General features: G+C 44.5%; 54 protein-coding genes (2 of these 54 cut by a window edge). 32 read left to right on the forward strand and 22 right to left on the reverse strand.

Annotation, left to right across the window (positions count from 1 at the left end):
• The 17 genes from nrfD to AC07NA_RS13705 all read left to right on the forward strand — a co-directional run.
• Window positions 1–1,276: the 3' portion of an NrfD/PsrC family molybdoenzyme membrane anchor subunit gene (nrfD, locus tag AC07NA_RS13625; protein WP_345211625.1), read on the forward strand. 200 nt of this gene lie to the left of the window's left edge; the window shows 1,276 of its 1,476 coding nt (coding positions 201–1,476); its start codon lies beyond the left edge, outside the window; it ends in the stop codon at window positions 1,274–1,276.
• A complete protein-coding gene (locus AC07NA_RS13630; protein WP_345211626.1) occupies window positions 1,277–1,831 on the forward strand; it encodes a DUF3341 domain-containing protein in 555 nt (184 codons plus the stop codon).
• Complete coding sequence (locus AC07NA_RS13635) at window positions 1,824–2,399, forward strand: c-type cytochrome (RefSeq protein ID WP_345211627.1); 576 nt, start codon at window positions 1,824–1,826, stop codon at window positions 2,397–2,399. The genes AC07NA_RS13630 and AC07NA_RS13635 overlap by 8 nt, the downstream gene beginning before the upstream one ends.
• Window positions 2,400–2,409: 10 nt before the next feature.
• Entirely contained in the window at window positions 2,410–3,675 is a 1,266-nt protein-coding gene (locus AC07NA_RS13640) for a quinol:cytochrome C oxidoreductase (protein WP_494898100.1), read from the forward strand.
• 50 nt (window positions 3,676–3,725) lie between these two features.
• Window positions 3,726–4,907 carry a cytochrome c oxidase subunit II gene (locus AC07NA_RS13645; RefSeq protein ID WP_494898101.1) on the forward strand — a complete coding sequence of 394 codons (1,182 nt, stop codon included), beginning with the start codon at window positions 3,726–3,728 and terminating at the stop codon, window positions 4,905–4,907.
• A 21-nt stretch (window positions 4,908–4,928) separates the two neighbouring features.
• Entirely contained in the window at window positions 4,929–6,812 is a 1,884-nt protein-coding gene (locus AC07NA_RS13650) for a cytochrome c oxidase subunit I (protein WP_345211630.1), read from the forward strand.
• A gap of 85 nt (window positions 6,813–6,897) precedes the next feature.
• Window positions 6,898–7,959 carry a COX15/CtaA family protein gene (locus AC07NA_RS13655; RefSeq protein ID WP_345211631.1) on the forward strand — a complete coding sequence of 354 codons (1,062 nt, stop codon included), beginning with the start codon at window positions 6,898–6,900 and terminating at the stop codon, window positions 7,957–7,959.
• Complete coding sequence (cyoE, locus tag AC07NA_RS13660) at window positions 7,956–8,816, forward strand: heme o synthase (protein ID WP_494898102.1); 861 nt, start codon at window positions 7,956–7,958, stop codon at window positions 8,814–8,816. The genes AC07NA_RS13655 and cyoE overlap by 4 nt, the downstream gene beginning before the upstream one ends.
• Window positions 8,816–9,400, forward strand: coding sequence for a cytochrome c oxidase subunit 3 (locus tag AC07NA_RS13665; protein WP_494898103.1), 585 nt, complete (start codon window positions 8,816–8,818; stop codon window positions 9,398–9,400). The genes cyoE and AC07NA_RS13665 overlap by 1 nt, the downstream gene beginning before the upstream one ends.
• Before the next feature lie 21 nt (window positions 9,401–9,421).
• The gene (locus AC07NA_RS13670) at window positions 9,422–10,141 is read left to right on the forward strand and encodes a cytochrome c oxidase subunit 3 (protein ID WP_494898104.1); all 720 of its coding nucleotides are present in this window, start codon (window positions 9,422–9,424) and stop codon (window positions 10,139–10,141) included.
• 21 nt (window positions 10,142–10,162) lie between these two features.
• Window positions 10,163–10,510 (forward strand): cytochrome C oxidase subunit IV family protein, encoded by a 348-nt coding sequence (locus tag AC07NA_RS13675; protein WP_494898105.1) that lies wholly within the window; start codon window positions 10,163–10,165, stop codon window positions 10,508–10,510.
• Between the two features lie 38 nt (window positions 10,511–10,548).
• Window positions 10,549–11,208: an SCO family protein gene (locus AC07NA_RS13680; RefSeq protein ID WP_494898106.1), complete on the forward strand. Its 660-nt coding sequence runs from the start codon at window positions 10,549–10,551 to the stop codon at window positions 11,206–11,208.
• Between the two features lie 9 nt (window positions 11,209–11,217).
• Window positions 11,218–11,790, forward strand: a complete 573-nt coding sequence (locus AC07NA_RS13685) for a DUF420 domain-containing protein (RefSeq protein ID WP_494898107.1) — start codon at window positions 11,218–11,220, stop codon at window positions 11,788–11,790.
• A gap of 26 nt (window positions 11,791–11,816) precedes the next feature.
• The gene (locus AC07NA_RS13690) at window positions 11,817–12,095 is read left to right on the forward strand and encodes a hypothetical protein (protein WP_494898108.1); all 279 of its coding nucleotides are present in this window, start codon (window positions 11,817–11,819) and stop codon (window positions 12,093–12,095) included.
• 18 nt (window positions 12,096–12,113) lie between these two features.
• On the forward strand, window positions 12,114–12,521 hold the full coding sequence (locus AC07NA_RS13695; protein ID WP_345211639.1) for a DUF983 domain-containing protein: 408 nt from the start codon (window positions 12,114–12,116) through the stop codon (window positions 12,519–12,521).
• On the forward strand, window positions 12,499–13,161 hold the full coding sequence (locus tag AC07NA_RS13700; RefSeq protein WP_494898109.1) for a DUF2461 domain-containing protein: 663 nt from the start codon (window positions 12,499–12,501) through the stop codon (window positions 13,159–13,161). The genes AC07NA_RS13695 and AC07NA_RS13700 overlap by 23 nt, the downstream gene beginning before the upstream one ends.
• A gap of 4 nt (window positions 13,162–13,165) precedes the next feature.
• On the forward strand, window positions 13,166–13,972 hold the full coding sequence (locus AC07NA_RS13705; RefSeq protein WP_494898111.1) for an OmpA/MotB family protein: 807 nt from the start codon (window positions 13,166–13,168) through the stop codon (window positions 13,970–13,972).
• A 432-nt stretch (window positions 13,973–14,404) separates the two neighbouring features.
• Here AC07NA_RS13705 and AC07NA_RS13710 read toward each other — a convergent pair whose 3' ends face one another.
• From AC07NA_RS13710 to AC07NA_RS13745, 8 genes are all read right to left on the reverse strand, one after another.
• On the reverse strand, window positions 14,405–15,043 hold the full coding sequence (locus tag AC07NA_RS13710) for a class I SAM-dependent methyltransferase (protein WP_494898112.1): 639 nt from the start codon (window positions 15,041–15,043) through the stop codon (window positions 14,405–14,407).
• Window positions 15,033–15,923: a UbiA prenyltransferase family protein gene (locus tag AC07NA_RS13715; RefSeq protein ID WP_345211643.1), complete on the reverse strand. Its 891-nt coding sequence runs from the start codon at window positions 15,921–15,923 to the stop codon at window positions 15,033–15,035. Before AC07NA_RS13715 ends, AC07NA_RS13710 begins: the two co-directional genes overlap by 11 nt.
• 23 nt (window positions 15,924–15,946) lie before the next feature.
• Entirely contained in the window at window positions 15,947–17,230 is a 1,284-nt protein-coding gene (locus tag AC07NA_RS13720) for a metallophosphoesterase (protein ID WP_494898113.1), read from the reverse strand.
• A gap of 9 nt (window positions 17,231–17,239) precedes the next feature.
• Window positions 17,240–18,748 carry a sigma 54-interacting transcriptional regulator gene (locus tag AC07NA_RS13725; protein ID WP_494898114.1) on the reverse strand — a complete coding sequence of 503 codons (1,509 nt, stop codon included), beginning with the start codon at window positions 18,746–18,748 and terminating at the stop codon, window positions 17,240–17,242.
• An 87-nt stretch (window positions 18,749–18,835) separates the two neighbouring features.
• Window positions 18,836–19,933, reverse strand: a complete 1,098-nt coding sequence (locus AC07NA_RS13730; protein WP_345211764.1) for a vWA domain-containing protein — start codon at window positions 19,931–19,933, stop codon at window positions 18,836–18,838.
• Window positions 19,934–20,085: 152 nt separating this feature from the next.
• On the reverse strand, window positions 20,086–20,370 hold the full coding sequence (locus tag AC07NA_RS13735; RefSeq protein WP_345211646.1) for a hypothetical protein: 285 nt from the start codon (window positions 20,368–20,370) through the stop codon (window positions 20,086–20,088).
• Window positions 20,371–20,594: 224 nt separating this feature from the next.
• Window positions 20,595–20,894, reverse strand: a complete 300-nt coding sequence (locus tag AC07NA_RS13740; protein WP_494898115.1) for a DUF4286 family protein — start codon at window positions 20,892–20,894, stop codon at window positions 20,595–20,597.
• A 23-nt stretch (window positions 20,895–20,917) separates the two neighbouring features.
• Window positions 20,918–22,726, reverse strand: coding sequence for a tetratricopeptide repeat protein (locus AC07NA_RS13745; RefSeq protein ID WP_494898116.1), 1,809 nt, complete (start codon window positions 22,724–22,726; stop codon window positions 20,918–20,920).
• 179 nt (window positions 22,727–22,905) lie between these two features.
• On the opposite strand from AC07NA_RS13745, the gene AC07NA_RS13750 reads away from it, so the two are divergent.
• The 4 genes from AC07NA_RS13750 (at window position 22,906) to AC07NA_RS13765 (ending at window position 28,214) form a co-directional block, all read left to right on the forward strand.
• The gene (locus tag AC07NA_RS13750; RefSeq protein ID WP_345211649.1) at window positions 22,906–24,762 is read left to right on the forward strand and encodes an alpha/beta hydrolase family protein; all 1,857 of its coding nucleotides are present in this window, start codon (window positions 22,906–22,908) and stop codon (window positions 24,760–24,762) included.
• Between the two features lie 18 nt (window positions 24,763–24,780).
• The gene (locus tag AC07NA_RS13755; RefSeq protein WP_494898118.1) at window positions 24,781–26,406 is read left to right on the forward strand and encodes a sensor histidine kinase; all 1,626 of its coding nucleotides are present in this window, start codon (window positions 24,781–24,783) and stop codon (window positions 26,404–26,406) included.
• A 2-nt stretch (window positions 26,407–26,408) separates the two neighbouring features.
• Complete coding sequence (locus tag AC07NA_RS13760; RefSeq protein WP_345211651.1) at window positions 26,409–27,098, forward strand: response regulator transcription factor; 690 nt, start codon at window positions 26,409–26,411, stop codon at window positions 27,096–27,098.
• Window positions 27,099–27,503: 405 nt separating this feature from the next.
• Window positions 27,504–28,214: a carboxypeptidase-like regulatory domain-containing protein gene (locus tag AC07NA_RS13765; RefSeq protein ID WP_494898119.1), complete on the forward strand. Its 711-nt coding sequence runs from the start codon at window positions 27,504–27,506 to the stop codon at window positions 28,212–28,214.
• Window positions 28,215–28,216: 2 nt separating this feature from the next.
• Here AC07NA_RS13765 and AC07NA_RS13770 read toward each other — a convergent pair whose 3' ends face one another.
• The 7 genes from AC07NA_RS13770 to AC07NA_RS13800 all read right to left on the reverse strand — a co-directional run bounded on the left by AC07NA_RS13770 (window position 28,217) and on the right by AC07NA_RS13800 (window position 33,915).
• A complete protein-coding gene (locus tag AC07NA_RS13770; protein ID WP_494898121.1) occupies window positions 28,217–29,230 on the reverse strand; it encodes a 2Fe-2S iron-sulfur cluster-binding protein in 1,014 nt (337 codons plus the stop codon).
• Window positions 29,231–29,234: 4 nt separating this feature from the next.
• The gene (locus tag AC07NA_RS13775; RefSeq protein ID WP_494898122.1) at window positions 29,235–30,239 is read right to left on the reverse strand and encodes a quinone oxidoreductase family protein; all 1,005 of its coding nucleotides are present in this window, start codon (window positions 30,237–30,239) and stop codon (window positions 29,235–29,237) included.
• A 215-nt stretch (window positions 30,240–30,454) separates the two neighbouring features.
• Window positions 30,455–31,066 (reverse strand): superoxide dismutase, encoded by a 612-nt coding sequence (locus tag AC07NA_RS13780; RefSeq protein ID WP_345211655.1) that lies wholly within the window; start codon window positions 31,064–31,066, stop codon window positions 30,455–30,457.
• Window positions 31,067–31,434: 368 nt separating this feature from the next.
• Window positions 31,435–31,902, reverse strand: coding sequence for a nucleoside deaminase (locus tag AC07NA_RS13785; protein WP_494898124.1), 468 nt, complete (start codon window positions 31,900–31,902; stop codon window positions 31,435–31,437).
• Complete coding sequence (locus AC07NA_RS13790) at window positions 31,902–32,276, reverse strand: SdpI family protein (RefSeq protein ID WP_494898126.1); 375 nt, start codon at window positions 32,274–32,276, stop codon at window positions 31,902–31,904. The genes AC07NA_RS13785 and AC07NA_RS13790 overlap by 1 nt, the downstream gene beginning before the upstream one ends.
• Before the next feature lie 2 nt (window positions 32,277–32,278).
• Window positions 32,279–32,614, reverse strand: a complete 336-nt coding sequence (locus tag AC07NA_RS13795) for a tRNA-binding protein (RefSeq protein ID WP_494898127.1) — start codon at window positions 32,612–32,614, stop codon at window positions 32,279–32,281.
• A 176-nt stretch (window positions 32,615–32,790) separates the two neighbouring features.
• Window positions 32,791–33,915 (reverse strand): mechanosensitive ion channel family protein, encoded by a 1,125-nt coding sequence (locus AC07NA_RS13800; protein WP_494898128.1) that lies wholly within the window; start codon window positions 33,913–33,915, stop codon window positions 32,791–32,793.
• 57 nt (window positions 33,916–33,972) lie between these two features.
• On the opposite strand from AC07NA_RS13800, the gene AC07NA_RS13805 reads away from it, so the two are divergent.
• Window positions 33,973–36,225, forward strand: a complete 2,253-nt coding sequence (locus AC07NA_RS13805; protein WP_494898130.1) for a bifunctional alpha,alpha-trehalose-phosphate synthase (UDP-forming)/trehalose-phosphatase — start codon at window positions 33,973–33,975, stop codon at window positions 36,223–36,225.
• 431 nt (window positions 36,226–36,656) lie between these two features.
• Here the strand turns inward: AC07NA_RS13805 and AC07NA_RS13810 are convergent, their stop codons facing one another.
• On the reverse strand, window positions 36,657–38,291 hold the full coding sequence (locus AC07NA_RS13810) for an aminopeptidase P family protein (RefSeq protein ID WP_494898131.1): 1,635 nt from the start codon (window positions 38,289–38,291) through the stop codon (window positions 36,657–36,659).
• A 159-nt stretch (window positions 38,292–38,450) separates the two neighbouring features.
• Here AC07NA_RS13810 and pafA point away from each other — a divergent pair, with 159 nt between their 5' ends.
• Window positions 38,451–40,112 carry an alkaline phosphatase PafA gene (gene pafA / locus AC07NA_RS13815; protein WP_494898133.1) on the forward strand — a complete coding sequence of 554 codons (1,662 nt, stop codon included), beginning with the start codon at window positions 38,451–38,453 and terminating at the stop codon, window positions 40,110–40,112.
• Window positions 40,113–40,185: 73 nt separating this feature from the next.
• Window positions 40,186–40,806, forward strand: coding sequence for a thiamine phosphate synthase (locus AC07NA_RS13820; RefSeq protein ID WP_494898134.1), 621 nt, complete (start codon window positions 40,186–40,188; stop codon window positions 40,804–40,806).
• Window positions 40,807–41,273: 467 nt separating this feature from the next.
• Here the strand turns inward: AC07NA_RS13820 and radA are convergent, their stop codons facing one another.
• The 4 genes from radA to AC07NA_RS13840 form a co-directional block, all read right to left on the reverse strand.
• Entirely contained in the window at window positions 41,274–42,743 is a 1,470-nt protein-coding gene (gene radA, locus AC07NA_RS13825; RefSeq protein WP_494898135.1) for a DNA repair protein RadA, read from the reverse strand.
• A 152-nt stretch (window positions 42,744–42,895) separates the two neighbouring features.
• Entirely contained in the window at window positions 42,896–44,446 is a 1,551-nt protein-coding gene (locus tag AC07NA_RS13830) for an Rne/Rng family ribonuclease (RefSeq protein ID WP_345211695.1), read from the reverse strand.
• Window positions 44,447–44,684: 238 nt separating this feature from the next.
• A complete protein-coding gene (locus tag AC07NA_RS13835) occupies window positions 44,685–45,545 on the reverse strand; it encodes a tetratricopeptide repeat protein (protein ID WP_345211694.1) in 861 nt (286 codons plus the stop codon).
• 17 nt (window positions 45,546–45,562) lie between these two features.
• Window positions 45,563–45,865 (reverse strand): HU family DNA-binding protein, encoded by a 303-nt coding sequence (locus tag AC07NA_RS13840; protein WP_345211693.1) that lies wholly within the window; start codon window positions 45,863–45,865, stop codon window positions 45,563–45,565.
• 176 nt (window positions 45,866–46,041) lie between these two features.
• On the opposite strand from AC07NA_RS13840, the gene mutY reads away from it, so the two are divergent.
• Both mutY and AC07NA_RS13850 read left to right on the forward strand, forming a co-directional pair.
• A complete protein-coding gene (mutY, locus tag AC07NA_RS13845) occupies window positions 46,042–47,088 on the forward strand; it encodes an A/G-specific adenine glycosylase (RefSeq protein WP_494898137.1) in 1,047 nt (348 codons plus the stop codon).
• 25 nt (window positions 47,089–47,113) lie between these two features.
• Window positions 47,114–47,533: a single-stranded DNA-binding protein gene (locus AC07NA_RS13850; protein ID WP_345211691.1), complete on the forward strand. Its 420-nt coding sequence runs from the start codon at window positions 47,114–47,116 to the stop codon at window positions 47,531–47,533.
• A gap of 308 nt (window positions 47,534–47,841) precedes the next feature.
• On the opposite strand, the gene purD is transcribed toward AC07NA_RS13850, so the two are convergent.
• Complete coding sequence (gene purD / locus AC07NA_RS13855) at window positions 47,842–49,116, reverse strand: phosphoribosylamine--glycine ligase (protein WP_494898138.1); 1,275 nt, start codon at window positions 49,114–49,116, stop codon at window positions 47,842–47,844.
• Between the two features lie 322 nt (window positions 49,117–49,438).
• On the opposite strand from purD, the gene secA reads away from it, so the two are divergent.
• The 6 genes from secA to AC07NA_RS13885 all read left to right on the forward strand — a co-directional run bounded on the left by secA (window position 49,439) and on the right by AC07NA_RS13885 (window position 56,567).
• Window positions 49,439–52,744, forward strand: a complete 3,306-nt coding sequence (gene secA, locus AC07NA_RS13860; RefSeq protein ID WP_494898139.1) for a preprotein translocase subunit SecA — start codon at window positions 49,439–49,441, stop codon at window positions 52,742–52,744.
• Between the two features lie 196 nt (window positions 52,745–52,940).
• Window positions 52,941–53,387 carry an SPOR domain-containing protein gene (locus tag AC07NA_RS13865; protein ID WP_494898140.1) on the forward strand — a complete coding sequence of 149 codons (447 nt, stop codon included), beginning with the start codon at window positions 52,941–52,943 and terminating at the stop codon, window positions 53,385–53,387.
• Window positions 53,380–54,564, forward strand: a complete 1,185-nt coding sequence (locus AC07NA_RS13870; RefSeq protein WP_494898141.1) for a M20 metallopeptidase family protein — start codon at window positions 53,380–53,382, stop codon at window positions 54,562–54,564. The genes AC07NA_RS13865 and AC07NA_RS13870 overlap by 8 nt, the downstream gene beginning before the upstream one ends.
• A gap of 90 nt (window positions 54,565–54,654) precedes the next feature.
• The gene (locus AC07NA_RS13875; protein ID WP_494898142.1) at window positions 54,655–55,587 is read left to right on the forward strand and encodes a hypothetical protein; all 933 of its coding nucleotides are present in this window, start codon (window positions 54,655–54,657) and stop codon (window positions 55,585–55,587) included.
• Between the two features lie 127 nt (window positions 55,588–55,714).
• Window positions 55,715–56,206, forward strand: coding sequence for an SRPBCC family protein (locus AC07NA_RS13880; RefSeq protein ID WP_494898143.1), 492 nt, complete (start codon window positions 55,715–55,717; stop codon window positions 56,204–56,206).
• Entirely contained in the window at window positions 56,178–56,567 is a 390-nt protein-coding gene (locus tag AC07NA_RS13885; protein WP_494898144.1) for a hypothetical protein, read from the forward strand. Before AC07NA_RS13880 ends, AC07NA_RS13885 begins: the two co-directional genes overlap by 29 nt.
• 4 nt (window positions 56,568–56,571) lie before the next feature.
• Here AC07NA_RS13885 and AC07NA_RS13890 read toward each other — a convergent pair whose 3' ends face one another.
• Window positions 56,572–57,671 carry the 3' portion of a PepSY-associated TM helix domain-containing protein gene (locus AC07NA_RS13890; protein WP_494898145.1) on the reverse strand. The gene runs 70 nt beyond the window's last position, so the window shows 1,100 of its 1,170 coding nt (coding positions 71–1,170); its start codon lies beyond the right edge, outside the window — the gene reads right to left on this strand; it ends in the stop codon at window positions 56,572–56,574.

Consider the following 57,671-nt stretch of genomic DNA (forward strand, 5'->3'; position numbering starts at 1 on the left):
CGAATGGGGCTTAAACAAAACTGTAGGATGGGCCTGGGATATTACAGGTTTCGTATGGTGGGTAGGTATCGGCCACGCCGGAACGCTTATTTCGGCCGTATTGCTACTGTTCCGTCAAAACTGGCGTAACTCCATCAACCGCTCGGCAGAGGCGATGACCATTTTCGCGGTAGTTTGCGCGGCTACATACATTGTAGCGCACATGGGCCGCCCATGGTTAGCTTACTTCTGTTTACCATTACCCAACCAGTATGTACTTTGGGTAAACTGGAACTCGGCGCTGATGATGGACGTGTTCGCGATCTCTACTTACTTCTCGGTATCGCTGGTGTTCTGGTACACAGGTTTATTGCCTGATATCGCGTCGATCCGCGACCGTGCACCAAGAGGACTTCGCCGCCGCATCTATTCTGTATTATCATTCGGCTGGACAGGTTCAGTTAAAACCTGGCAGCGTTTCGAAACCGTGTCGCTTATTTTGGCCGGTATATCAACACCACTGGTACTTTCGGTACACACCATTGTATCATTTGACTTTGCTACGTCGTTAGAGCCGGGATGGCACACCACCATCTTCCCTCCATACTTCGTTGCGGGTGCTATCTTCTCGGGTTTCGCCATGGTGCAAACACTATTACTGATCACCCGTAAGGTATTAGGTTTAGAGAACTACATTACCATGTTCCACATCGAATCAATGAATAAGATCATCATCTTAACGGGTTCAATTGTGGGTGTGGCTTATATCACCGAGTTCTTCATCGCATGGTATTCAGGGGTTGAGTATGAGCAATACGCTTTCATCAACCGTGCAACCGGTCCGTACTGGTGGGCATACTGGAGCATGATGTCATGTAACGTGATCTCTCCGCAGTTGTTCTGGTTCAAGAAACTGCGCCGCAGCATTCCGTTCTCATGGTTCCTTTCGGTAGTAGTAAACATCGGTATGTGGTTTGAGCGTTTCGTAATTATCGTAACCTCGTTACACCGCGATTACGTTCCATCGAGCTGGGCTATGTTTTACCCAACCTGGGTTGACTTAGGTGTGTTCATAGGCTCTATCGGTGTGTTCTTTACCTTGTTCCTGTTGTTTATCCGCGTATTACCATCAGTGGCCATGGCCGAGGTGAAACTACTGGTGAAAACAGCGAGCGAGCAAGCCAAAAAGAAACTGATAGATTCAGGTACGCTTGATAAAGAGCACGTAGAGGAATACCTTGAATCATTAAAGAAATACGATAGTGTTGATTTGGCCGATTACGAAATTCAAAAATAAATGAGCAGCACAAAATTTATATTAGGTCTTTTTGATGATCCGGATGATCTGTTACACGGGATCGAGAAGTTACAAAAAAATAGCGTACCTATTTACGATGTTTACTCACCAATGCCAATACACGGTATTGAGGCTAAATTAGGTATCAAAGAATCACGTTTAGGTTATGCCGCTTTTTGCTTTGGCTGCCTGGGTGCAACAGTAATATTCAGTATTATATATTATACCCTGGTACACGATTGGCCGATGAACATTGGTGGTAAACCAACCACATCTGACTGGTGGGCGCCATTAACCCCGGTGTTTATACCATTCACATTTGAGTGGACCATATTATTCACCGCGTTTGGTATGACGTTTACCTTCTTTGCAGCCACACACCTTTTCCCGGGCCGTGCGCCAAGGGTAATGGACCTTAGGGCAACTGACGATCGTTTTGTGATCGCTATTGACGCCAAAGGCAATGTGCCGCACGATGATATCACTAATTTGTTAAAAGAAGCAGGAGCTGTAGAAGTTAAGCATAACGACAGAAAATATGTTAGCTATGAATAAGTTTAAAGTATTGGGGACAACGGTTATCGCTATCGCTGCATCGGTATTCATTACCTCATGCAAAGATAAAAGAAGCACCGGTTGGGAATACGCCCCCAATATGTATGAGCATAAAGCGTATGAGCCTGATCAGGCTAATCCAAATTTCGCTGATGGTAAAACCGCGCAGGTGCCACCCGCAGGTACAATACCGGTAGGTTTTCAGAGATTCGATTTTCCGAACACCCGCGGTGGTTATGATAGTGCAAGTGTTGCCGTTAAAAACCTGTTGCCTGCTACTGCAGCTAACTTAAAAGATGGTAAAGTGCTGTTCATCAGCTTTTGCTCGCCATGCCATGGTAAAACCGGGCAGGGTGATGGTGAAGTTGTAGCGCATGGTTATCCGCCACCTCCGTCATACTCAAAAGGTCAGTCATCACGCGGCGGCGAAATGAAAGACCTTACCGATGGTAAAATATATCACACCATTACTTATGGTGTAAACGCGATGGGGTCTTATGCTTCCCAGTTATCTCCGCAAGAGCGCTGGAAAGTGGTTTTATATATTCACCATTTACAAACTTTATAATATAAATTAAATGGGTACTCATAATAGTATTGACGAACGTTTTGAATTTTCAGGCAAAGTAAAAACCTGGAGTTTAATAGCTATTGTTATAGGTATATTAGGTATAGTATACGGCTTTTTGATTGATAAAAGCGAAGCCGGTGTACAACGTACTTTTTCGAGCTTGCTGCTCATGTCATATTACTTTGCCTGTGTAACTATGGCGGGTGTTTTCTTTTGCGCTTATCAATACATGGCGCAGGCCGGTTGGTCGGCTTCCATATTGAGGGTGCCGCATGCTTTGGCTAAAGTATTACCTATTGCAGGTTTAATATTAATAGTGGTTGCTACAGCAGGTTTGCTTACCAACCATGAAATTGTTGAAGACGGAAAAACAGAAACTGCTCCTTATTTATACGCGCATTGGGCTGCGCATGGTTTAACTACCCCAGGCACTGCAAACTACGATCCTATCATTGCAGGTAAATCAGGTTTCCTTAACATCCCGACCTTCTTTGTATTTATGGTAGTGGTATTGGGCTTGTACTCATGGTTCGGTAGCCTTTTGGTTAAATATTCAAACAACGAAGATGAGTTGGGCGGTATGTTCAACTACAATAAGAGCTTTAAAATGTCGGCTATATTTTTGGTGATCTTCGGTTTCACCTTCCCGATATTCGCTTTCGACGCGGTGATGTCATTAGACGCGCACTGGTTTTCAACCATGTTTGGTTGGTACAACCTTGCCGCCATGCACGTTAGCGGTTTAGCTGTAATTGCATTAATTGTTATCGTATTACGCAAACAAGGTTATATGCAATGGGTTAGAGAAGATCACCTGCACAACTTAGGTCAGCTGATCTTTGGTTTCTCTATCTTCTGGACGTATGTTTGGTTCTCTCAGTTCTTCCTGATCTGGTATGCCAACATGCCCGAAGAAACCATCTATTTCTACAAAAGATGGGAGCCTGAATACAAATTCTGGTTCTGGATCAACCTGGTACTTAACTTCTTGTCGCCGCTGTTACTGTTAATGTCTCGCGATGCGAAACGTTTAACCAGCCGCTTAGCTTTCACTTGCGTAGTGATATTAATTGGTCACTGGCTTGATTATTACCTGATGATTATGCCGGGTACGGTGGGTGAGCACAGAGCGTTAGGTGTACAGGAAATTACTATTACGATAGGTTTTGTTGGCTTATTTGTGTTCCTGACATTCAGAGCTTTAGCCGGGTTTAAGTCACTTATCCCTAAAAAGCATCCGTTTATTGAGGAGAGCCTTCATCATCACATATAATAAATTGTTATTTTTGCACTCAAATACAGAATACCAAACAAAATAGTAAAATGGCATTCAGAAAACTACTAAATTCTAAAAAACTACTTTCGCTTTTTGCGATGCTGACGCTGTTTGGCACTAACGTGCTAATGGCTGCCGAAGCTGCAACTGCCGCCGCTACCGATGAAAAACCGGGTGTTGGCTTAGGCCCATTATACTATGTGCTGTTATTCTTTGTACTGTGCCTGGTTGTTGCCGTTGTAGGTAAAATATTCAGGATATATGATCTGACACAACAGATACAAGGTAAAAAAGCCCTTAACTGGAATAACATTATGGGTATTGGCTTCCTGTTGTTCCTGATACTTGGATTGATTGGCGCTTACTGGGAATTTACAGTACAAGGTGCCATGATACTGCCTGAAGCGGCATCTATCCACGGTGTTAAAACCGATGAGATGTTCTTCATTACGTTTGGTATAACGGTAGTAGTGTTTGTAGTTACACAAATACTATTGTTCGGTTTCGTATTCAAGTACAAACACAATGCCGACCGTAAAGCTTACTACTATCCGCATAACAATACCATCGAAAAGATTTGGACCATTGCACCTGCTATAGTACTTACCGTGTTAGTGGTATTCGGTTTCTTCACATGGCAATCAATCACCAATTCGGTTAATACCAAAGGCGATTTAAATATTGAGGTTACCGGTCACCAGTTTGCCTGGGAGATCCGTTACCCCGGTAAAGACCAAGTTTTAGGTAAAAGCAACTTTAAATTAGTTAGCGGTGCCAATAAAGTAGGTGTTAACTTTAAAGATAAAAATAGCTTTGATGATATTACTGCCGATACTATTGTAATACCTGTACGTAAAACGATCAGATTGAACATACACGCACAGGATGTTATCCATAGCGTTTATATGCCTCACTTCCGTGTACAATTGAACGCGGTACCGGGTTTACCTACTTTCTTCAAGTTTACGCCAACCATCACTACTAAAGAGATGCAAACCAAGCTTGACGATCCGAAATTTCAATACCTGTTATATTGCAACAAAATTTGCGGTGGTGGTCACTACAACATGCAAAAAATTGTGCGCGTGGTTACCGAAGCAGAATATCAGCAATGGATATCACAACAAAAACCTTATTTGAGCGATCAGTTGAAGAAAGACTTAAAGTTTGCCGAAACAAACGAGCCAAAAAAGGAATCAGAAAACAGCAGGTTAGCACTTAATAATTAATAAAAAGAAATAATAGCGAATATGTCAACATTATCAGTTCAGGATCACGGAGTACATCATGACGAACACGGTCACGAACACCATCATGATACCTTCCTGACCAAATATATATTCAGCCAGGATCATAAGATGATCGCCAAGCAATTCCTGATCACAGGTATTACTATGGCTGTTATCGCGATGATATTATCTATCTTGTTCAGGATACAGTTAGCCTACCCTGATAAAGCGTTCCCTTTAATGGAAACCTTGTTAGGCCGTTTTGCACCTGAAGGTCGTTTAGATTCTAACTTCTACCTGTCGTTAGTAACTATACACGGTACCATCATGGTATTCTTTGTACTAACAGCCGGCTTAAGCGGTACTTTCAGTAACTTGCTAATACCATTGCAGGTTGGCGCGCGTGATATGGCTTCGCCATTCATGAACATGCTTTCATACTGGTTGTTCTTTTTGGCCAGCGTTATCATGCTAAGCTCTTTCTTTGTTGAAAAAGGCCCTGCCGGTCCGGGATGGACTATCTATCCGCCGCTATCTGCTTTACCAAAAGCAATGCCGGGTTCAGGTACAGGTATGACTTTGTGGCTCATCAGTATGGTTCTTTTCGTAGCATCATCATTAATGGGTGGTATCAACTATGTAAGTACTGTGTTGAACATGCGTACTAAAGGTATGGATCTTTGGAAAATGCCTTTAACTATCTGGGCTTTCTTTCTTACCGCTATATTAGGTGTATTGGCATTCCCTGTACTGGTTGCAGGTGTTGTATTGCTTATCTTCGACCGTAGCTTTGGTACCAGCTTCTACTTATCGGAAATTGTGGTACAAGGCCAGGCGATGCCTTTTGAGGGTGGTAGCCCGATATTGTTCCAGCACTTATTCTGGTTCCTGGGTCACCCGGAGGTATACATCGTAATTATGCCGGCATTAGGTATCTCTTCAGAGATCATCACTACCAACTCACGTAAACCTATCTTCGGTTACCACGCGATGGTTTATTCACTGATTGGTATTACCGTACTATCGTTCATCGTATGGGGACACCACATGTTTGTAACGGGTATGAACCCTTTCCTTGGCGGTGTGTTCATGATCACTACGCTGATCATCGCGGTACCATCAGCAGTAAAAACATTCAACTATTTAGCTACGCTGTGGCGCGGTAATATCAGGTTCACGCCTGCTATGCTTTTCGCTATCGGTTTAGTGTCTTTCTTTATATCGGGTGGTTTAACAGGTATATTCCTGGGTAACGCCGCGTTAGATATTAACCTGCACGATACCTACTTCGTGGTAGCTCACTTCCACCTGGTAATGGGTTCGGCGGCTATATTTGGTATGCTTGCCGGTGTTTACCACTGGTTCCCTAAAATGTTCGGTAAAATGATGGACGAGAAGCTGGGTTACCTGCACTTCTGGTTAACATTTATCGGTGCTTACCTGGTATTCTTCCCAATGCACTTTATGGGCTTGGATGGTGTACCTCGCCGTTACTATGCCTTCACAGAGTTTGAATCAATGTCACGCTGGTTATCAGTGAACACATTCATTACCTGGGCGGCTATCATGTCCGCACTGGCACAGGTTGCGTTCCTGTTCAACTTCTTTTACTCAATATTCTTTGGTAAAAAAGCGCCGCAAAACCCATGGGAGTCTAATACTTTAGAGTGGACTGCACCGGTTGAGCACATACATGGTAACTGGCCGGGCGAGATCCCAACCGTTTACCGTTGGCCTTATGATTACAGCAAGCCGGGTCACGATGCAGATTTTATTCCGCAAACAGTGCCTTACTCTGAAACCATGAGTTCAAACGTTCCGCATGATTTTGAAGACAATGCTGCCGGTTTGGAAGAACTTACCAAATGGACAAATGCACAAAAAGCTAACGAACAAGTAAAATAATTTAAATTACTGATCTGATCTTTTAGGGTATCTGTACCGGAAATTTTTCCCTCAACAGATACCCTAAATTTTTAGAAGATATTCAATGAGTAGTCCCGCATCAAAAAACAGATTTTTAAAGATCAACCTTATCACGATCGTTCTGCTTTTTGTATTGATATTGGCGGGAGGTGTAGTTAGAAGCACTGGTTCAGGAATGGGTTGCCCCGACTGGCCTAAATGTTTCGGACAGTTTATACCCCCAACACAATTATCAGAGCTGCCTAAAGATTATAAGCAGCAATATGCTGATAAACGTTTGGCCAAAAATCAGCGTTTTGCACACACGCTTGATGTATTTGGTTACAGCGACCTTGCACAGCGTATACGCGACGATAAATCTATACTGGTGCCCGAAGAGTTTAACGCCGCCAAAACCTGGACGGAATACGTTAACCGTTTGGTAGGCGCCATTAGCGGTGTGTTTTTATTGCTGCTGGCCATCTTTTCATTTAAATATGGTAAGGTGAATGTTTGGATACCTGTATTAAGCGTTTTTAACCTGATACTGGTAGTTTTTCAGGCATGGTTAGGCTCAATAGTGGTATCAACAAATTTGATAGCCTGGATAGTTACCGTACACATGCTTATTGCCTTGGCAATATTGGGTATTTGTATTTTAACCTATCATTTGGCTAAAACACATGGTAAACCACCCTTGCAAATAAAGGGTATTGTATATGTATTTACCTTTATCGCTTTGGCTTTAAGCGTAGTACAAATAGCAATGGGAACAGAAGTGCGTGAGCAAATAGATGCCGTGGCCGATCACTTTCAGGGTGGTTACCGCGAATCTTGGGTAAAGAACGCGGGTGAGATATTTCTTAATCACCGTAACCTTGCCCTGATGGTATTATTGGCTAATTTGATGTTATACGCGTTGATACGTCGTGGTTTTATACGCCATTCGGTACAACAGCAGTTAATGAGCTTCACCTTTTTGATGATCATGCTTCAAATAGTTACCGGCATACTGCTTTCATACTTCTCGCTGCCGCCTTACGCGCAGGCAGCGCATATTGTGTTGGCGAGCCTTATATTTGGGGCACAATTTTATTTGGTTTTAAATTTATACCGTACGGTTGATATACAGGGGGCGCGCAGATGAGCTGGAGTGACTTTTCGAAGCTGATTAAATTACGACTTACCTTTTTGGTAACGTTTTCGGCGTCGATATCATTTTTGATAGGCAGCAAGGTGAACGGCGAGATCGTGTGGGGAAATTGGATGATACTTATCATCGGTGGCTTTTTGGTTACCTCGGCAGCCAATTGCTTTAACGAGATCATAGAGAAAGACCTTGATAAGCTGATGCGCCGTACTGCCGACAGGCCAATACCTGCCGGACGTATGAATACCGGCCAGGCTTTGGTGATGGGCTTATTTATGGGGATATTTGGTACTTACCTATTAGGTAAGCTAAACCCTACGGCAGGCTTTTTATCGGTATTCTCTATTGTGTTATACGCGTTTTTATACACGCCGCTTAAGCGTAAATCGCCCATTGCGGTATTTGTAGGGGCTATACCGGGCGCGTTGCCACCACTTATTGGTTATGTGGCCGCTCATCCTAAAATTGATTACATAGCATTGATCTTGTTCGGGATACAGTTCGTATGGCAGTTTCCGCATTTTTGGGCTATTGCCTGGGTGCTGGATGATGATTATAAACTGGCCGGTTTCAGGCTGCTGCCGTCGGGTAAGCGCGATACCACCAGCGCGGTTTTCGCCTTTATATCCACCCTTATTATGTTGCCGGTAAGTTTATTGCCAACATATTATGGTTGCGGCGGTTATTGGGTAGGCGGCATATCGTTAATAGTAAGCCTTATATTTTTGTACTTTGGCTTTGGTTTGATGCGTAACCGCGATATTAAATCGGCACAAAAATTAATGTACGGCTCGTTTTTATATTTGCCTATAGTACAACTGGCATTTTTATTTGATTTTATAGGAAAGGTGTAATGATGATGGCTCAGATACAACAAGAAAAAGATAAGCTCGACCTAACGCCCAAGAAATTCAACATGTGGATCTTCATATTCACATCGTTTATGTTCTTCGCGGCGCTTACCAGCGGGTTTATTGTATACAGTGGGGGTAAGGGGCACGCTTTAAATTTAACCCTGCCGTCGGTGTTTTTATACAGTACTATTACCATTGCGGTCAGTAGTATTACCATGTTCCTGTCGTCGCGGGCTGCAAAAACATTGCAGTTTGGGCAACAACGAATATTTTTATGGCTTACCATATTATTAGGGATAGCCTTTTTTGCCATACAAATTTATGGCTGGGGTATTTTAATAGATAAACAGATCTATTTTATCAACCCCAACGCGTCCGTATCATTTGTTTATGTGTTTACGGCAATGCATTTAATACACATTTTGGCCGGTTTGTTGTTGTTAGTTAATACGCTTGTTAAAAGCTATCGCAACACAGCACAGGTTAAGAACTTGTATAACATGGAAATGTCCGCTATATTTTGGCATTTTGTCGATATTATATGGATTTATCTCTATGTTTTTTTACTTTTGAACCAGAATTAATTAATCTACAAACAAGTACAAATGAGTACAACAGTATCACAAATTGATGAAGTAAAAACAACGCCTTGGGCAGGTGGTAGATCTCCCTTCGCTGTTGAATATGGTAAAATGATGATGTGGTTCTTCCTCCTATCGGATGCGTTCACATTTTCATCGTTACTTATCGCTTACGGAGCATTGCGTTTTAGCGCGGTTAGCTGGCCGGCGGCAGATCATGTATTCCAATCAGTTCCGCTAACTACTATTGAGCATGGCGCGCCACTGGTGTTTGTAGGTATCATGACGTTTATTCTTATTCTTAGCTCGGTTACTATGGTATTGGCGGTTGAAGCCGGTCATCGTAACTCACGTAAAGAAGTAATAGGATGGATGATAGCTACCGTAATTGGCGGTTTCTTATTCCTGGGTTGCCAGGCATTAGAATGGAGCCACTTACACCACGAAGGTTTTTGGTGGGGGAGTATCCCGGGTCCGGAAGAACTTAAGCAATATTTTACTAAAGATGCTGTAGTATCAACCACTTACACACAACAGTTTGCTAACCTGTTCTTTACTATAACCGGTTTCCATGGTTTCCACGTATTTAGTGGTGTTATCATCAACATAGTTATTTTGATAAATACCATTGCAGGTACTTACCAAAAACGCGGCAGCTATTTAATGGTTGAAAAAGTAGGCCTTTACTGGCACTTTGTAGATCTTGTTTGGGTATTCGTATTTACCTTCTTCTATTTAGTTTAATAATATAAAAAGCATACAATCATGTCATTAGAACATACAGAGAATCACGAACACGGCGAAGCGCATGAAGGCATGACCCGTAAAAAAATAGTGGTAGTATTTTTAATATTATTAGCTGTAACCATAGTAGAGTTCTTTATAGCACTTTACCTGGTGCCAAAAGGCCACATGAAAATAGAAACCGCTAATCCGGTTTATATTTTGCTTACGCTGTTTAAAGCATACTACATTGTAGCATTCTTTATGCACCTTAAATTTGAAAAAGCAGGCTTAATATATTCGCTTGTAGTACCAATATTGTTCATCATCGGTTTAATACTTGTACTCACTAACGAAAGCCATCACTGGGTAGCTCTTTTCGCAAGATAATGCGCAATTCCGGTATTGGAAAAAAAATAATAATCCTGGTGCTCATATTAGCAGTACCGGGATTTTTATATTATTTACTAACTGTAGGCGGTAAAAACCGCTACAAAAGTCTCCCTTTCTTTGGCCCTAAGGTGCTTGCCAAAACAAGCCATAAGTTTCATGGCACGGTAATACCCGACACTATATTTCATAAGCTGCCGGCCTTTACCCTTACCGATCAGGAGGGCAAAGTGATTACGGATAGTACATTTGCCAATAAGATATTTATTGCAAGCTTTTTTTACACGGGCTGTGGCAATGCTTGTGATGTGATCAACGAAAACGTGCGTAAACTGGCTGTAACCTACCAAAAGAACAACATGGTAAGGTTTGTATCCATAACGGTTGATCCGGAGCATGATCAGCCTTTAATGCTGAAACACTATGCCGAAAAGTTTAAGTTGCCCGCCAGTAAATGGCTCTTTTTAACAGGCGATACCACACAGGTATATAACCTGGCGCAAAACGGCTTTCTGTTGAACGCTGCGAAGATGCCCGACGGACAATTTGTATTTAACGATAAGCTGGTGCTGATCGATGCTGAAAAACGCATCCGCGGATATTACCCGGGCAATAAGATACAGGAGATCACCCGGCTTAACGATGAGATAAAAGTGCTGATATCCGAAGAATTAAGAAAGATCAAAGCCCCTAATTAAAAATAAGTAATGACAGATAAGTTTATATTCAGGTTTGTAGCCGCCGTATCCATATTTGTATTTTTGGTAGTGGTAATACTTAACCGCAAAATTATACCTGCGCCTGCCGTATTGCCATCGTTCATCTACTTTTTACCCAAGCTTAATGCCATACTAAACGGTACGTGCAGCGTATTGCTGCTGGTATCGTTATACTACATTAAAAAAGGCAACATCACCCTGCACAAACGCATTAACATTTTAACGTTTTGCCTGTCGGCATTATTCCTGGTTTCGTACATAGGTTTCCATTACCTGGCACCCGAAACCAAATATGGCGATGCAGATCATAACGGTATAGTAAGCGAAGCCGAAAAGACCGCTGCGGGAGGTATACGTTATGTTTACTACGTGATACTGGTTACCCACATTATACTGGCGGCAGGCGTGTTGCCATTGGTTTTAATGAGCTTTTACCGCGGTTTGCAAATGCAGGTAGAAAAACACCGCAAACTGGTACGCTGGACGTTCCCGATATGGCTGTATGTAACCGTTACAGGCGTAATTGTTTATTTAATGATATCGCCCTGGTACAACTTTTAAGTTATTAATTCGTTAATTTTACAGTGATGAAGGCATTAAGAATATTATTGATTTTGGTAGTATTATCGTTATCGGTAGCAACCACACAAAAAGCAGTAGCGCAATGCGCGGCGTGTACCGCGGCCGTTGAAACAAATAACGCCAGCGGCGACACAAAAACCAGCGGACTGAACAGCGGTATTATGTATTTACTGGCTATGCCATATATTGCGGTTGCTATTGTAGGTTTTGTATGGTATAAAAAATACCGTCGTAAAAACGTTGCTATCCAGATGCGCAGTACCGAGAAACTGCATCTTAACTAATCTATAAAAACATTAGCTATGGCCCAAACTCCAAAAGCATGGGCAATGCTACATGCAAAATGTCCGCGATGCCGCCGGGGAAAGATGTTTGTGGGTGGCATGTACTCTTTCGGCAGTAACAAGATCAATGAACGCTGCCCGCATTGCGGACTGATGTTTGAAATTGAGCCCGGTTACTTTTACGCTGCCATGTATGTAAGTTACGCCCTTAACATTGCCGAAGCTGTTGGTATTGTTATAGCTACCTACACGCTCACGCACAATGCCGATTCGCCATGGTTGTACACCTGCGCCATTTTAGGCGGATGCTTTTTGCTGGCACCAATAAATTTCAGATATTCACGTGTAATATTGCTGTACTGGTTATCGCCCAAGATACACTATCAGCCTTATTTAGATACCGATGATAATAAAGGAAACACTTGATTTTTTAAAGGATTTAACGGTAAATAACAATCGCGAATGGTTTATGGATAATAAACCGAGGCACGATAAGGCCCGCGAGAATGTTATTGATTTTACCGGCGAACTGATAAAAGAGGTCCACAAGATTGATCCGGCGGTTGATGAAAACCTCGACCCTAAGAAATGCGTAATGCGTATTTACCGAGATGTACGCTTCAGTCCGGATAAAACACCGTATAAACGCAATTTCGGCATCAGTTTATCGCGACAGGCCAAAGGCGTACGCGGATCAGAATACTATATCCACATTGAGCCCGCTAAGGCTTTTGTAGCTGGTGGCTACTGGATGCCCGAAGCCGCGCACCTGAAAGCCATAAGGCAGGAAATTGATTATAACGCCCATGAGCTTAAAAGTATAGTTGACGAACCCGGCTTTGTTAAACTATTCGGCAACTTCCGCGATCAGGAGAAACTAAAGACCTTACCGCGCGACTATGCCGCCGATAATGAAAATATTGAACTGCTGAAGCTGAAAAGCTTTATCGCTTTCCGTAATTTGGAGGATAAGGAACTATTGCAAAAAGACCTGGTTAAAAACGTGGCCGACCTTTGCAGTAAGATCTATCCGCTTAATGTATTTATAAATAACGCAATTGCTTAATATTATGAAGATAAAACACCTTTTTTTAGCCGCGTTCCTGTTGATGGCATTACAAGCATGCGTGGTAATGTCGCCCAAAAAGCACAAAGCCATGCTGGCGCAAATTGATTCGTTAACCAACCGTACCAGTACGCTGGAAGAAGAGCTGGCCCGCCTGCGTGCCGATAGCTCACGCATCAATAAAGAACTGGCCGATTTACAAAGTAACTACAACACCGTTAATGGTAATTTAAAGGCGACATCGAGCAAGGTAAACCAACTCTCCGCCGACCTGCAAAAACGTGAAGCCCGCCTGAAAGAAGTAGAAGATATTCTGCGTAAACGCGACGAAGCCACCAACGCCCTGCGCGATAAACTGCAAAAAGCACTGCTTGGTTTCCAGGCCAGCGGTTTAACGGTTGATATCCGCAATGGTAAAGTATATGTATCGCTTACCGATAAACTGTTGTTCCCGTCGGGCAGTATTGTTATTGACGATAAGGGTAAACAAGCCCTGCAACAACTGGCCGTAGTATTGAATAAAGAAACCGATATCAATATATCAGTAGAAGGCCATACCGATGATAAAAAGGTGATCAGCCTTGGGCAGATCAAGGATAACTGGGATTTGAGCGTATTGCGTGCAACCTCTGTTAGCCGCTACCTTACCGAAGTAGAGAAGATAGACCCGCAACGTATCACCGCGACCGGCAAAAGCCAGTACCAGCCTATCGACCTGGCAGGTACTAACGAAGCCCGTGCACGTAACAGGCGTATCGAAATTGTGCTCTCGCCAAAGTTAGATGAGCTGTACAATTTGATAACGAAATAAAGAGTTTTTAAACTCCATTCACGCGTCATTGCACGTGGTGAAGTAATGCCTCTGCATAGTTTAGAGATTGCTTCACTGCATTCGCAATGACGTTTTTATTTGGAGTTTGAAATGATCTGCGCCAAACAAAAACACAGACCTGACATACCCTAAAAAATGCGGCATCGTAAGGAATGGGTAGCACTGTCACTGCTAAAGCACGAACGTTAATAATTCCTTGCGCAGCCGCAATGTTATTCACGGTTGTTCGTTTTAAGGCGTTCATGAGATCGCTACGCTCAGTTTTTCTTTGGTGACTTTCTTTTTTGAGAGAAAAAAGAAAGTTACATCCACTAACGTTCAATTATAGCACAACCATTCCTAACGAAGAACTACATAACAATAGATGCTTCGTACCTCAGCATGACAGTGTGGGATTATGGCTATTGCTAATCAGAGGTTAATTTTATGAGTTTTTTTCCTATACCCCCTTGTTACCATAAACCTACCATAAAACTCTTTCTCATCCACAATGCTGTATCCATAGTCAGTAAATAATTTACCGGTATCGGGTAATTTGGCGGAATCAATGCTTTTAAGGAGCTTGAAAAACACGATCATGCTGTTTAAAAGCAGCCATTGCCACCACTTGCCGGTTAACTGAAAATCGGTATCGAGCCATAGTGCGCCGGGTTTTAAAAGGCTGTCGATATGTTTGAAGGTGGGGCTTAGTTTTTCGTCGGTATAGTTGTCTAATAGGAAAGGGGTGATCACTACATCAAAAGACTGTAGCATATTTACGTTTTCTACGGCGTTGTTAATAAATGTAATGGTATTGCCTGCCGCTTTTCGTTTTTGGGATAGCGCCGTCATTTTAGCGGAAATTTCCACATAGGTGATATGCAGCCCTGATGGATGTATCGCCGCGATATCTTCGATAATTCGACCGGTGCCGCCGCCAATGATAAGTATCTGCGCATTTGCAGGGATAAGCGGCAGCAGGCATTGCTGTGCTTGTATAGGCGCGTTGCCATACACCAATCGCGATAGCCAATCATAAAAACCGGCGGAGCTATCGTAATTAGAGGCCATGATTGTTGATCAAGCTGAAAGCGGCTACAAACACGTATTGCAGTATCAGCACCCCATCTAAATAAAAGAAATAGTAATACTCGTTCTTTTCCCAGGTTGAGCGGAAGATGAGCCAGCCGGTGAGCACAACGGTGAAAGTAAGGGCGAAGAAATCGGTGTTAAAGCCGTTATGTCTGAACAGGAAGAGCAGTACTATATAGCCCGCCAACAGAAACTGGCAAAACAGGTAGGCATTTCTTTCGCCCCAAACTACGGGAATGGTTTTGAGGCCCGATTGACGGTCCTGAAAGAGGTCGCGGATATCAAACGGCACTGTGAGCGCGCCGATGAACAAAAAACGCTTGGCGGATAGAATAACCATGTCGCGCATGGATACATCGGCAATATGCCTAACCTGCGCTTCGAGGATGGGCAGCAATACACAGCTCAATACCCAAACCGAGGTTATTAAAAAGGGCTTTAAGCCGGGGATGTTACGCAGGCCGAACTTTTGATCGCCAAGGGTAAACAGGGGCAAGCCGTAACAAACGGAAACTATCCCCATAAATACCAGTAATATTTTTGAGGCCGTGCCCACCATGAAAAACAAAGGGGCAAGCGAGAGGAGGCAAATAATGGTAAAGCTCACCATCAACCTGTAATGACTAAAAAACCAGCGCACCCTTACATAGGGCGACTTTTCGGGATATTTTGGTCGGGTAATAAGTATGCAGAAATTATAGATCCCCAATGTAGAGGTAAACAGCAAGGCCAGCACCGCGAACACCGGTTTCGCCCCGATGAGGTGGAAAGTGACCAGCCCCTGCGCCACAGCGCATAAAGCCATAAACACATTGCTGAAAAGCAAAAAATCGAGTATTGGCTGTAGCAGTTTCTTCATGATTGGTTAACAGCCTGCAAGGTTTACGCTTTAGGCAAATTCGGGTCTTGTCCGGCTTTTAATTCAAATATCGTTATCTCCGGCAATATTCCAATTCTGCCGGTGCTGCCTAAAAAGCCGTAACCCACATTTACGTACAATTGCTGCGCGCCTTCACGATAAAAACCAGCCCATTCCCGGTACACATATTCTATGGGGCTCCATTGAAATTGCTCGGTTTGTACGCCAAACTGCATACCGTGTGTATGGCCCGAAAACATGGCATCTATCTGCGGGTAATCTTTTAAAACCTGTGCACGCCAATGTGAAGGATCATGCGAGAGTAAGAGTTTTACTGGCAGATCGCCGGTGTCTTTTACGGCGAGATCCATGCGGCCATATTTAGGGAAACGGCTTAATTCTCCCCAGTTTTCAATGCCTAAAATGCCAATCTCTTCACCATCTACTTTTAAGCGGCGATTGGTGTTCATTAACAGATCCCAACCCAGGTTTTTATGGGTAGCGATCATATCGTCGAGGTTTTTGCGCTTGGCAGCCGCGTCGGGCCACCAGGCATAGTCGCCATAATCGTGATTACCGAGGGTGGAGTATACACCCAACGGGGCTTTTACCTTGTTGAAAATGTCCTGGTAGTCGCGCATCTCGCTGGTCATATCGTTTACGAGGTCGCCGGTAAAAAATATCATGTCGGCCTTTTCGCGCATCAGCATTTCCACGCCGCCAACTACGGCTTTCTTTTTAAACAAACTGCCCGAATGAATATCCGAAATTTGCCCCAAGCGTAAGCCATCAAATGCTTTTGGTAAATTGGTGAGGTACAGCTTACGGTATTTAACCCGGTAATCATACGCGCCAGATATAGAACCATACGCCATAGCGCCAAGCGGTACAGCCCCGGCGATCAACCCGGCCTTAAGCAAAAACTCCGAACGGGGGATAGGCGGGAACTGCGGCGCAGCAGTATCAGCGGGTTTTACTTGCGGTTGCTGTTTTTTGCGTTTAAGCCTGATGAACAGTCTGCGGATATCATCAATAAACACAAAGGGCAGGTACGATACCTTAATGATCACCTGTATAAAGAACAGCAGCATTATTGCCGCCCTTATACCTACGTTAAGCTTAACGTAAACAGCCAGGTACAAGCCAATAATGAGCAATACCGATATGGTATAAAAAGCAATGGCGAAATACCTGCTTTGGATAAATCGCCATTTTTTGAACGCGCCCCTAAGACCGCTTATAATGTAAATATCGGCTACTAAAAGCAGCACGCTAATAATTGTTATTGCTAACCCTTTTCCGTTCATTCTTTAATGTTAATACCTGTCGTCGTCCAGATCGAGGTCGTCCTCATCGGGCTGCAAGTTAAACAAGCTATTGAACATATCAGAAAAAGCGAAGCCATTATCTAAAAATCCTTTGTTAAGCTGCGAAAATTCGGCCAGGCCGTGCAATACAAACTCCATCAGCAACAGCTGCTGGTTTTCGCTCAGGCGTGGGTGGAATTGCTTAACTAAGGCTTTTAACCCCGTTACGGAGTTCAGCTCTTTTTTGTATTCGGCGGCAGCTAAACCATCTAACAGAGACAAGTTATTGCCATTGCCAAACCAGTTGATAATTTCAGCATACGGGTTTGCCGCTTTTGATTTCTTAGCCTTTTCGGGATCGGGGAAGAATTGCAGCAGCAGGCTTTTGATAGCTTTACCTATCAATATGTTAGCTACCTTGGCCGGACCTTCGAGTTCGCCTTCGTAAACCAGTTCTATTTTACCGGTAATAGCCGGGATAACACCCAGGAAATCGGAAATACGTACAGTAGTGCTTTTTTCATTATTAATGATCATGCGGCGCTCGGCATTGCTGATCAAATTTTCGTAGGCCGAAATGGTTAAACGAGCCGATACGCCCGATTTTTTATCGATATACTCCGAATTACGTGCCTCAAAAGCGATCTGCTCTACCAGATCTTTTACTAAACCATCAGATTCAATGGTGCTGCGTTGTTCAGGGGTAAGGGATGCTTCCTGCTGGGTGATTTTGCGCGAAATTTCAACCGAACGAGGGTAGTGAGTTAAGATCTGGCTCTCAATCCTATCTTTCAACGGCGTTACTATCGAACCACGATTGGTATAATCTTCTGGGTTGGCGGTGAATACGAACTGAAGATCTAAAGGTAAGCGCAGCTTAAAACCACGAATTTGAATGTCTTTTTCTTGCAGAATGTTGAACAGCGATACCTGGATACGGGCTTGCAGATCGGGCAGTTCATTAATTACGAAGATACCACGGTGTGCACGCGGAATCAATCCGAAGTGGATCACCCGCTCGTCGGAATAGGTCAGTTTCATGGTGGCTGCCTTGATGGGGTCAACATCACCAATCAGGTCGGCAACGGTAACATCGGGTGTAGCCAGTTTTTCGGTATAACGTTCAGAGCGGTGTACCCACGCGATAGGGGTATCGTCGCCTTTTTCGGTAACCACGCTATGCCCGTACCATGATATAGGGTTCAAAGGGTCATCAAATAATTCCGATCCTTCAATATAAGGTACATATTCATCAAGCAGGTTTACCAGCAAACGCGCTATGCGGGTTTTTGCCTGTCCGCGTAAACCCAGCAGCAAAATATTGTGGCGCGAAAGAATGGCAGTTTGCAGATCGGGAATCACCGTATCTTCAAAGCCGATGATACCCTCAAAGCCACCCTCGTTTTTTTGCAGCTGCGTAATCAGGTTTGCCCTCAATTCATCCTTTACCGAACGGCTTTTATAATCCGTTTGCTTTAGCTGGCCAAGGGTTGTTATGTCTGTTATTTTTTTAGTCATTATATTTTTTTTGGATTTCACCGATTAGTGGTGATTTCGCTGATGCTATTCTGTTAATTCTTTAATTCTATAAATTCAGGTTCAGACTCACCTCACCGTTCTGCGCCTGTTGCGTATATAATCTTCAAATATGTATTCGCCTAAGCCGTTCAATGAGCTGTAAAAAGCTTTACCTCCGTTGGTTTCGGTAAACTTGCGTACAAACTGTTGCAGGTAGGGGTCTTTAGCTATCATAAATGTGGTGATAGGTATTTTAAGCCTTTTGCATTGTGCCGCCATGTTCAGCGTTTTGTTCACCACTTTCCTGTCAAGCCCTATGCTGTTTTTATAATACTTGGTGCCTTCTTTAAGGCAGGTAGGCTTACCATCGGTAATCATAAAGATCTGCTTGTTGTGCGTTTTACGGCGGCGAAGCATATCGGCAGCCAGTTCGAGCCCGGCGTAGGTATTGGTATGGTAAGGGCCAACCTGTAAATAAGGCAGATCCTGCAAAGTAATAGGCCAGGCATCGTTACCAAACACCACAATATCCAGTGTGTCTTTAGGGTATTTAGTGCGGATGAGCTCTGCAAGGGCCATGGCTACTTTTTTAGCGGGCGTTATCCTGTCCTCACCATATAATATCATGGAGTGCGAAATATCAATCATCAACACGGTAGAAGTAAGGGTTTTATAGTCCATTTCCTCTACTTCCAGATCGCGCTCGGTCATCATAAAATCGCCGATACCGTGGTTCACCTGCGCGTTGTGGATAGATTGCGTCATGTCTATCTGATCCAAACTATCGCCAAACTCAAATTCACGGCGCTCGGCATTCTTTTCATCGCCCTGGCCCGATTGCGGCGAGCGGTGATTGCCTTTGCCCGATCTTTTCAGCTTGCCGAAAATTTCTTCCAGCGCCGATTGCCTGATGCTTTGCTCCGTTTTGGCAGTGATGTTGAAATTACCGTTCTGCTTGTCTTCATCAAGGTAGCCTTTTTGCTTCAGCTCATCGATGAAATCGCCCATGCCATAATCGTCGTTGGTAATATTGTATTGTTTGTCGAGCTCGTTGAGCCAGGCCAAAGCCTCATCTGCATCGCCCGAGGTATAGTTGAGCAATTCGAGGAATAATTTTAATAATTCGTCAAAGCCGCCCTTGGGTAGCTCATTGGGCGTAAACTTTGAAAATCCGTAACCGCGCATATAATCCTTTCTGAACATAAATTAACGCATAATTTTATGTAAAAGTTCAGCGGTAACGGTTTTGTTAAAGAGATATGACAATAAGCGGCGTAAATGTTATTGCTGTGTTAACTATAATGCCCGGTAAGGTTAAAATTCTGTTTAATTGTGCTTTACCGGTTAGATGGCTGGGCGTAGGGTTCGGTGGGGCCGTTATGTATTTTAATTAGCTTGCTGTTGGTAAAGTAGAGGTACTTGTGCACCAGGCCCTCGTTAAGGTAAATATCCAGCCTATACACTGTACAATCAACAGATCGCTCTACAACACGCGCGGTTGGGTTTTTGACAATAAACTCGGCATCCGTCATTCCTAACTGGTAGGACGATGTATGCCGGCTAAATGCCGTACAGCCGCTTAAAAACAGCAGTGTTAGCAGTGCAATTGTGATTGGTTTCATTAGTTAGGGCTTATGCCCTCATCCGACTATAATAGTCGACGAAGGTTTAACCGGGAAAAATATTTTTTTTAGATTTTTTATTGATGAGGACTCACCCCGCCTACGCTTCGCTGGGCGACCCTCTCTCCACTTTGTGGAAAGAAGGTTGAAAAACTTAACAATCCCTCTTTGCGCTTGCGCAGAGAGGGTGGTCGAGCGCAGCGAAGATCGGGTGAGTTATACCCCTAAACCTCCTGCATCAACGTGCTGAACATCACAAACTTGTTTTCAAACTTTTGCTGATGAGCGGCCTGTATATCGGGATGGTGGTTGTTATAGTAGGTGCCCACGTTATCCATGTTTTCGGCATCGTATTGTATGCAGTAGGTAACGCCCTCGTTAGGGGAATCGAGCACGGTTAAAATGCGGAAAGAGGTAAATAAACCGGTTTCCATCACTTTGGGGATATGTGTTTGCTGTATCCAGGTAAGCCATTCCTGGTGAGTGGTTTCTTCAATAATAATGGTTTCGTTATATATGATCATGCTGCAAAAATAGGGAATTAAAATTATGACGCGTCGGCCGAATCGCCGCGCAATACGCGGAAGCGCTTACGGGCTTCGTTAAGCCAAAGACTGCCGGGGTAATCGGTTATTATTTTTTGATAATAAGTTTTGGCCAGTTCCTTATCGTTCAGGTTGTTCTCGTAAATATCGCCCAGCATAAAAATGGCGTCGTCGCCCCAAAGATCCTGCGGATGGGTTTCCACTATCTTTTTAAGCGCGGTTACAGCATTTGTGTACTCTTTTTGGCCGATGAATATTTTAGCCTTCGCCATTAGTATATCATCATTCAGTGTATTGTTCGGGAATTTTTTATCGATGCTGTCCAGCGTACGCAGGGCCTTTTCGGGCTCGCCTGCAAAAATAAGCAGATCGGCATGGGCATACATCTTGAGGGCATTGCCCGCACTGTCGGCAGCAGTATTGTCGGATATTAAGAGTTGCAGGTTAAGGGCATCATTGGCTATGAGTTGCGAAGTGGCTGCTTTAAGTACATTCAGCTGACCTTTGGCCCAAACAAAATCGCCGGTATAATAGGCCAGTTTGGCATTGCGCAGCTTGGCATCCTGCCCTACATCGGTATTGCTCATGCTTTTTTCAACCTGGCTATATAGCAGGGTAGCGTCCCAGGGTTTGCCATTGAGCAGGTAAATATCACCGAGGTCGAGTTTGCAATGGGCCATTAGTTGTACACTGATACCCGGCAGGGCAATGGCTTCTTCCAGCAGTTTTTGCGCATCAGCATATTTGTGCATTTTAAGGGCTTGCAGGTTGGCCAGTTTTTGCATGGCAAAGGCGGTATTCCTGTTTTTACCGAACTCGGTAAGCAGGCTGATATAGTCCTGCTCCAAACTCAACAGATCGGCAGGCAGGTATTTGCCCGATGTTACCTTTAAGTTTTTGGCGTTGATGAGTTCTACCTTAGATGAAATATACAGATCGCTCTCCTTGCCCTTGCTAACCAAGTACTCATAACCCCGGATGGCGGTATCATAAGCCTGGTTGGATACCAAAGTGCCGCACAGTTCAAAAATGCTGTTGTCGTTGTTATTGCCGCGGCGATTTAATGCCAGTGCCTGGTTCAGTGCCTGCTCAAAATCTTTTTGCTGCAAAAACGCCCAGGTAAGCATATCCGCATAAATGGGTTGCTGCGGATCTTTCTGTATCCGTTTAAATAAGGCCGATTTCAGTATGGCATAATCTGCCGTGCCATCATATAGCCCTGCCAACGTGTTTTGTGCCTGGTTAATGTAGCCCGGGTTTTTAGGTAAAAAGTTGAGGTATTCTTCAGTCAGATTTGCCTTGTCGCGTTTAAATCGATAAAGGGTGAGCAATTCCTGGCTGAACATAGCATCGTTACCCAGCAATTTGCGCCCCTGCTGAAAAGTTTTTATGGCATAATCGTTATTACCCGCCTGGTAAAACTGCATGCCCGTGGTAACAATGGCTGTATTATCGGCCGGGAGGTTCTTCAGTATATTATCGTAAATGGCGGTGGCTTTATCGGTATTGCCCTGCTGCTCGTAAATAACGGCCAGTTTCATAATGTATTCGGCCTGCTCGGGGTGCTTCTTCATCAGCTTTTTGGTGATGGCTTCCGCTTCGTCGAATTTTTTAAGGGTAAACAGGCTGTTGATATAATAAGGATAAAAAGCTTCGTTATTTTGCTTGTACAGCTTTTGATAAATATCGGCCGCTTTTTGGTTGTCGCCGCTTGCGGCATATTGCTGGGCAAGCTGCATGTCCTCGTTTTGTGCCAGCAGCGGGCTGCAAAACAGCAGGCTTAAAATAAATAATACAAACAGTTGCTTCATCTATCCAAAAATAGTTAATTAGTATCAAAGCATTATTAACGTACGTATAAAGTAATAAAATACTGCATGGGTAAAATTGTAGTGACATTGCCCCCTTATCATCATATTTTGTTTTAATTTAACCGAATATCGCCTACAATTATAACATGCTGGCTCGTTTAAGAATATTGATTTGTGTTGTGACGCTAACCGCTGTGTTTTCCTGCAAGGATAATAGCCCGGAGAAGATACCTATTCGCGATTTTTTTAAAACCCCCGAAAAAACTTTCTATAAGATATCGCCCGACGGTAAATATGTATCGTACCTGAAAGCGTATAAAAGCAAGCAAAACCTGTTTATACAATCGCTTGCGGATGGTAAGGGTTTTATGGCGACCAACTTTAGCGATAACTCGGTTAACGATTACTTTTGGACGTACAATAACCAGATCATTTTTAGCCAGGATGTAGTAGCTACCGACAGCCTGAAAATGTTTGTTATGGATATGCGCACGTTGCGCAAGCGTACCATTATAGCCGAACATAAGGTGAAATTCCGCTTGCTTAACCGCAGCCGCGCCACGCCCGATGTAATTACCGTGAGCATGAATAAGCGCGATGAAGGTGTGCTTGATATCTACCGTTTAAATATCAATACCGGCGCGCTAACCCTGTATATTCAAAACCCGGGCGATGTTACCGAATGGTTCCCGGATGAGAACGGCAAGATCAAACTGGCCCGCGCGTCCGACGGGGTGAACGCCACCATACTTTACCGTAAGGATGATTTCAGCAAGTTTAAGCCTATCATTATAAATAACTTTAAAGACGCGGTTAAGCCCGTGGCCTTTACCGGCAAAGGCGAATTGTTTTACGCGCTCTCTAACGTAAACCGCGATAAAATGGCGCTGGTAGAGATAGATGCCCTTACCGGCAAGCAAACCCGCACCATTTACCAAAGCGATAAGGCCGATGTGATGAATGTAGAGTACTACAAAACCAAACACCGGCTTGATTATTTATCGTGGGATGAAGCCAAGCCGCAGAAGAAATTTTTTAACGACAGCCTGCGTCTGGTTTACAACAGGCTTTCAAGCGAACTGAAGGGTAACGAGATACGTGTGGTTGACCGCGATACCGCCGAAAATAAATTTATAGTACTGGCTTATTCGGATCATAACCCGGGATCGTACTTTTTGTATGATAAGCTATCGGGCCAGTTGAAAAAACTGGGCGATATCAATTCGAGCCTTAACGCGGCCTCGCTTTGCGATATGAAACCCATTGCTTACAAAGCCAGCGACGGTTTATTAATTAACGGCTATCTCACCCTGCCTCAAGGGAAAAAACAAACCAATCTGCCGCTGGTGGTAATGCCGCACAGCGGGCCATGGGCGCGCAGCACCTGGGGTTACAATGCCGATGTGCAGTTTTTGGCCAATAGGGGCTATGCTGTATTGCAGGTTAACTTCCGTGGTTCATCGGGTTACGGCAAGGCTTTTCAGAGTGCCGGTTATAAACAGGTAGGAGGTAAGATACAGCAGGATATTACCGATGGCGTAAAATGGCTCATCGCTCAAAATATTGCCAATGGGCAAAAGGTGGCCATTTATGGCAGCGGATTTGGTGGCTTTTCAGCTCTGTATGGCGTATCGTTCAATCCCGACCTGTACAAATGCGCCGTGGTACAAAACGGATTGATCAACTTCTTTACGTTTATAAAGGATACCCCGCCGTTTTTTAAGCCATACCTTAAAATGACCTACGAAATGGTGGGTAACCCCGAAACAGATGCCGAGCAGCTGCGGGCTATTTCACCGGTTTTCCATACCGATAAAATTAAGGTTCCGCTGATGATATTTCAGGGGGCAAAAGACCCTCGTGCAAACATTACCGAGCTTAACCAGTTTGTATTGGAACTACGCAAGAAGAATGTGCCGGTAAGTTATTTTTTGAAGGATAACGAGCGCGGCTATTTCAAGAGCGAAGCTAACAGGCTGGAAATGTACACCGAGATAGAAAAATTCCTGAGCAGTAACTTAGGTGTAAGGCATTAAAACCCGTAAATTGTGGTAATGCAAAAAAATGTTTACCGGAAAAATTTTTCGCTGATCATCGTATTCCTGATATTGATATCTATCATATTGGTTATAGCGTTTATTACGGCGTATAATTTAACGGGTAAATATGTTGAAAATGAGTTCGCCTCAAAAAAGATAGATGTACTGGAGCAAACCACCAAGCCCTATACCGATTTCTTTCAGAATAAAATACCCGAAATAACCTCATACCAGGGCTTCCTCGATTCATCGTCGGCGGCGCATTACGCTACATCGGTGCTTAATAATTATGCCTTTGTACGCCGGGTAATATTTTACGATATACAAATTGGTGCAACGCGCAATGCACAGGCCCCGTTAGGCATTTCCCTGAAATCGGTAACACAGTTCAGGCCGTCGGGAGGGAAGATCATCGCCGCCAAAAGCAGGGCGGGTAACGAGGACGATTTTATGCAGATGGCCTATAAGCTGAACCGCTTTATTTCAACTGCCGATACATTGAGCGTGCCCTCGCAGGATGAAGTATTTAAAACCTTTTACGATGTAAAGCCCGACAAAATATCGTACCTCAATGTACCGCGCCGGCAGGATATTAAAATGTACCAGGAATTGCGTAAAAGCGGTAGCTCATCGGTGTTTTTTAAACAGAACATGCTCACCTTTCTGCTCGATCCTAATTACCTTAACATACGTAATCCGCACCCGGAGCTTTACCAGCACATCAGCATACAACCCGTAGTGTACGATCCGCTGGATATAGCAGGGGATAAGCTGGTTACAGACGTAGCGCTTTCAGGAGCGTTCTCTAACTTCAAGCTTTATTTTATATCAGATAAAACCCATTTGCAGGCAGAAATGAACCGCCGTTTTATGCCTATTGGCGGCTTGGTATTGCTCATTTACTTTTTTGTGGTGCTCACGGGTTGGTTGATCTATCGTAACTTGAGCATCAACTTAAAGCTGTTTAAGCTGCAATACGATTTTATAAACAACTTTACCCACGAGTTTAAAACGCCGGTAAGCGTTATAAAAATTGCAGGTTCAAACCTACGCGGCGAAAGCGAACTGAGCGACCGGCAACTGAAACACTACGGTAAAATACTGGACGAAGAAGCCGATAAACTAAACGACCTGATGAACCGCCTGCTCTCTTTTACGCAGTTAGAGAACCGGTCGATAGTGATTAAACGCGAGGGCGTAGATGTGGAGAGCTTCGCCCGGAGCTATATTGACACCTTTAAAATTAAATACCCTAATTTTAAGCTGGACCTGGTTATAAACGATACCAATTTCTTTTATACCGACCCGGTACTGTTGGGCAGCGTTTTTCAAAATTTGATTGAGAATGCCTACAAATATTCGCATCCGCAGAACAAAGAATTGCTGATCACCATTAGCCACGAAAAGAAGAACATTTTATTTTCGTTTGCTGATAAGGGCATAGGTATACCTAAAACAGAATTAAATAATATATTTAAAAAATTTTACAGGCTCGAAAACCAATATAACCAAAATGGCAGCGTTGGGCTGGGTTTGGCTTTTTGTAAAGAACTGGTTAATTTTATGCACGGGGACATAACAGTTAAAAGTAAAGTAAACCAAGGGTCGGAATTTATTGTTACACTCCCATATCAAACATAATAATGAGTAAAGAAATTAAAATTGCGCTGGTTGAAGACGATGAAAACCTGCGTTTTTTGGTAGCAGAACGCCTGCACTCCGAAGGTTACAAGGTGTTTGAAGCCGGTAATGGCGACGATGCCGAAAAAATGATATTGGAAGAAACACCGGATATTGTACTGCTGGACTGGATGCTGCCGGGTAAACAAGGCTCGGACGTGTGTACCAACGTGCGTAACCAGGGTTTTGATAAGCTGATTATTATGATGACCGCCAAGGCGCAGGATGTGGATAAGATAGAGGCCTACAACTTTGGCGTATCCGACTATATTACCAAGCCTTTTAATATGGATGTGTTGGTGGCCATGATAGATAACAAGATCAAATTTTCGCTGAACAGCGAAAAGGCCGAATCGTACAAGTTTGCCAATATGGAGCATCAGCCAAATACCCACTTGCTGATAAAAGACGGCCGTAAGGTTGAGCTGACCATACTGGAGAACCGCATATTGCTTTACTTCCTGAAAAATAAGAATAAGGTGATTAACCGCGAGGAATTAATGATGGAAGTATGGGGCTACAACGCCGATGTAAATACCCGCACATTAGACATGCACATTGTACGCCTCCGCAAAAAAATAGAAGCCAACCCCGATTCGCCTCAATACCTGCAAACGGTGCGTGGCATAGGCTATAAGTTTGCTTACGAATAGGATATTTGATTATACTACTGAAGATACAATGCCCAATATCGAATTAGGAAAGTTCGGTATTGGGCATTTTGGGTTTAGGAGATTTTTCAATGTTTCCTTGGGCATAACTGTCAATTTAAGAATTGCTCAATATTGACTCACCCCGACATCGCTTCGCTCGTCGACCCTCTCTCCGCAAGCGGAAAGAGGGATTTATATATTTTCTGTTTCTTCTTGCCCTCTTTGCGCTTGCGCAGAGAGGGCGGTCCAGCGAAGCGTAGACCGGGTGAGTTAGCTATGCGATTTGCTTTAACCCTTAAGTTGACGGCTATGTCATGGGAATGCCGTTGACAGGGAGGGTGTTCACAGCATTCAATTTATTGAATATCAACTTAAACCATAACCCATCTTCCTTGTCTTAATGTTATGCGTTTACCTTTGATCATCCTATTCCTGATAGCGCCGTTGTTAACTTTTGCCCAAAGCGGCACTATTACCGGCAAAATTATCGATGCAGAAACCCGGGCTGCCTTGCCTAAAGCCAGTATATTTTTAACGGAAACATCTTACGGCACCAGCGCCAATGACGACGGTGCTTTTACACTCAAAGGTTTAAAACCGGGCAAATACCTGCTGATAGTAACGATGGTTGGCTTTGAAAAATTTAGTCAGAATGTTTCTGTAGGCGCGGGTGATGTTTCGGTAGATATCAGCCTGAAGCCGCAGGTCACTTCCCTGGATGAGGTTAGCGTTCAGATTCCGAAAGACTGGGCGCGGAATTATAAAATGTTTGTGAAGCGGTTTATAGGAAACTCCGAATATGGCCGCAAGTGCAAAATACTGAATAGTGAAGTGCTTAAATTTAGCTATGACAAAGAAAAAGAAGAATTATCAGCCTGGTCGAATGGCCTTATAGAGGTGGAGAACCGCGCTTTGGGGTACATGGTTAAAGTATTGCTCACCAAAAGCAACTATGGCGCTAATCACGGATCATGGCATTATCAGATCTTTTTTGAAGAACTCCCCGGTACGCCCGACGAAATGAAAAAATGGAAAGCTAACCGTACCAGGCTTTTTCAAGAGGCCGGGAGGTATTTCCTGGTGTCTGAAAAATTACCGAGTGATTTTAGGTTGTGATCTTACCCTTCAATCACCACATCGGTAACCGGGTGGCCGGTGCAGGTGAGTATCCATCCTGCTGCTATATCCTGTTCGGTAAGTACATCGTTACGGGCCATTTCAACCTTGCCGCCGGTACAGCGTACCGCGCATGCCGAACATACGCCTGCCCTGCAACTGTAAGATAAAAAGATATTGTTTTGCAGCGCCGCTTGCAGTATCGACTGGTTTTCGCCGGCTATTATATCGTAATGCTCACCCTTTATGTTGATGGTAACCTTGCGTGGCGCATAATTAAGTACGGGGCTGGCCACGGCCACGGTATCAATCACAAAATTCTCCTTACGTATCCGTAGCGGTTCAATGCCCATGTAAATAAGCGTCGTCTTTACCATGCGCATGTACGCGAAGGGACCGCATAGGTAAAAATCGGTATTGAGCATGCCATTCGGGGTATAGCGTTTCACCATTTGCTCAACCCTGATATTGTTAAGCCTGTTGGCATCGCTGCTAAGCAGGTGCAACAGCCTGAACCTTTGCGGGTGTGCTATTGCCAGTTCATCTAACTCGGCTTTAAAGATCACATTATCGCCGGTAATGCTGCTGTATATTAAAGTTATATTGCTTTCGCCGGGGCGGTTGAGTATATATTTAAGCTGCGCGAACACGGGCGTTATGCCGCTCCCGGCCGCGAATATCAAAATGTCCTTTTTCGCTTCGTAATCGCTGATCACAAAACGGCCTGCGGGGGCTACAGCATTCAGTATATCGCCAACTTTGATGTGGGCATACAAAAAGCGGGAGATCTCACCATTAGGGATACGCTTAACGGTAATGGCCAGCAGTTCCTCATCGGGTGATGAACTGAGCGAATACGACCGTCTGATCTCCTCGGCATGATGATTAAATACCAGCGTGATGAACTGCCCGGCCAAGTAGCCGATCCTTCGGCCCGATGCTTCGCGTAAATAAAAGGTAGAGGTATCGGCCGTTTCATGTTTTATGGCTTCAACCCGTAATTGTATGTAGTGCATATAATTATGAATGCCTTAGTACGAGTTTACCAAACTGTGGCGAATGATCCATACGGCGAATAGCGGTTTCGGCATCGGCCAGCGGGAATACTTCATCTATTACCGGCTCCAGCTTATGCTCGGTAACAAAGGCCAGCATCGCCCCAAAATCTGCCGGACTACCCATCATCGTACCCAATATACTGATGTGCCTCCAAAATATCTTACGACCATTCAGCTCCGGTAAATTACCACCCGCCGTTCCGCCGAAGAAAACGATTCGTCCGCCGGGTTTTATTACATCTAAAAACTTGGCGAAACCATCGCCCATGGCACTGTCAATTATAATATCAAACCCGCCCGAAAGCTGTTTTAGCTGCTCGGCCCAGTCCTGCGCCTTGTAGTTTACGCCTGCGGCCGCGCCCAAATGTCTCGCCCTTTCAATTTTTTCGCCCGAGCCCGATGTTACAAATACCCGGCAACCCATGGCTACGGCAAATTGCAGCGCGAAAGTACCCGCTCCGCCGCCTACACCGGTAACCAATACCGTATCGCCTTTTTTAACGCGGGCCTTTACAAATAAAGCCCGGTAAGCAGTCAGCGCGGCAACAGGCAGTGATGCCGTTTGCTCAAAGCTCAAATGCAGGGGTTTAAATTGCAGGTGCTCAACCGGCGCGGTAATATATTCGGCAAAAGTGCCATTGTAAGGCGGCAAGCCAATGGCCGTAAACTCGTTGGCCTGGTATTCTTCACTGTCGCCCCAGTTATAGCCGGGGTATAGTACTACTTCTTTACCCACCCAGTCGTGGTCGACACCTTCGCCAACTTCGGTAACAATGCCCGCGCCATCGGTACCCAAAATAGCCGGGTACGATATATTGGCGTATTTGCCCTGCGTTATCCACCAGTCGCGGCGGTTTAATGATGATGCCTTGAGCTGAACCAGTACTTCGCCTGCTTTGGGTGCAGGTGTAGGCACTTCTTTTAATACCAGTGGTTTATCGGGCCCTTCTAAAATTATTGCTTTCATTCGGTAGTGTATGTTGGTTTACTCATCCCGTCATCGCTGCGCTTGACACCCTTCTCTGCTGCGCAAAGAAGGGGGCCTGTAGGTTAGCCCTCTTTTCGCTTGCGAAGAGAGGGATGTCGAGCGAAGCGATGACAGGGTGAGTTGATAAAAAAACGGCAGAACGTTTAAGTTCTGCCGCTCTATATTCTTCATATATCCCTAAAAAGGGTATTGAATTATGCAGTCGCTTTAGCGTACAGTTCAGAAACTTTAGTCCAATTGATCACGCTCCAGATGGCCGCTAAATAATCAGGACGACGGTTTTGATATTTCAGGTAGTAAGCGTGCTCCCAAACGTCGATACCTAAAATTGGAGTACCTTTTACTTCGGCAATATCCATTAAAGGGTTATCCTGGTTAGGGGTTGAAGTAACGGCTAATTTTTTATCAGCAGTTACAATAAGCCATGCCCAGCCCGAACCGAAACGGGTAGCGCCCGCGTCAGATACTTTAGTTTTGAACTCGGCAAATGAACCGAAAGTGCTTGTTATAGCATCGGCCAATGCGCCTGTAGGTTCGCCGCCTGCGTTTGGTGCTAAAAGCGTCCAAAACAGGGAGTGGTTATAATGACCGCCGCCATTGTTGCGTACAGCAGGCGGAAATTTAGAAATGTTAGTGATGATCTCCTCGATGCTGCTATCAGCTTCAGGTTTGCCTTCCAGGGCTTTATTCAGGTTAGTAACATAAGCCTGATGGTGCTTGCCATGGTGAATTTCCATGGTTTCCTTGTCAATATGAGGTTCAAGCGCGTCAGTAGCGTAAGGTAACGCCGGTAGTGTAAAAGCCATAACTGTTAAGTTTAAAGTTTAATGTTTTAACAAATATAAGGGTTGAATGGTTCTGTTGTTTTAAATAAATGTCATGATTTAACCTTGATTGGACCATGATTATTTTAATTGACCATGATTATTTTGATTAGACTTGATTAACATGATTTTTTTGATTTGTATAGTTGATGAGATTTTTACCTGATTAACTCTCATCCAATCAGGATAGCAATCCTCTTAATCAAGAATAATCAAGAAAAATCAAGGTTACCGCTTACTCTTGAAAATGTTTTTTTTGATTTACATAGTTGACAAGATTTGTTCCTGATTAACTCTCACCCAATCAGGTAAAAAATCCTCTTAATCAAGAATAATCAAGCAAATCAAGGTTATCTCTTACTCTTAAAAAAATTCCTTATCAGTTCTGAACATTCGTTTTCGCGGATGCCGCCGGTGATGATGGTTTTGGGGTGGGTTATTTTTTGGTTGAGGCGGCCGAAACCCATGCGGGTATCATAAGCGCCGAAAACTATCTTCCCTATCTGGAACCAGTACGATGCCCCGGCGCACATTACACAGGGTTCGAGGGTCACATATAAGGTACACTCTTTAAGGTATTTGCCGCCCATGAAATTGGCTGCCGCGGTAAGTGCCTGCATTTCGGCATGTGCCGATACATCGTTGAGCCGCTCGGTAAGGTTATGGCCGCGGCCAATGATCTGCCCCTTGCAAACCACAATGGCGCCAATAGGGATCTCGTCTTCGGCCAGCGCGAGTTTGGCTTCGCGCAGGGCTTCGTTCATGAAAAAATCGTCGGGCGATATGGTTGGTTCGCCCTCAAAATTGATATATCGCATCAGGGTTGTTGGTCAAAAGTTTTTGAAAGATGTTTCTCGGTATACACCAAAAGCAGTACGCATGAGCCGATGGCGCCGGTGATCATTAATACGGCATTGATGCCGGTACGCAGGTTTTCGTGCATAGGTATCAGGCTGAGAACGATGGCTGTAACCAGTCCGGCTATCAGCAAAATGAAACCGCATTTGATCATGTATTTGGCAGAGTAGCGGTTGGCTTCGTCCCAGGTTTGCTGGTTTTTCATGGATGAGGGCATACGGTAGCCATACAAGGCATTGATGTGCTTCGGCGGGAAACGCTTTTGTATAAAACCTATTACCACAAATATCAAACCTATCAATTGCGGACCGATGAACCAGTGCTCTGCTTCCATAATTATATCAGTTTACTGCCGTTGGGCACAGGCCTTTCAATGGCGGTAAGCACAATGTCGCCGTTTTCGTCGGCAAAGCCGGTAACCAAAAACTCCGACATGAATTTACCGATCTGCTTTTTGGGGAAGTTGATCACCCCTGCTATTTGCCTGCCCACTAACTCGTTAATAGTATAATGTTTAGTGATCTGCGCGCTCGACCACTTAATGCCGAACTCTCCAAAATCAACCCTTACTTTATAGGCCGGTTTGCGTGCTTCGGGATATTCAAGGGCTTCAAGTATCGTGCCTGCCCTTAGTTCAACCTTTTCAAAATCGTTCCAGGTTATGGTTTCCATAAAGGCAAATGTAGGCAGTGAGGGGATAAATAGGTGTTCTTTTTTAATTTTCGCTTTTATTTAACCACAAAGAGCACGGAGTTTTTCACGGAGGTACACAGAGATTTGAAAGCAACTTTACAGGAGTTTTCCCACCGGAACCCGAAACCTCGCCCCCCGGAACCTCATGCCCAAACTCAAACCTGAAGCCCCGAACCCGGAGCCTGATCTCTCGAACCTGAACCCTCGACCCTCGAACCTCCCTCCCCAATTACTAATCTCGTTACCGGCAAGCTATCCGGGTAGTTATCCTTTACAAACTTTATCATGTTTTCGCGGATGTAGCAGCGGAGGTCGAACGCTTGGGATGAGTTGCGGGCGCTCATGAGGGCACGTATTTCAACGGTGCGTTCTTTGGCATCGGTTACCTGTACTACTTTAACACGCTTGTCCCATAGCGGGGTGGTATCCAGCAGGCGGTCAAATTCAGTACGGAGGGCATCTACTGGTACGCTGTAATCAAAATAAAGAAAAACCGTGCCCAGTATTTCGGAGGTAGTTCGTGTCCAGTTTTGGAAGGGTTTTTCTATGAAATAGTTTATCGGGAGTATTAAACGGCGCTGATCCCATATATTAAGCACCACGTAGGTAAGGGTAATATCTTCCACCCGCCCCCATTCGCCTTCAACCACCAATACGTCGTCTATACGGATGGGTTGCGTAAACGCGATCTGGAAACCGGCCAAAAAATTAGCCAGCGACCGCTGTGCCGCGAAACCGATGATGATACCGCCCACACCCACACCGGTGAGCAAGCCTGCGCCTATTTTACGCACATTATCAAAACTTAATAAAATTACCGCTACGGTAATAAACACAATAAGGGTTACGATCACCTTGCGGATAAACTGTAATTGCGTGCGGATCTTCCGCTCTTTGAGGTTATCGGCCTTGTTTAAATCGTAGGTGTGGTACACGTAATCTTCAAATACATTGAAGGAGCGTACCAGCAGCACCGCGAAGGAGATTATAAGGGCAATTTCTACCCCTTTGCTAAACGGAACATAGAACCTTTTTTGCATATCCATCAGCGGAAGCATCAGATTTAGCATCAGCAACGGCACAAAATGATTCATGGGGCGGCCTATGTTGGTGATAATGCTGCGGAACAGCGAGTAATCGTTCCGGTTTTTGTAAAATGCCAGTAACGCTTTCAAAATCAGCTTGATAATAAGACCAAGTATAACCGCGCTTATGGTAATTAGTAAATTCCATAACGATGATGGCATGTTGCCCGACCAGTTTTCTAATACATCCCGCATAGTTTTTTCCTTTTATATATAACCTTAATGGCTTTTAATTGTTACTGATATTTTAAAATGCAGGTTTTACGCGCCAATTTTTGGCCTTTTTACCTGCATATAGATGAAGAAGCTATGAGTAAAACGATAATTGTATCAAACCGTTTACCGGTAAAAGTTACAGAAGAGGATGGGCAATACAAAGTTGCCACCAGTGAAGGAGGATTGGCAACGGGTTTAGGTTCGGTATATCAATCAGGAGATAATGTATGGTTGGGTTGGCCCGGTGTAGAAGTGGCCGGCGACGATAAACAAAATGAAGTAACACAAAAACTGGCCGAAGTAAGTTTACGGCCCGTTTTTTTAACAGCCGACGAGATCTCCGGCTACTATGAAGGTTTTTCAAACGAAATTTTATGGCCCATATTCCACTACTACGCGTCAACCTACGCCAACTATAAACTGGCCGATTGGGAATGCTACCAGCATGTAAACCGCAAATTTGCCGATGCCGTTATCACGATAGCAGAACCCGGCGATACGATATGGATACATGATTACCAGTTATTATTACTACCCGGTTTGGTACGCGCGGCAAGGCCCGATATATCTATAGGGTTTTTCCTGCATATCCCGTTCCCGTCATTCGAGATGTTCAGGCTGATACCCTGGAGGAGTGAGTTGATAGAAGGTATTTTAGGTGCCGACCTCATCGGTTTCCACACGTTTGACGATGCCAGTCACTTTATCAGCGCGGCCACACGCTTGCTGCCTGTAAATTCGTCATCAAATATTATTACGGTGGATGACAGGCCGGTGGTGGTTGAATCGTTCCCGATGGGGATTGACGATGAAAAGTACGGCGCGTTAACCCGCGACCCAGAGGTGGTAAGCGAGATCAATTATTTGCGCGAAACCTTTAAGGACAAACGCGTATTTTTAAGTATCGACAGGCTTGATTACAGCAAGGGAATCTTACAACGCCTGCAAGCCTTTGAGCTATTGTTAGATACTCATCCCGAATATATCGGCAGAATTGTGCTGCACATGATTGTGGTACCCTCGCGGGATACCGTGCCGCAGTATATGGAACTGAAGCAGAATGTTGACCGCAAGGTAGGCGATATTAACGCCCGTTACCGCACGCTGGATTGGAGCCCGGTACATTATTTCTACCGTCCGTTCCCCATCAATACACTATCGGCATTGTACCATGTGGCCGATATTTGCCTGGTAACCCCCATGCGCGATGGCATGAACCTCGTGAGTAAGGAATACATTGCCAGTCGTACCCAGGAAACCGGCGTTTTGGTATTGAGCGAAATGGCCGGTGCATCAAAAGAGCTGATAGATGCCGTAATTGTTAACCCGAGTAACATCGCCTCCATGGCCGAAGCTATGCAAACGGCGCTTACCATGTCGCTCAACGAACAAAAACGACGGATGCGCCTTATGCGCCAGGTGGTTTCAAAGTTCAATATTAAGCACTGGGTGAAGCTGTTTATGGAGCGCATGCGCGAGGTGAAACAAATGCAGCAATCTATGCGGTCGCGCCATATTACGGATGTTACCGAGCAGGCTATTAAAAAGATATACAACAAAACAAGCAAGCGTATCATCTTTTTAGATTACGATGGTACGCTGGTAGGTTTTAAAGATGATATCAACTCTGCCATGCCAGACCAGGAACTGTACGAATTACTGGAAGAACTAAGCGACGACCCCGCAAATAATATTGTGCTGGTAAGCGGCCGAAGCCATGTAAATCTCGAAGAATGGTTTGGCCACACCAACCTTAATTTGGTAGCCGAACATGGCGCATGGCAAAAGCGTAATGGCCAATGGGAAAACATCCCCGGCCTTAACGACCAGTGGAAGCAGGACATTTACCCCGTATTGGAAACCTATGTTGACCGTACGCCGGGTGCCTTTATCGAGGAAAAGAACTATTCGCTGGTATGGCATTACCGCAAAACAGAAAAAGGGCTGGGTGAGCTACGTACCAACGAGCTGATGAACAACCTGCGCTACCTCATTAATGATCGCGGCCTGCAATTGCTGCCGGGCAATAAGGTAGTGGAGATCAAAAATATCGAGATCAATAAAGGCAAAGCCACATCGGCATTACTGCATAACAAGGAATATGATTTTATTATGGCCCTCGGCGACGACCATACCGATGAGGACATTTTCAAAGCCCTGCCCGATAACTCGCTTACCGTAAAAGTAGGCAGCAATATATCTGCAGCCCGCTTCTACCTGCGTAACTACCACGAAGTACGCCACCTGCTGAAGAGCCTTAGCGCGCCGGTTATACAGGATGGGGTTTAAGGGTTTTAGGTTCGAGGTTTTAGGTTCGGGGTTTGGGTGGCTATTCATTTGCGTATAGCGGCGGGACGCCGCGGAATAGCTGTCACTCGGCCGGAGCCCACAGGTGTTGGGAAGACCAGTTTTTTGTCATTTCGAACGAGGAACGAGGAGAAATCTTCTTCATCAAACAAGTAGCAGACATGCATGATGATGAAGATCTCTCACTGCGTTTCGAGATGACAAGTAGTCTTCCCAACACCTGTAGGCTGAAGCCGTAGCGACTGTTGGGAGTAATTATTCAGACATCCGAAGTTTTGAAAACTTCGGATGTCTTTTTTTTTACGCATTTTTTGTCATTTCGAAACGGAGTGAGAGAGCCTTTGCGCCTGTATGCTTAATCCTTATAAACAGCATAAGATTTCTCACTGTGTTTTAAACACTTTTTACTTCCCCTATTTCTTCGTGTCCAGATCGGGGAATTTGGCGGTATCAAATATGCTTGGCTGGGCGGCCATCTTTTCTACGTCCTGCCATTTGCGTGGGGCATCGGCAGATAGGTTGGTGCCTTTATCTACACCTATTAAAATATCGTCTTCAATACGTACGCCTATGTTCCACCATTTTTTATCGCAAGGGCTACCGGCCGGGATATAGATACCCGGTTCTACCGTGATCACCATGCCTGCTTTCAGTTCGCCATCATAAGCGCCTTTATCGTGTACATCCAAACCTAAATGGTGCGATACACCATGCGGATAATATTTGCGCAGTTCAGCGGCGGTCTTTATAAGGCCGAGTTTGATCAGGCCATTAGCCAATACCTCACCGGTTTTGGTTTCGAGGTCGCTGTAGGTTACACCTTGCTTGCATAGTTTAAATACTTCTTCCTGCGCATCATACACCAGTTGATAAATGGCTTTCTGCGCTTCGGTAAACTTGCCATTGGCAGGTATTGTGCGGGTAACATCGGCGGAGTAGCCATGATATTCGGCACCTACATCGAGTAATACCAACTGATTATCCAGGTGCATGCGGCTGTTTTCTTCGTAGTGTAAAATACAACCATTGCTTCCCGCGCCTATGATCGGCGGATAGCCTTCGTCTTCGGCACCGTAATTTTTGTGTACGTACAGCAGGATACCTTCCAGTTCCCTTTCAGACATGTTAGGCTTTACCGCCTTCATCACTTCGGCGTGTGCGATAGATGAAATCCGGATAGATTTTTTCAGCAGGTCCAGCTCTTCCGGTGTTTTTATCCCGCGTAATTGGGTAGTGAACTCCGTAAATTTTGCCATGCTCGAAAAATCAGCATTGATCTTCGCTTTTACAGTTACTAACGTAGCTGAATCGGGCTTGCTTACCAATAGCTGTATCAGTTCATTTTTTTTATAAGCCTCGTTGTTTAACTTAGGTTTAAGGTAGTTTAATATACGGTCGATATTTTGGGGGGTGCCCCGCTGGTTGATCAGGTTAAGATCACTCAATAATTGTTTATCCACATCAGGCACACCGGCTTTGGCTTTGAATGTGCTTATCAACGCTTTTAATCCTCCGGCACCATCACCGGTAGCGTCATCGGGCAACTCATCATAAATTATGCTGCTAAACTTTTTGAGGTCGACAGGGAAATTCGCGAAAGCATCGCCATTATAAACACGTTTGAAGCCCAGTTGTGTTTTGGTGCCCTCAACGCCTAATCGCTTACCCGTCCATTGCTCGCGCTGCGGGTCGCGCTTGCGTACAAAAAACAATTCGTTATAACTGCTGTCGCCCGCGGCCTGGGTATCTTTAAATACCAGCAATACGGCATCCGGTTCTTTATAGCCCGAAAAATAATACAGATCGGGGTTGGGGTGGTATACGTAATTAACATCGTTTGAAAATACCCGCTCCGGATAGGCAAATATTACCGCTACCGAGTTGGCAGGCATCAGATCGCGCAGTGCTTGCCGCCTGCCCGCATGGAATGTTGCGCTCAGGTAATCCTTGGGCGTGTCTTCAGCTGTTTTAGCGGTTTGCGAAAAGCCGCTGAAGGTACCAAGGCAAATGGCAGCAGCAAGGACTAATAATCTATTTAACAACTTCATGTTTTGTGTGCGGAAGGTTTAAAAACAGGTTTAATATACATATATTATTATCAACCCAAAAACAGGGCGTTAATGAATGTAACAATCAGCTATTATTAACCTTAATAGTAGTTTAATTTTACTTTCAATGTTCATATTTGCCGTGTAAAAAATTTACTGATGAGAATTAAACACCTCCTTTTATTGCTATTGGGCGCGGCAACCACAGCTGCATCGGCCCAAATAAAACAAACTACTGCTATAACACCGCCCGCTACCACCTTACCCCGCCCCAAATTAGTGGTAGGTTTAGTGGTTGACCAAATGCGCTGGGATTACCTGTACCGTTATTACAACCGTTACCAGGCGGGTGGTTTTAAGCGTATGCTTAACGAAGGCTTTACCTGCGAAAATACCAATATCGATTACCTGCCAACCGTTACCGCGGCAGGCCATACTTGTATATATACCGGTTCGGTACCTTCCATACATGGTATAGCCGGTAACGATTTTATTGTACAGGCTACAGGCAAAAGCATGTACTGTACTGAAGATTCTACCGTAAAAGCGGTGGGCAGCACTTCAAAGGCGGGCGAAATGTCGCCACGTAATTTGATGGCCAGCACCGTTACCGATGAGTTAAAACTGGCTACCAACTTCCGCTCGAAAGTGATCGGTATAGCTATTAAAGACCGTGGTGGTATATTACCTGCCGGTCATGCAGCTAATGCAGCTTACTGGTTTGACGACAGCAACGGTGCCTGGATCACCAGCACCTATTATATGAATGATTTGCCGGAATGGGTGAAGAAATTCAACGCCCAAAACCTGGCCGAAAAATACTTGAAACAAGACTGGAATACGTTATACCCTATCAATACCTACGTACAAAGCGCGCCCGATAACAGCCCGAAATACGAAGGTAAATTTGGCGGTACCGATGCGCCTACCTTCCCGATAAAAACATCTGAATTGTATAAAGGCAAACTGGGCATGATCCGTGCTACGCCTTATGGCAATTCGTTTACCTTAGACATGGCAAAAGCAGCCGTTGAAAGCGAGCAACTTGGCCAAAACGTAGTAACCGACTTTTTAGCCGTGAGCCTTTCATCAACAGATTACGTGGGTCACCAGTTTGGTCCTAATTCGGTTGAAGTTGAAGACACTTACCTGCGTTTAGACAGAGACATAGCGGCTTTCTTCACTTATCTTGATGGTAAAGTGGGAAAAGGCAACTACACTGTTTTTTTAACTGCAGATCATGGTGCCGCGCATAACCCTACCTTCCTGAAAGATCATAACATTCCGGCAGGTAATTTTAACGAGGGTGCTGTAAATACCGGTTTAAATACCCTGCTCGAAAACAAATACAAGGTGAAGAATCTGGTGCTAAGCCTTAACAACTACCAGGTAAACTTTAATAACAAGGCTATTGCCGAGGCGAAATTAAACGAGGAAGATCTTAAGCTTGACGCTATCGACTTTATAGCCAAACAAGAAGGTGTTGCTTACGCTGTTGATATGAAAAAGGCGCTGACCACCAACATCCCTGCCGATTTGCGTGAGCGGATTGTTAACGGTTACAGCAGCGAGCATAGCGGTACGGTACAAATTGTACTGAAACCGGGATGGTTCTCGGGCGGCCGTACCGGTACTACGCATGGCACCTGGAACCCTTACGACGCGCATATTCCGCTGGTATTTATGGGTTGGGGTGTTAAACATGGCAGCCTGGTACGCGAAACCCACATGACGGATATTGCGCCTACCGTAGCGGCATTATTGCACATACAAACCCCAAGCGGTAACATTGGCAAGCCAATTGCCGAGGTAATGAAATAAAATTTAGGTTAAAGGCCGGTCGTTTTTAAACAAGCGACCGGCTTTTTATTTTAGGCTGATTGATGCTAACGGCATGAAAAAGTACATATCAAAACTACACTATATCACACAAGACCTGCCGCAGCGCAGCCATATTGAACAGGTAGAAACCGCTTGTATTGCCGGGGCCAACTGGATACAGTACCGCTGCCTTACCAAAACCGACAAGGAGCTTATTGATGAGATTAACCAAATTGCCAGCATTTGCGATGATTGGGGCACCACGTTGATACTCACCAACCATTATCATTTGCTGGATGAGGTAGACGCGCAGGGCGTGCATATAGAGGATATGGATGCCGATTTTAGCCACATTCGCGATGTGATCAATGAGGACAAAACCCTCGGCGCATCGGCCAATAACATAACACTACTGATTAAACTGCAAAACGACGGCTTTGTTGATTATTGCGGATATGGTCCGTTTGCGCACAGCGATACCAATACCAACAACTATCCATTAGGCTTCGCTGCCTACCGCGACCTGGAAAAGCAACCGGTAGACCTCCCTATAATTGCCGTGGGCGGCATACAGCTCACCGATGTAGACGCGCTGCTGCACACCAATATTTATGGCATAGCCGTATCATCAGCCGTTAACTTAGCACTTAACCCCGCCGAAACATTGAAGGAATTTTATAGGAAGATTTATTAGGATCTGGCGGAGAAGCAATACCAGCTAAGCATTTGTTTTAAACGGGCCCAAGTGTTGATAAAGATCTTCTTCGCCATATAGATTTAAGTTTTTTAACCGCGGAGGGAGCGGAGTTTTTCGCAGAGAGCGGGGAGTTTTTTAACCACAAAGGACACAGAGGTTTTCACGGAGAACATAGAGAAACTTATCTCCGATGTAAAGGCAGATCGTCTGAAATACCTACCTGATTACAATTTAGAATACGAGCTTTGACAACTTTTTAAAAGTTGTCAAAGCTTAATAAAGCGACGAGATTGCTTCGTGCCTCGCAATAACAAATAGTAATATATCCGACCCTGAAACTCCGTGATCTCAGCGAACAACTCCGCTAACTCAGCGGTTAAAAAACTAAAACTGTATGGAAAAGAAGATGCTTCACTCCGTTCAGCATGACATTAAAAGAAAGAGAGCCAAAGAGTAAAACTCTTTTACCCAAATAACAATCCAAAAACTTCTTCAATATTCCCTACCACTTTTACATCAATAGTGTACCTCGATAGGTCGATGCTTTTTTTGTCACCCGCTTTGGGCAGGTTGTATTTGGAGATGAATATTTGCTCGAAGCCCAGTTTTTGTGCTTCGGCAATGCGTTGTTCTACACGGTTAACGGCACGGATCTCGCCCGATAGCCCGATCTCACCTGCAAAACAAGTTTTTGAGGGGATAGGCATATCCTCGTGCGATGAGATGATGGCTGCCGCCAGGCCAAGGTCGATAGCCGGGTCTTCTACACGGATACCGCCGGTAATGTTCAAGAAAACATCTTTAGCCCCCAGCCTGAAGCCGCAACGCTTTTCGAGCACAGCCAGCAGCATGCTCATACGGCGTGTATCAAAGCCTGTAGCGGTACGTTGAGGCGTACCGTAAGCCGATGTGCTCACCAGTGCCTGCGTTTCTATCAACATGGGGCGCATGCCCTCTAAAGTGGCCGATATGGTAATGCCGCTCAAAGGCTCGTCACGTTGTGATAACAGTATTTCTGATGGATTGGATACTTCGCGCAAACCCTCGCCCAGCATTTCGTAAATACCCAGTTCTGATGCCGAACCAAAACGGTTCTTCACCGCTCGTAATATGCGGTAAACATGATGCCTGTCGCCCTCAAACTGCAAAACGGTATCAACCATGTGCTCCAATATCTTCGGACCGGCAATGGTGCCGTCTTTAGTAATGTGGCCTATCAGGAAAACCGGTGTAGAAGTCTCCTTGGCAAAACGCAGCAGTTCGGCAGTACACTCCCGCACCTGCGATACACTACCCGGGGTAGATTCGATATGCGATGAGTGCAGCGTCTGTATAGAATCTATCACCACCAGGTCGGGCTCCAGTTGCTCTATCTGCTTAAATATATTTTGAGTAGAGGTTTCAGTTAATATGTAACAGGCTCCGTTTGATATTTCGGATTTCGGATGTTCAATTTCGAATTTACCGGCCTCCTGTTTCTTGCCTCCTGTTTCTTGCTTCTCAAAAGAAGTTAACCTTTCCGCACGCATCTTGATCTGCCTTTCACTTTCCTCGCCCGATACATAGAGTACCTTCATCGCCGGCATATTCAGTGCCAATTGCAGCATCAGGGTCGACTTACCAATACCCGGCTCACCGCCAATCAGCACCAGCGAACCGGCTACGATACCGCCGCCCAGTACACGGTTAAACTCCTTGTCGGGGGTGAGTATGCGGTCTTCTTCACGAAAAGTAATATCGGCTACCTGTACCGGTTTATTGGAACGCTGTAAACTTGTGGATGGCGCTTTCCAGTCGGGTACGGATGTATTCGCTTTTTCCAGAATCTCTTCGGCAAAAGTATTCCATTGCGAGCAAGAGGGGCATTTACCCAGCCACTTAGCCGACTCGTAGCCACAGCTCTGGCAAAAGTATGCGATCTTAGTTTTAGCCACGTTGTTTGATGTACAGATTATTGATGTGCAAATGTGCAGAATAAAATCTAAAAACTAAAATATTTAGCATTTTATAACGCTTCGTTCAAAACAAAAAACGGGCAGATACTGAAAGTATCTGCCCGTTTAATCTCTGCTTTTGTTGCAGAATATTATAATTTGATTTCTTCGTCTTTTGAGGAGAAGAACCTGAACTCGGTGATTTGGTAAGCAGGATTGCTTTTCACCTTTATCCATTGCCCATACTTAAAGTACCACTTCATCTGGCGGTTATAGATGCCTTTTTTAATGTAGGCCTCAATGTATGGGTGCACGCAAAGCGTAATTTTTTTCTCGTTTTGCTCTACCAGTATATAATTGAAATTGTTTTCAATATCATCAAGCAGCAAAACGGTTGGGCGTATAGCTCCTGTACCATGGCATGTAGGACATACCTCATTGGTAACAATGTTCATTTCGGGGCGCACACGTTGCCGTGTTATTTGCACCAGGCCGAATTTACTTGGCGGTAAAATAGTGTGCTTAGCACGGTCATGCGCCATTTCGGCACGCAGGTAATCAAAAAGCTCCTTACGGTTGGTTGGCTTGTGCATATCGATAAAATCGATCACGACAATACCGCCCATATCGCGCAGGCGTAACTGACGGGCAATTTCACGCGCAGCCTCTTTGTTTACCTGAAAAGCGTTCTCTTCCTGGTTCTCTTTATTAGCTGTACGGTTACCGCTGTTTACGTCAATAACGTGCAGGGCTTCGGTATGCTCAATAACCAGGTAGGCGCCACCGGCAAGGTTAACTGTTTTGCCAAAGGCAGATTTTATCTGCTTTTCAACACCATAATGTTCAAATATAGGGTCGCGGTGCTTGTGCAGGCGCACTATACTTTCCAGGTCGGGTGATATTTCATGTACATAAGAGCGTACTTCCTCATACATTCCGTTATCATTCACATAAATGCTTTGAAAATCAGAATTGAGGATGTCTCTTAAAATGGTAGAAGTGCGATCAATTTCGCCTAATATCTTCTTAGCCGGCTCAACAGACGGTAACTTGGTGATCAGGGTTTCCCACTTGGTAATTAAATCAAGCAGGTCCTTTTGCATTTCGGTTACGCCTTTACCTTCAGATACCGTGCGGATAATTACACCAAAATGCTTCGGCTTAATGCTTTCAACTATTTTACGCAGGCGAACACGCTCTGTATTGCTTTTAATTTTCTTTGAGATAGATATTACCTCAGAGAAAGGTACAAGCACCACATAGCGGCCTGCAATAGATAGATCGGCACTTAAGCGCGGGCCCTTTGTTGAAATAGGTTCCTTCGCTATCTGTACAGGAATAAGCTGGTTCTTCGATAAAACTTCGGATATCTTACCACCCTTGTTTATATCAGCTTCAAGCTTCAGGTTATCCAAAAGCTTTGACTGATATCCCCCACTACGCACTTGCTTGGTTAATTTAAGCAGGCTTTGCACCTGCGGACCAAGATCAAGATAATGCAAAAACGCATCCTTCTCATAACCAACATCAACAAAGGCAGCATTTAAGCTGGGCATTATTTTTTTAATACGGCCCAAATAAATATCACCAACGGTATAAGCGTTAGTAACTGTCTCTTTATGAAGCTCTACGAGTTGTTTATCCTGTAAAAGTGCAATGGTAGCCCCGTTGGGGGATGAATCGATAATTAATTCTTTTATCAACTGCTACTCCATTTCTTAAAGCAGCTACCGTAGCAGCCGCAAATAAATAAGAACGTAAAAACAAGAACACAAAAAATATGCCTGCTAAAAAGCAGGCAATAAGCTGTTAATTAAAACAGCTTATTTCTTTTTATGTCTATTTTTTCTTAAACGTTTTTTACGTTTGTGGGTAGCCATTTTATGTCTCTTACGTTTTTTACCGCTTGGCATAGTACTAATTTTTTAAATATTGTTAAACTTATTTTAATTCCTTTATGTATTCATCAATGCGCTGGCCGAATGCCGGGTCAGGCATCATTTCCTTACATTTGTTGTAAGCCTCAATAGCTTCTTTTTTCTGCCCCAGCTGTTTGTAGCTTTCGGCCAGGTAAAAATACGGCTCCACTTCGGCCTTTTGGGCTATAACGGTTTTAAACCGGCCTATAGCCTTGTCATACTGTCCCGATTTCATGGCAAACATACCTAAATTAAGGTTAGCATTGCGATTGTTCGGGTCCTGCTTCACTACTTCAAGCAGCAGGCTAATTCCTTGCATTGGGCTTGGCGCGCCGCCATTTACATAGGCCACACCTAAGCCTGTTTTAACATCCAAATTATCAGGCGCAAGTTTACGTGCTGTTTCAAATGCTTCAACCGCGTTAGCAAGGTACGTTGGCTGTGCCGTAGTATCCTGCGTAAGCTTATAGGCATCATTAAAACGGTTACCTGCTTTTACCCAACTATCGGCCGTGCCTTCTTTAGATGCGACATCTTTATAATAGAAAGCGGCAGGCCCCGGCTGGTTAACATCATCCCACTGGGTGGCAAGTTCTTTTTGAATGGCCAGCTTACCGGCGTCATCAGCAGTAACTTTTAACTTCGCTTCCAGATCGTTGATCTTTGCGGCAAGCGCCTCACCAATGGCTGCTTTTGATGTTTCAGATACCTGTTCAACACTTACTGTTGCCGCCGGATGATCATGATCGTCCGTTGAAGCAACACCACCAGCCGACCGTGTTTCTTTAGGTTTTATTAAACCCTTAACCGGCTGATAATACAAAACAGCAGAGATAATGGCTATAACCGCTACTACCGCTATTTGTATCTGTGTTTTTTTCATGATAATTGTTTGTAAAATTATTTGGTTGCTTTACCTGGTTTGTTACCTGTTTTTACTTTTTCAACAAAAGTTTTTGCAGGTTTAAAGCTTGGTACAAAATGCTCGGGGATAATGATGGCAGTATTCTTTGAAATATTACGCGCTGTTTTTTTAGCTCTTTTTTTAACAACAAAACTTCCGAAACCTCTCACGTAAACATTTTCGCCGGCAACCATCGAGCCTTTTACTACTTTAAAAAACGCCTCAACAGTCTCCTGTACATCAACTTTCTCAATACCTGTTTTCGATGAGATTTCAGTTATAATTTCTGCCTTAGTCATATCTGATTTTTCTATTTAATTTTATATAATTACTTAACTGTTTTGGGGTTGCAAAAGTATTGCTTTATTCCGAAAGATTGAAATTTTGCGATGTTTTTTTTATTCACCTTACAATCGTGTGTTTAATTCATGTATAAAAAGAACTTTGTAGCCCCTATGCTTGTTACTTTTGCCTGATGGATTTTGCTGCAGAATTATTGAAATGGTATCAACAAAACAAGCGCGATTTACCCTGGCGCAACACTACCGACGCTTATATTATATGGCTTTCTGAAGTAATTTTGCAACAAACAAGGGTTGAACAGGGCATGCCCTATTTTTACCGCTTCTTAGAACGGTATCCTGATGTAAATAGTTTCGCAAATGCTGCCGAAGATGATATTTTAAAACTTTGGCAAGGCCTTGGTTATTACTCACGGGGCCGTAATATGCTCAAAACAGCCCGCCTTGTGCAACAGGATTGTGACGGAATTTTCCCGACAGCCTACGATGAGCTGCTTAAATTGAAGGGAATTGGCGAGTATACCGCGGCGGCTATCTCTTCTTTTTCGGCAGGCGAAGTAAGGGCAGTGGTTGACGGAAACGTATACCGCGTACTGGCCCGTTATTTTGGTATTGATGAGCCTATCAATTCAACAGGGGCAAAAAAAACCTTCCAAACCATCGCCGCCGATTTAATTAATAAGAAAATGCCGGGATTGCATAACCAGGCCATGATGGAGTTTGGCGCAATGCTTTGTAAACCTAAAAATCCGGGTTGTGGTATTTGCCCTGTACGTATTGGCTGCTATGCCTTTAAGCATAATGCCACCACTTATTTACCGGTAAAACTTAAAAAATTAAAAGTACGCGAACGCTTTTTGAACTATTTTTTAATTACCGACGGTGATAAAATATTAATGAATAAAAGGGGCGAAAATGATATATGGGCAAATATGTATGATTTACCGCTTATAGAAACGCAAACATTATTGCCTGTAAATGAGTTGTTTAACCTACCTGAAACAAAAGAATATTTTGGCAGCATAATAAATAATACAGAAATATTACCTGTACAAAAACACATTCTTACACATCAAAGGTTATATGTAAGGCTGATAAAGTTAAATACTCAGCCTGTTAAATTAGAACAAAAATGGTTTTACACAGAGGTACAAAACTTAGAAAAACTGGCCTTGCCAAAAATCATTTTTATATTTCTAAAAAATATTTTTAATTTGTAGAATAATTTTGCGTTAATTTACCTCCATGTCTGGAATTAATAAAGTAATACTTATAGGCCATTTAGGCAAAGATCCCGAAGTACGTTATTTAGATGGCGGCGTATCTGTAGCGAGTTTCCCGCTGGCTACGTCTGAAACCTTTAACAAAGATGGCCGCAAGGTTGAACAAACAGAATGGCATAACATAGTAATGTGGCGCAGTTTGGCCGATGTGGCAGCCAAACATCTGCAAAAAGGCAAGCTTGTTTATATTGAAGGCAAGCTGCGCACGCGCTCGTTTGAAGATAAAGAAGGAATAAAGAAATATACTACCGAAGTGGTAGCCGAAAATTTTACAATGCTCGGTCGCAAAAGCGACTTCGAGAACGACAATCGTCCGGTTACGAAAACCGATGGGGCCAGCGAATATAACAGCGCTGCCGAAACCGACGATCTGCCTTTCTAACCACTCTTTTACATAAACCCAAAAGATAAGAAATAAGCCTTGCCATCCCCGGTAAGGCTTTATTTTTTATTTAATTTTAGAAGAATTTTGTCAATTACGAGTTTTAAAATTCGGGGAACTATGAAGGTGAGATGACGCGTATAGCCTGTCAGCCTGAGTTTGTCGAAGGTGCGTGGGCAAAAAGGCCATAACTGACATATCAAACAAAAAAGGGTTAGCAATCTCAAATTACCAACCCTTTTTTTATACAATATCCACCCGAACCTGAAGCCACCGAACCGGGAACCTCAATCCCCGAGCCTCAAAAGCTACAATAGATCAAATCCGATATCTTTCCTAAAGTATACGCCATCGTAATAAATACGGCTGGCATCGGCGGTGGCTTGTTGCAGGGCATCAAACAGGTTGTCCTGTAACGAGGTGATGGCCAATACACGACCGCCGGTGGCGTGTACTTCATCGCCAACGGCTGTGGTGCCCGCATGGAACACAAGCGAATCGCGTACGTTCTCAATGCCTGTGATGGCTTTGTCTTTTAAATATTCGCCAGGGTATCCGCCTGCTACGCAAACTACTGTGGTGGCTATCTTGTTAGATATAATCAGTTCTTTTTCGTTCAAATTGCCTTCGGCTACGCCTAACAGCAGGTCAACCAGGTCGCTTTCAATGCGTGGTAAAACGCTTTCGGTTTCCGGGTCGCCCATGCGGCAATTGTATTCTATCATATACGGGGCGCCGCCGCAATTCATCAGCCCTATAAAAATGAAGCCTTTGTACGAGATGTTCTCTGCTTTTAAACCTTCAATGGTAGGGATAATAACACGCTGCTCTACCTTGCTGATAAATTCAGCATCAGCAAACGGCACCGGTGAAACCGAGCCCATGCCACCTGTGTTAAGGCCGGTATCGCCTTCGCCAATGCGCTTGTAATCTTTAGCGCTTGGTAATATTTTATAGTTGCTGCCGTCCGTCAATACAAAAACAGACAGCTCAATACCTTGTAAAAATTGCTCGATAACTACCTTTTCGCTTGCCGCGCCAAATTTGGCGTTAGTAAGCATATCGGCAAGTTCAGCTTTAGCCTCTTCAAGCGTAAGGCATATCAATACGCCCTTTCCGGCTGCTAACCCGTCGGCCTTTAGTACAATCGGCAAGCCAATTGTAGGCAGGTATTCAAAACCTTCCTGTAAAGTTTCGCGGGTAAAAGTGCGCGATGCCGCCGCCGGGATGTTATGGCGCTCCATAAACTGTTTGGAGAAATCTTTACTGCCCTCCAACTGTGCTCCCTCGCTTTCCGGACCGATCACCGGGATGCTTTTCAGCTGCTCATCGGCCAAAAAGTAATCATGTACACCTTTTACCAATGGCTCTTCGGGGCCAACCAATACCATATCGATGCCACTGGCCAGCACAAAATCCTTAATGCCTGCAAAATCAGTCACCTTAATATTAACGTTGGTACCATACTGGCCCGTACCGGCATTACCGGGGGCTATAAAAAGCTTATCGCATTTGGGGCTTTGCGCCAGTTTCCAGGCGAAGGCACTTTCCCTTCCGCCCGAACCAAGTATCAGGATGTTCATGCGCGCAAAGATAGTATTTTCAGTAGAGTTGTGAGTTGCGGGTTGTAAGTTGTAAGAGGAGTGGGTTATCTATTGTGGGTTGCATGTTGTAAATTGTGTGTTTTATGAAGAATGTTTCCAGCGTGGATGAAAATATAGGATAAAGTGAAGATACCTACAACTTACAGTCCAAAACTTATAACCAATCAAAACACCTGCAACTTGCAACCCACAACTTACAACTACTTTCCCCACAAAATACTATCTTTGCCTGTCAAAATGGCTTTGCAATGCGCTGTGGCGCAATTGTTGAGAACATGACCCATATATACTTCGAAATACTATGTTAGATTTTTTCAGTAAGCTTTTCGGAAGCAAATCAGAACGCGACGTAAAAGGCATCAATCCTATAGTTGATAAAGTTAAGGCTGAGTTTGCCAAATTGGGCGATATAAGCAACGATGAGCTTAGGAATAAAACCGCGCAGTTTAAACAAACCATTCAGGAAGGCCTTGCCGCCATTGATGAGCAAATTGCTGCTATCAAAGAGCAAACCGAAGATCCGGCGCTTGAAGTAAGCGAAAAGGTTGACCTGTACACCCAGTTGGACAAACTGAGTAAAGACCGCGATAAAGAACTGGAAGTGATATTGTTAAATATCCTGCCCGAGGCTTTTGCCGTGGTTAAGGAAACCGCCCGCCGCTTTTCGGAGAATAAAACTATTGAAGTTACCGCCAGCCAGTTCGATCGTGATTTGGCCGCGCGTAAAAATAACGTATTAATAAAAGGCGATAAAGCCACTCACCATAATACCTGGTTAGCTGCAGGTACCGAAGTTACCTGGAACATGATACATTACGATGTACAGCTGGTAGGTGGTATTGTATTGCACCAGGGTAAAATTGCCGAGATGGCAACGGGTGAGGGTAAAACATTGGTGGCAACGCTGCCCGCTTACCTAAACGCGCTGGCAGGGCAAGGTGTTCACATTGTAACCGTGAATGACTACCTGGCACGTCGTGACTCGGAGTGGATGGGCCCGCTGTATGAATTCCACGGTTTATCGGTTGATTGTATTGACAGGCACGAGCCAAATTCAGAGGAACGTCGTAAGGCTTACCTTGCCGATATTACTTTTGGCACAAACAATGAGTTCGGTTTTGACTACCTGCGTGACAATATGACACGTAGCCCTGAAGAACTGGTACAACGCAAGCTGCATTTTGCCATGGTGGATGAGGTTGACTCCGTTTTGGTGGATGATGCCCGTACACCTTTAATTATATCAGGCCCTATACCACGTGGCGATGAGCATGAGTTTTATGAGTTGAAACCACGCATTGAGCGGTTGGTTAACGCGCAAAAAAACTATGTAACCGGCGCGCTTAACGAGGCTAAAAAATCAATAAACGATGGTAAAGCCGGTATTGAAGATGGCGGTTTAGCTTTATTACGTGCACACAGGGGTTTGCCGAAAAGCAAAGCTTTGATCAAGTTTTTGAGCGAAGGCGCTAACAAAGGCGTGCTGCAAAAAACCGAGAACCACTACATGCAAGACCAAAATAAGGAAATGCACAAGGTGGATACCGAGTTATTCTTCGTTATCGACGAAAAGAACAACCAGGTTGAACTTACCGAAAAAGGTATCGAGCTGATCACTTCATCGGGCGAAGACCCTCACTTTTTTGTAATGCCTGATGTAGGCAGCGAGATAGCTGAAATTGAAAAATCAGATTTGCCTGCCGAAGAAAAGATAGCTAAGAAAGACTCGCTGATGCGCGATTTCTCTATCAAATCTGAACGCATCCACTCGGTTAACCAGCTATTAAAGGCTTATACTTTATTTGAAAAAGATACCGAGTATATTTTAGATGAAGGCAAAGTAAAGATAGTTGATGAGCAAACAGGCCGTGTATTGGATGGCCGCCGCTACTCTGATGGTTTACACCAGGCTATTGAGGCTAAAGAGAATGTTAAGGTAGAGGATGCTACGCAAACCTTCGCTACCATTACGCTGCAAAACTACTTCAGAATGTACCACAAGCTTTGCGGTATGACGGGTACTGCCGTAACTGAAGCGGGTGAGCTTTGGCAGATCTATAAACTGGATGTGGTAGAGATACCAACCAACACGCCAACCAAACGTGCCGATATGCAGGATTTGGTATACCGTACCATCCGCGAAAAATATAATGCCGTTGCCGATGAGATAGTGAAACTAACACAGGCCGGTCGCCCGGTATTGGTGGGTACTACCTCGGTAGAAATTTCAGAATTATTGAGCCGCATGCTTAAGCTGCGCGGTATAAAACATAACGTACTGAACGCTAAGCTGCACCAAAAAGAGGCCGATATTGTGGCCGAAGCAGGTAAGGCGGGTACAGTTACCATTGCTACCAACATGGCTGGTCGTGGTACGGATATTAAACTGGGCGAAGGTGTTAAAGAAGCCGGTGGTTTAGCCATTGTAGGTACCGAAAGGCACGAATCTCGCCGTGTAGACAGGCAGTTACGTGGTCGTGCCGGTAGGCAGGGTGACCCGGGTTCGTCTCAATTCTTTGTATCGTTAGAGGATAACCTGATGCGTTTATTCGGTTCAGAGCGTATCTCAAACCTGATGGTACGTATGGGTATCGAAGAGGGCGAAGTAATTCAGCACTCTATGATCTCCAAATCAATTGAGCGCGCGCAAAAGAAAGTAGAAGAGAACAACTTTGGTGTACGTAAACGCTTGCTGGAGTATGACGACGTGATGAACTCTCAACGTAGCGTGATCTACTCTAAACGTAAAAACGCCCTGTTTGGCGATCGTTTAGATGTTGATCTGAGCAACACCTTCTTTGATGTAGTTGAGGATATCGTTACCGAATATAAAGAGGCTAACAATTACGAAGGTTTCCAACTGGAGATCATCCGTATCTTCTCGGTTGATCCGGGTGTGGATGAAGGTACTTTTGGCAGCACATCATTAAATAACCTGGTTGACCAGGTATTTGCCGAAATAAGCGATTTCTACAAACGCAAACAAGAGGCTATTGCCGAGCAGGCTTTCCCGGTACTGAAAGATGTTTACGAAACACGCGGACAACAGGTAGAAAACATTGTAGTACCGTTTACTGATGGTATCCACGGTATACAGGTAGCAGTACCGCTTAAAAAAGCGGTTGAAAATCATGGTTTAGAGGTGTTCAAATCTTTCGAGAAGAACGTTACCCTGTACCTGATTGATGATGCCTGGAAAGAGCATCTGCGCGAAATGGATGAGTTAAAACAATCGGTACAAAATGCCGTTTACGAACAAAAGGACCCGTTATTGGTTTACAAGTTCGAAGCCTTTAAACTGTTCAGCGCAATGCTGGCTACTGTTAATAAAGAGATAGTGAGCTTCCTGTTCAGAGGTGGTATCCCGGTTCAACAGCAACCCGAAGAAATTCGCGAAGCCAGACCCGAGCCGCGCAGCGAACTGAAGAACATCAAAACATCAAAAGCCGAAGTAGTGAACGAAAGCAATGGTGTACCGATGGACGATACCCGCGAACTGCAAAAAGCACAACCTGTAAAAGTTGAGCCAAAAATCGGCAGAAACGATCCTTGCCCTTGCGGTAGCGGTAAAAAATACAAGAACTGCCATGGCGTAGGTTTGGCGTAAGGTTGATTTCGGATATCGGATTTTCGATTTCGGATTTAACTAACCGGATCGTCATTGCGAGAAACGAAGCAATTTCTACATAAGCTGAGCCGCCAGTCGCTGTCATGCTGAGGCACGAAGCATCTATTAGTGAATAGATCCTTTGCTATGCTCAGGATGACAAAGGTTCAACGACATAGTATAAAAAAGAAAAACAATGAAAGCAGCACCCATTTACAAAGCCCTAAGCAAAGTAACCGGATGCTGCTTTTTGTTTGTTTTATGTGCCATCACGGCATCGGCGCAAAGCCGTGGCAAGGTTGAGGTAATAAAAGATGCCCGTATCGATACCCTTGCCGCCCGTTGGAACACGTTGAGCAATGGATCCGGCCGATCATCAAACTATGGTTATCGCGTACAGATTTTCAGCGGTGGTAACCGTAAAGATGCCTTTAACGCGCAAACTAAATTTCAGGAACAGCACCCTGATATGCGTACCTACATTAGCTATCGCGACCCTAACTTTAAGGTACATGCCGGCGATTTTCGTACCCGGCTTGAAGCGCAAAAAATGCTGGAAGAATTAAAACCTTATTTTACCGGGATGTTTGTTATTGCCGGTAAGATCAATCCCCCGAAACTGCAAAACCCAAACAATGATTAAAGAACAAATACAGGAATTAGCCAAGAATATTTATAACGATGTAGTTGCTAATCGCCGTCACCTGCATGCGCATCCTGAACTTTCATTCCACGAGGTTGAAACCTCGGTATTTGTTGCCCGTAAATTGGAAGAGCTGGGTTTGGAATACCATAAAATGGCCGACACCGGTTTGGTAGCCCTTATAAAAGGCGATAAGCCATCAGACAAAGTAGTAGCCCTGCGTGCCGATATGGATGCATTGCCTATACTGGAGGCTAACGATGTACCTTATAAATCAACCAACCCGGGTGTAATGCACGCTTGCGGTCATGATGTGCATACTTCGTCATTGTTGGGTACGGCTAAAATATTAACCGATTTGAAAAGCCAGTTTGGCGGTACCGTAAAACTGATATTTCAACCGGCAGAAGAAAAATTGCCGGGCGGTGCAAGTATCATGATTAAAGAAGGTGTATTGCAAAACCCAACGCCTGATGCTGTTTTGGGTCAGCATGTAATGCCGTTGATCGATGCCGGTAAGGTTGGTTTCCGTGCGGGAAAATACATGGCCTCAACCGATGAGCTATATGTTACCGTAAAGGGTAAAGGCGGCCATGGCGCGCAACCACAACAAAACGTAGACCCGGTGATCATCACCGCGCATATATTAACGGCGCTGCAACAAGTGGTAAGCCGCTTCGCCGATCCTAAGAGCCCGTCGGTATTGTCATTCGGTAAAGTAATTGCCAATGGGGCTACCAACGTTATCCCTAACGAAGTTTATTTGGAAGGTACCTTCCGTACCATGGACGAAAAATGGCGCGAAGAAGCCCACAAACGCATGAAAAAGATGGCCGAAGGCATAGCCGAAAGCATGGGCGGCAGCTGCGAGTTTAACATTATGCGTGGCTATCCTTTCCTGATAAATGAGGAAGTATTGACCGCCAACACCCGCGGACATGCCGAAGACTATTTAGGTAAAGAGAACGTACTCGATCTGGATATATGGATGGCTGCCGAAGATTTCGCTTACTATTCGCAGGTAGCTAAAAGCTGTTTCTACCGCCTGGGTACACGTAACGAGGCGCGTGGCATCACATCATCGGTACATACCCCAACTTTTGATATTGACGAAACCGCGTTGCAAGCCAGTACAGGTTTAATGGCTTACCTTGCCGTTAAGCAATTGGGCAACTAAAGCGGGTAATTCACAAAGGCACAGCACTGTTTTTATCTGCTACGCTGTTTCATAATTAGCATACTGCACGTAAACAGCTATAAGTTATTTATGATGATCAAAAAGCTTTTACTTATACTGTTACTGGTAACCGGTTTTGGCTATGTTAACGCGCAGCAGATAGACCGTTTTAACCCGGATACCATCAAAACCATTCAGCTGGATTCGGTGATCAATATCAAATCGCATAAGCTGAACGCGCAGGATTTTATTGATGCCATGCTGGCCGATACCAGTTTCTACAAGGCATTCCGCAACATGAAGCGTTATGCCTTTACTGCCGAAAACCGCATTTATACCTACGATAAAAAGAACAAGGTTAACGGCAAAATATACTGCAAGCTGCGCCACAGCAACAATGGTAAAAACCACAAGATAGACTATATAGCCAAGCAGGATAGCGGTGCCCTCTACAAAAAGAATGGCAAATACCAGCTATATACGGTAGAGATGTTCGATTACATTTTCATGAATGCCTATAATTCCGATTTTGTTGCCGGCGATGGCGTGCCGGGACCGGGTGGCAAAAATGAATCGTATAAAGACAAGCTAAAAACACTCATCTTCAGGCCGGGGACAAAGGTAAAGGGCATTCCCTTCATCAGCGGTAAAACCGAGATATTCTCGCCCGATATGAAACAGTTTTACCTGTACCAGTTTGCGCGTGGTACGTATTTAGATAGTATCCCGGTTTACAGGTTCAAAATTATTCAGAAACCGAGTTCGGCCGATGGCGATGTAATGATCCGCGAGTTGACCACCATATTTGATACCCGTACTTTTCAAATATTGGGGCGCTACATTGATATGAAGTTCAATAACCTGTTTGTGGGCTTTAACGTACAAATGAACATCGAACTAAACCGCTTCAACGGCGAGCTGCTGCCCATCAAAATAAGCTACCAGGGTAACTGGGATATCCCGTTCCATGCCGAAGAGCGGGCGAGCTTTTTGATTGTACATAAGGACTACGAGCGAGAGTAAAGAAATAAGATTCAGGAAACAAGACCAGTAGAATAAATGGCAGTCGTTTCAAAAAAGTGCAGTAAATGAACAGTCTTGTTGAGGCCTTTAATAGAATATTTTATCAAATTGCATAAAATCAACCTCTGTGAGCAGCTCTGTTACCACCTTAGATATTGTCACCCATATCAGTGCGCCTGCGGAGCGGGTGTTTGATCTGTCGCGGAGTATTGATCTGCACCTGATATCAACCCGGCACACCAATGAAAAGGCTATAGCAGGGCGCACAAGCGGCTTAATTGAATTGGGCGAAAGTGTTACCTGGCAAGCCAAACATTTCGGCATTACGCAAAAACTTACCTCCAAAATTACCGAGTTCGATTATCCGAACCATTTTACCGACGAGATGGTAGAAGGCGCTTTTCAAGCCTTCCGACACGAACATATCTTCAAAAGCTTCGGCCCCAACCAAATGCTGATGATGGATATTTTTGCTTACGAAGTACCTTATGGTATTGCAGGTTATGCCTTCAGCCGCATAATCCTTGCCCGTTACATGACACACTTACTGGTTAAACGCAACGATGTGATCAGGCAAATTGCCGAAGGGAATGAGTGGAGGAAGATACTTGAGGTATGATGCACTTGCTTGTTATGTAAATTATGCCCGTCAGCAAACAGCTTCGGGTGAAAATGGGCAGAACTTTGTTGGACAAGAGCGCAATGGCGGGCATAGTGAACTTGTTGCATGTGGGCAGGAAATGAGTGATGGGGCAAAAGTTCCAGCCCAAAGTTCTGCACGGTTTGCAGGGCATGGCCTCGTGCGGCAAAGAAGCCTTTTGCTGGACGCGACCTTTTGCTACTTTTGGGGCACAGCCAAAAGTAGTAGCCACTGCGGCAATGAGCAGACTAACGTTAATCACAGCACAACCAACAAAAGAGGCATAGAACACGATGAGATTGCTTCGTTCCTCGCAATGACACATTTTGGTGCAGATTAAATCCTCAATTCGTTTTCAACTGCCTTACATGCGCCCGCCTATGCGTAACCTCGCGGCCACCTTTGGGTTTCCTGCTTTTTTTGCGTTTGCCCAGCCATATAATAAAGCCTGTTACGGGTAAACTGGCGCATATTAAACTTGCTAAAAAAGCAATGATCTTACTGGTTAACCCGAATATTTGACCTACGTGTATATCGTAGTTCATTTCGTTGAGCTTTAAGCCCAGGCTCTTTTTGGTTTGGGGGAGGCCTTTTAAGATTTTGCCCGTATACTTATCAAAATCGTACGAATCACTGTTGGCAAAGTGAAGGCTTTTAGCATAGGCGCCTGTTGAAATGTGGCCTGATGCCGCTTCATCCTCATAAAAAGTATACATTTCCGCATTGGGCGAAAGTGTACGCAACTGATGATAAGCACGGTCGATAACAGGTTTGCCTGTTATGGGCAGGTCTCTTTTCAGCGAGTCGGATTTTGGCTCATCTTTTTCAATAGCATAGCTTTTGCCCATGTTCCCGGCAAGGTAAATGCCGTCGCTCATCCATTCAAAGGCTATCGCCAACCCTGTAATAGCCAAAATAATGGCTATACTGAGCGAGTAAAAGCCCAACACGTTATGCAAATCGTAGTTTACCCTGCGCCAGCGGCCACCCCATTTAATGGTGAAGCTGCGTTTGCGGTCGCTTTTGCGTTTGGGCCACCACAGCACTACGCCCGTTATCATGATCACCACGAAAATAATTACCGATATGCCTACCACCAGCTGCCCTATATTGGCAGGCAGAAGCAGGTATAGGTGAATGTATTCAACAATTATGAAGAAGTCTTTAAACATATCCTGATCGTGCAAGATCTTGCCATTGTAGGGGTTGATATAAAGCACATTGGTACCCGTTTTGCTGTTCATGTATAACAAAGCAGGACGGTCAACACCGGCATAAGCGAGATAACCGGTTTTAAAGGTGGGTTTATGTTTAGCGGCAATGCCTTTTAATACCGATGGCTCCAGGTAAGGCTTTTGCTGAACCTGCACATGGCGGTGCGAATAAAGGGCGTCCTGAATTTCATCCTGAAAGCAAAATATACAGCCTGTAATACTAACAATAA

The organism is Mucilaginibacter sp. GW821-FHT07G05 (genome assembly GCF_059418565.1).

Excerpts from the sequence above, each read along its gene's own strand:
- AC07NA_RS13835 (WP_345211694.1), bottom strand. The coding sequence starts at position 45,545 with ATGAAAAAAACACAGATACAAATAGCGGTAGTAGCGGTTATAGCCATT.
- AC07NA_RS13790 (WP_494898126.1), bottom strand. The coding sequence starts at position 32,276 with ATGGAAGCAGAGCACTGGTTCATCGGTCCGCAATTGATAGGTTTGATA.
- AC07NA_RS13710 (WP_494898112.1), bottom strand. The coding sequence starts at position 15,043 with ATGGCCTCTAATTACGATAGCTCCGCCGGTTTTTATGATTGGCTATCG.
- AC07NA_RS13780 (WP_345211655.1), bottom strand. The coding sequence starts at position 31,066 with ATGGCTTTTACACTACCGGCGTTACCTTACGCTACTGACGCGCTTGAA.
- purD (WP_494898138.1), bottom strand. The coding sequence starts at position 49,116 with ATGAACATCCTGATACTTGGTTCGGGCGGAAGGGAAAGTGCCTTCGCC.
- AC07NA_RS13865 (WP_494898140.1), top strand. The coding sequence starts at position 52,941 with ATGAAAGCAGCACCCATTTACAAAGCCCTAAGCAAAGTAACCGGATGC.
- AC07NA_RS13810 (WP_494898131.1), bottom strand. The coding sequence starts at position 38,291 with ATGAAGTTGTTAAATAGATTATTAGTCCTTGCTGCTGCCATTTGCCTT.
- AC07NA_RS13885 (WP_494898144.1), top strand. The coding sequence starts at position 56,178 with ATGAGTGGAGGAAGATACTTGAGGTATGATGCACTTGCTTGTTATGTA.
- AC07NA_RS13695 (WP_345211639.1), top strand. The coding sequence starts at position 12,114 with ATGGCCCAAACTCCAAAAGCATGGGCAATGCTACATGCAAAATGTCCG.
- AC07NA_RS13650 (WP_345211630.1), top strand. The coding sequence starts at position 4,929 with ATGTCAACATTATCAGTTCAGGATCACGGAGTACATCATGACGAACAC.
- pafA (WP_494898133.1), top strand. The coding sequence starts at position 38,451 with ATGAGAATTAAACACCTCCTTTTATTGCTATTGGGCGCGGCAACCACA.
- AC07NA_RS13820 (WP_494898134.1), top strand. The coding sequence starts at position 40,186 with ATGAAAAAGTACATATCAAAACTACACTATATCACACAAGACCTGCCG.
- mutY (WP_494898137.1), top strand. The coding sequence starts at position 46,042 with ATGGATTTTGCTGCAGAATTATTGAAATGGTATCAACAAAACAAGCGC.
- AC07NA_RS13635 (WP_345211627.1), top strand. The coding sequence starts at position 1,824 with ATGAATAAGTTTAAAGTATTGGGGACAACGGTTATCGCTATCGCTGCA.
- AC07NA_RS13875 (WP_494898142.1), top strand. The coding sequence starts at position 54,655 with ATGATGATCAAAAAGCTTTTACTTATACTGTTACTGGTAACCGGTTTT.
- AC07NA_RS13655 (WP_345211631.1), top strand. The coding sequence starts at position 6,898 with ATGAGTAGTCCCGCATCAAAAAACAGATTTTTAAAGATCAACCTTATC.
- AC07NA_RS13730 (WP_345211764.1), bottom strand. The coding sequence starts at position 19,933 with ATGCGCGGTTACGGATTTTCAAAGTTTACGCCCAATGAGCTACCCAAG.
- secA (WP_494898139.1), top strand. The coding sequence starts at position 49,439 with ATGTTAGATTTTTTCAGTAAGCTTTTCGGAAGCAAATCAGAACGCGAC.
- AC07NA_RS13775 (WP_494898122.1), bottom strand. The coding sequence starts at position 30,239 with ATGAAAGCAATAATTTTAGAAGGGCCCGATAAACCACTGGTATTAAAA.
- AC07NA_RS13850 (WP_345211691.1), top strand. The coding sequence starts at position 47,114 with ATGTCTGGAATTAATAAAGTAATACTTATAGGCCATTTAGGCAAAGAT.
- AC07NA_RS13795 (WP_494898127.1), bottom strand. The coding sequence starts at position 32,614 with ATGGAAACCATAACCTGGAACGATTTTGAAAAGGTTGAACTAAGGGCA.
- AC07NA_RS13805 (WP_494898130.1), top strand. The coding sequence starts at position 33,973 with ATGCAGGTTTTACGCGCCAATTTTTGGCCTTTTTACCTGCATATAGAT.
- AC07NA_RS13675 (WP_494898105.1), top strand. The coding sequence starts at position 10,163 with ATGTCATTAGAACATACAGAGAATCACGAACACGGCGAAGCGCATGAA.
- AC07NA_RS13760 (WP_345211651.1), top strand. The coding sequence starts at position 26,409 with ATGAGTAAAGAAATTAAAATTGCGCTGGTTGAAGACGATGAAAACCTG.
- AC07NA_RS13630 (WP_345211626.1), top strand. The coding sequence starts at position 1,277 with ATGAGCAGCACAAAATTTATATTAGGTCTTTTTGATGATCCGGATGAT.
- AC07NA_RS13770 (WP_494898121.1), bottom strand. The coding sequence starts at position 29,230 with ATGCACTACATACAATTACGGGTTGAAGCCATAAAACATGAAACGGCC.
- AC07NA_RS13715 (WP_345211643.1), bottom strand. The coding sequence starts at position 15,923 with ATGAAGAAACTGCTACAGCCAATACTCGATTTTTTGCTTTTCAGCAAT.
- AC07NA_RS13765 (WP_494898119.1), top strand. The coding sequence starts at position 27,504 with ATGCGTTTACCTTTGATCATCCTATTCCTGATAGCGCCGTTGTTAACT.
- AC07NA_RS13755 (WP_494898118.1), top strand. The coding sequence starts at position 24,781 with ATGCAAAAAAATGTTTACCGGAAAAATTTTTCGCTGATCATCGTATTC.
- AC07NA_RS13800 (WP_494898128.1), bottom strand. The coding sequence starts at position 33,915 with ATGCGGGATGTATTAGAAAACTGGTCGGGCAACATGCCATCATCGTTA.
- AC07NA_RS13745 (WP_494898116.1), bottom strand. The coding sequence starts at position 22,726 with ATGAAGCAACTGTTTGTATTATTTATTTTAAGCCTGCTGTTTTGCAGC.
- AC07NA_RS13690 (WP_494898108.1), top strand. The coding sequence starts at position 11,817 with ATGAAGGCATTAAGAATATTATTGATTTTGGTAGTATTATCGTTATCG.
- AC07NA_RS13785 (WP_494898124.1), bottom strand. The coding sequence starts at position 31,902 with ATGCGATATATCAATTTTGAGGGCGAACCAACCATATCGCCCGACGAT.
- AC07NA_RS13670 (WP_494898104.1), top strand. The coding sequence starts at position 9,422 with ATGAGTACAACAGTATCACAAATTGATGAAGTAAAAACAACGCCTTGG.
- AC07NA_RS13720 (WP_494898113.1), bottom strand. The coding sequence starts at position 17,230 with ATGAACGGAAAAGGGTTAGCAATAACAATTATTAGCGTGCTGCTTTTA.
- AC07NA_RS13735 (WP_345211646.1), bottom strand. The coding sequence starts at position 20,370 with ATGAAACCAATCACAATTGCACTGCTAACACTGCTGTTTTTAAGCGGC.
- AC07NA_RS13840 (WP_345211693.1), bottom strand. The coding sequence starts at position 45,865 with ATGACTAAGGCAGAAATTATAACTGAAATCTCATCGAAAACAGGTATT.
- AC07NA_RS13705 (WP_494898111.1), top strand. The coding sequence starts at position 13,166 with ATGAAGATAAAACACCTTTTTTTAGCCGCGTTCCTGTTGATGGCATTA.
- cyoE (WP_494898102.1), top strand. The coding sequence starts at position 7,956 with ATGAGCTGGAGTGACTTTTCGAAGCTGATTAAATTACGACTTACCTTT.
- AC07NA_RS13870 (WP_494898141.1), top strand. The coding sequence starts at position 53,380 with ATGATTAAAGAACAAATACAGGAATTAGCCAAGAATATTTATAACGAT.
- AC07NA_RS13645 (WP_494898101.1), top strand. The coding sequence starts at position 3,726 with ATGGCATTCAGAAAACTACTAAATTCTAAAAAACTACTTTCGCTTTTT.
- AC07NA_RS13725 (WP_494898114.1), bottom strand. The coding sequence starts at position 18,748 with ATGACTAAAAAAATAACAGACATAACAACCCTTGGCCAGCTAAAGCAA.
- AC07NA_RS13700 (WP_494898109.1), top strand. The coding sequence starts at position 12,499 with ATGATAATAAAGGAAACACTTGATTTTTTAAAGGATTTAACGGTAAAT.
- AC07NA_RS13640 (WP_494898100.1), top strand. The coding sequence starts at position 2,410 with ATGGGTACTCATAATAGTATTGACGAACGTTTTGAATTTTCAGGCAAA.
- AC07NA_RS13740 (WP_494898115.1), bottom strand. The coding sequence starts at position 20,894 with ATGATCATATATAACGAAACCATTATTATTGAAGAAACCACTCACCAG.
- AC07NA_RS13685 (WP_494898107.1), top strand. The coding sequence starts at position 11,218 with ATGACAGATAAGTTTATATTCAGGTTTGTAGCCGCCGTATCCATATTT.
- AC07NA_RS13665 (WP_494898103.1), top strand. The coding sequence starts at position 8,816 with ATGATGATGGCTCAGATACAACAAGAAAAAGATAAGCTCGACCTAACG.